We start from the raw sequence: 57671 nt of genomic DNA, 5'->3' as shown, positions 1-57671 counted from the left end.
CCAGCGGTCGGAGGCGCCGTACGCGGCCTTCATCCGCGCCTCCATGGACTTGCCGGCCTTCTCATCGGAGTACAGGGCCTCGTACCAGGTGGCGTGTCCCTCGTTGAGCCACAGGTCGGACCAGTTGCGGGGGCTGACGCTGTCACCGAACCACTGGTGGGCCAGTTCGTGGACCATGATCGACTCGACATACCACTTGGGGTAGGCGGGCTCGGTGAACAGCTTCCTCTCGAAGAGGGAGAGGGTCTGCGTCTCGAGTTCGAAGCCGGTGTCGGCGTCGGCCATGAGCAGGCCGTACGTCTCGAAGGGGTAGCGCCCGACCTTGCCCTCCATCCAGTGGATCTGGTCCGGCGTCTTCTCCAGCCAGGGTTCGAGCGCCGCGCGGTGCTTGGTGGGCACCACGTCACGGATCGGCAGTCCGTGCGGTCCGGTGCGGTGCAGCACGGTGGAACGGCCGATGGAGACCTGCGCGAGCTCGGTCGCCATGGGGTGCTGGGTCCGGTACGTCCAGGTGGTCTGCCCGGCGACCCGGTCCACGCCGGTCGGCAGTCCGTTGGCGACGGCGGTGTACCCGTCGGGCGCGGTGACCCTGATGGTGAACATCGCCTTGTCGGAGGGGTGGTCGTTGCACGGGAAGACCAGGTGGGCGGCGTCGGCCTGGTTGGCCATGGCGAGGCCGTCCGTGGTCCGGACCCAGCCGCCGTCCCGGTTCCCGGCGGACACGGGGTCGCTGGTGTGCCGCACGGTGATCCGCGTCCAGCTGCCGCCGGGCAGCGGCTCCTCGGGGGTGACCACCAGGTCCTCACCGGCGTCGGCGAAGGACGCCTGGTCGCCGTCGACCTCCACGGACTCGACCGTGCCGTGCGCGAAGTCGAGGTTGACGCGGTCCAAGGAGGTCGTCGTCCAGGCGTCGATCGTGGTGACGGCCTTCAGTGGCTTGCTGTTGGAGCCGGGATAGGTGAAGGAGAGGTCGTACGACGCCACGTCGTACCCGGGGTTGCCCAGGTGTGGGAAGAGGCGGTCGCCGACGCCCAGCGGGGTGGCGGGGGCGCTTGCGGCGACGAGGCAGACGGACACGGCGGAGGCGAGCAGCGCGGCCGCCTTCAGCCGGCGCGGGCTCCTGGCGTGGGGGGTGAGCAGCATGCACCACCGCTACCAGTGCGCGCGCGCCGCACGGCGCCGACTCGCGCCCGGCCCACCCGAACGAGTAACGGTCTGGTGGGATGCGGGCGTGGACGCTCAAGGGTGTCCGGAGTGACGCCGAGGGGGCGCCGGGGGCGCGGGGCGCGCGTACCGCGCTCTCACGCGTTCGTCGTCTGCGCCCTGCTCACGTCGTACACCCCGGGGACGTTCCGCATGGCCCGCATGAGTGTGGGCAGCAGGGCCGCGTCCGGGAGTTCGACGGTGTAGGTGTGGCGGACCCGCTGCTGGCTGGGGGGTTCGACGGTCGCGGAGACGATCTCGGCGCCTTCGAGGGCCATGGCCTCGGTGAGGTCGGCGAGCAGATGGGGGCGGCCGAACGATTCGGCGAAGAGTGTGACCCGGCAGCCGGCGGTCTCGCCCCAGCGCACGGCGACCTCCGCGCGCCCCGCCTCCGTCATGCGCGCCACCGCCGGGCACTCGACCCGGTGCACGGTGACCACTCCCCCGCGCACCGCGAATCCGGTGATGTCGTCGGGCGGTACGGGGGTGCAGCACCCGGCGAGCCGCACGGTGGCGCCCGGCGGGTCGACGAGGACGTCGGCGCCGCCCGGGCGCAGAGCCGGGGTGTCCGCGGCCGGCGTCTCGGCGGCCGCGCGCGGGGCGACCTCGCGCTCCGCGGGCGCGTCGGCCTCCTGCGGCTCCTCGGGCGAGGGGTGGGTCGCGATCCAACGTTGGATGGCGATCCGCGCGGCGGGTGTGTGCGCGTGCTCCAGCCACTCCCTGGAGGGCTCGGAGGCCGGGTCCTGGCCCATGAGGAGCTGGACGGTGTCACCGTCCCGCAGAACGGTGCTCAGGGTCGCCAGCCGGCCGTTCACGCGGGCGCCGATGCACGCGTGCGCGTCCTCGCCGTACTGCGCGTAGGCGGCGTCCACACAGGTCGCTCCCTCGGGCAGGCCCAGGGTCCCGCCGTCGGGCCGGAACACGGTGATCTCGCGGTCCTGGGCGAGGTCCTCGCGGAGTGTGGACCAGAACGTGTCCGGGTCGGGCGCGGCCTCCTGCCAGTCGAGGAGGCGGGAGAGCCAGCCGGGACGGGTCGGGTCCTCGCGCTCGCCGTCCAGGGGCTCCTCCGAAGGGGGCGCGTAGGGATTGCGGAGCGCGACGACACCGGCCTCGGCGACCTTGTGCATCTGGTGGGTGCGGATGAGGACTTCGGCGATCTGACCGTCACCGCGCGCGACCGCGGTGTGCAGTGACTGGTACAGGTTGAACTTCGGTACGGCGATGAAGTCCTTGAACTCCGAGACGACGGGCGTCATGCAGGTGTGGAGCTCTCCGAGGACGCCGTAACAGTCGGCGTCCTCGTTGACCAGGACCAGCAGTCGGCCGAAGTCGACGCCGCGCAGCTGGCCGCGCTTGCGGGCGACGCGGTGCACGGAGACGAAGTGCCGTGGCCGGATGACGACTTCGGCCGGGATGCCGGCGTCGCGCAGCACGCCACGCACCTCGTCGGCGATGTCGGCGAGGGGGTCGTCCGCGCGGGAGGCGTTGTCGACGATCAGCTCCCGCGTGTGCTCGTACTCCTCGGGGTGCAGGATCGCGAAGACCAGGTCTTCCAGTTCGGTCTTGAGCGCCTGCACGCCGAGCCGTTCGGCGAGCGGGATGAGGACGTCACGGGTGACCTTGGCGATGCGTTCCTGTTTCTCGGGCCGCATCACGCCGAGGGTGCGCATGTTGTGCAGCCGGTCGGCGAGTTTGATCGACATCACGCGGACGTCGTTGCCGGTGGCGACGAGCATCTTGCGGAAGGTCTCCGGCTCGGCGGCGGCGCCGTAGTCGACCTTCTCCAGCTTCGTGACGCCGTCGACGAGGAAACGGACCTCCTCGCCGAACTGCTCCCTGACCTGATCGAGCGTCACCTCGGTGTCCTCGACGGTGTCGTGGAGCAGGGAGGCGGTCAAGGTCGTGGTCTCGGCGCCGAGCTCGGCGAGGATCAGGGTCACGGCGAGCGGGTGCGTGATGTACGGCTCACCGCTCTTGCGCATCTGGCCGCGGTGCGAGGACTCGGCGAGGACGTAGGCGCGGCGCAACGGTTCGAGGTCGGCGTCGGGGTGGTGGGCGCGGTGGGCCTCCGCGACATGGCCGATGGCGTCGGGCATCCGGTCGCGCGCGGTCGGGCCGAGCAGGGCGGCGCGGCCCAGGCGGCGCAGGTCGATCCGCGCCCGCCAGCGGGCCGCGGGTCCCGTTACCGGACCTGGGGTCGCGGGGTTCGTGGCCTCCGCACTCATGGGCACCTCCGGCTGCGTCAACCGGCGGACGGGGTGCCCCAGGGCGGACACGGCTCAGGGGATGGCATCAATCCCCCGTCCGGGCCGGTGCTTGATGCTACCGAGCCCACCACGTGCGGCTGACCGCCTCTCGTCGAGCGTGAAACGGATCACCCATTCGAGCGACGATTTCCAGGTTTACGGTTTCGCGCCAGCTGACCTGCGGTTGTCCGTCGTTTCAGACGGTCCCGGCACGCCCCGAGCTGCGAATCCGAGCACCCGCTACCACCGGACCCGTCGATTTACACGGTCAGCGGGCCGCGCTTTCCAGCCATTCCGTGTCGATCGTGCCCTCGGCCACGATCACGGCGGGGCCGGTCATCTCGATCTCGCCGTCGGGCCGCTCGGTGATCACGAGGGTGCCGCCGGGCACGTCGACGGTGTACGTCACCGGGGTCCCGGTCACGGCCGGGTCCGCGCCGTCCCTGCGGGCGGTGGCCACAGCGACCGCGCACGCGCCCGTGCCGCACGACCGGGTCTCGCCGGAGCCGCGCTCGTGCACGCGCAGGGCGACGTGACGGGGGCCGCGGTCCACGACGAACTCCACGTTGACCCCTTCGGGGTACGCGGCGGCCGGGCTGAAGGGCGGCGGGGAGTACAGGGTGCCCGCGTGGGCGAGGTCGTCCACGAAGGCCACGGCGTGCGGGTTGCCCATGTTCACGTTCCGCGCGGGCCAGCTGCGCTCGCCGACGCTGACGGTGACCTCGCCCTCGGGGAGGCGGGCCTTGCCCATGCCGACGGTGACGTCGCCGTTCTTGGCGAGGTGCACGGACTTCACGCCCCCGCGCGTGGCGATCGCCAGGTCGCCCTCGGTGACATGTCCGGCGTGCTGGAGGTAGCGCGCGAAGACCCGGACGCCGTTGCCGCACATCTCCGCGATCGAGCCGTCGCCGTTGCGGTAGTCCATGAACCACTCCGCCTCGGCCGCCATGTGCCGGGCCTCGGGGTGCGCGGCGGACCGCACGACGTGCAGCACGCCGTCGGCGCCGATACCCGCGCGGCGGTCGCACAGGGCGGCCACGGCGGCCGGGGACAGGTCTACGGCGTTCTCGTGGTCCGGGACGATCACGAAGTCGTTCTCGGTGCCGTGGCCCTTGAGGAAGGCGATCCGCGTGCTCATCCCTCGATCGTACGGGGTGGGTACGACACCGGGTCACGGACCGTCGCGCGGCGTCCGTACGCGCGCGTGGCCGTACGTCGTGCCACGCGCGTGCAGGTCAGCGCAGCCGGGCCACGCGGAGGACGGCCAGCGCGATCACGGCGGCGACGGCCACGGCGTACAGCAGCACCACGCGCCAGTCCGGGCGCCGCCCGGAGCCCCGCTGCGGCCAGCCGGGCCACGTGTACCCGACGCGACGGGCGGCCATCATGCCCCAGCCCGCCGCGCACGAGCAGATCAGCAGGCCGAGCATGGCGATCACGGCCCCGCTGTCACCGAAGTCGAAGGCGAGCGGGAAGGCGAACATCAGGGAGCCGACCGCGGCCAGGGAGACGATGGGCGCCAGCTGCCAGATACGCATCCGGCGCTGCGGACGCAGCTCGACCTCTACCTCCGGGCCGCCCGGGAACATCTCCTCGGGCTCGGGACCGTCGGCTGTGACGCCGTCCGGCGTCTCGTCGGGCCCGTCAGGGCTCAGACGGTCCTCGTCCTGCTCCGGTTCACCGCTGTCGACGGTGAGGGGCTCGGTGCCGTGTGCGGTGTCGCGAGGGCCGGCCTCCATCGCCACGCGCCCTCCCAACTCGGACTTCACTTGGTCGATCGAAGCTCGATAATGGCACGGCGCCGGAGGCCGGGATGACGGCCGGAGCGTCCCGATGCCAGGACGTGATCAGGCTGTAACCGGTCGTTCGACCAACGCCAGTGCGAGCCGCGGAAGTTCTGTGAGATCCGCCGCAGCCCCACTCAGCCAATGCACCCGGGGATCGCGCCTGAACCACGAATCCTGGCGGCGCGCGAAGCGCTTGGTGGCACGGACGGTCTCCTCCCGCGCCTCCTCGAGCGTGCACTCCCCGGCGAGCGCCGCGAGCACCTGCTGGTACCCGAGCGCGCGCGAGGCCGTCCGCCCCTCGCGCAACCCGTGCGCCTCAAGCTCCCGTACCTCGTCGACCAGGCCCGCGTCCCACATCCGGTCGACCCGGCGCGCGATGCGCTCGTCGAGCTCGGGGCGCGCGACGTCGACGCCGATCTGGAGGGTGTCGTAGACCGAGTCGTGGCCGGGGAGGTTGGCGGTGAAGGGCCGGCCGGTGATCTCGATGACCTCGAGCGCCCGAACGATCCGACGGCCGTTGCTGGGCAGGATCGCCCGGCCGGCCTCGGGGTCGGCGGCGGCCAGGCGGGCGTGCAGGGCGCCGGAGCCGCGGAGCGTGAGCTCCTCCTCGAGGCGGGCCCTGACGTCGGGGTCGGTGCCGGGGAACTCGAGGTTGTCGACGGCGCCGCGGACGTACAGGCCGGAGCCGCCGACGAGGATCGGCCAGCGTCCCTCGGCGAGCAGCGCGTCGATCCGCTCGCGCGCGAGCCGCTGGTACTCGGCGACGGAGGCGGTGACAGTCACGTCCCAGATGTCCAGCAGATGGTGTGGGACGCCGTCGCGCTCCTCGGGCGTCAGCTTGGCGGTGCCGATGTCCATCCCTCGGTAGAGCTGCATGGAGTCGGCGTTGACGACCTCGCCGCCGAGACGTCGGGCCAGGAAAACTCCCAGATCGGACTTTCCGGCCGCGGTCGGTCCGACGACGGCGATGACGCGGGGGGCGGGGGGTGCGCTGCTCACCGCCCCAGTCTCGCAAACGTCAGGGTATGGCCTCGAACGAGTTACGTGACGGCACGCGCTCGGGGTCGTTGCCTGTTGCGTGGTTTTCGCCGCCGGTTTCGAGAGGCGGCACCCGGGATGGCGCAAACGGACGCACCGGGCAAGGCGGGTTTTCCCCCGCACAAGTACCGTATGGAGTGGATATGGGTGTTTTCGCACGACTTCTTCGGAGGTCGAAGGCTACGGAGGAGACGTCGACCACCGAGGCGGGAGCCGCCCCACTGACGGCCGAGCCCGAGGTGGAGGAGGCGACAGCGGCGAAGGAGCCGGCCGGGACAGAGCCCAAGGCCGAGTCCGAGGCCGGGAAGCCGGCCGAGCCGACGGCTACGGAGTCCGTCGAGTCCGGTGCCGCCGAGGGCGTCGACATCCCCAAACAGCAGTCCGCCGAAGAGGCGGCCGACCGTGACGCCGGCGACAGCGCCCGCACGTAACTGCCCCCGCGCGGGAAGGTGAACGATGGGTCTCCTGGACAATTTGAAAGCCAAGCTCAGCCCGGCCAAGGGAAAGGTCTCCGGCCTCGCTCAGCAGCACGGGGACAAGATCCAGCACGGTCTCGACAAGGCCGCGAAGGTGGTCGACGAGAAGACCAAGGGCAAGTACAGCGGCAAGATCCAGACGGGCACGGGCAAGGCCAAGGACGCCATGGACCGACTCGCGCACAAGGACGACGGCATGGGCGGCGGCATGGGCGGCGGCATGAGCGGCGGCCCCACCACGCCCCCGTCCGCACCACCGCCCGCTTCCTGAACGGCACATCGACGGACGGCCGCGAGGTTTCGGACCTCCCGGCCGTCCGCCGTTTCCCGAGCCGTCAGGACCAGGCCGCGACCAGGTACCCCACGCCGTAGGGCGCGTCGTCGTACAGCAGTCGGCCGTCCAGGCCCGCGCCCTCGGCCGCGCCCGCGAGGACCTGCCAGGGGGCCCGCCCGGACGCCTTGAGCTCGTACGCCAGCTCGGTGTCCAGCGCTTGGAGGGCCGCCACGTCCGCCGCCGCCAGCGCACGCGCGACCCGCGCGTCGAAGGGTGCCGCCCGCTCGTCGAGGTAACCCGGCGCCTTGAGCGTGCGGCAGGCGCTGGCGTCGCCCATGACCAGCAGCGCCACACGCTCGGCCCGCGCGGCGATGTCCCTCCCGACATGGATACACCGCTCGGCGGCCAGGGGTTCCCCCACACCGAGTCCCTCGATCGGGGCACCCGACCAGCCGACGCGTTCCAGCAGCCACGCGGCCACGGCGAGCGAGAGCGGCAGGGCGCGCGCGGACACCTCGCCCGGGTCCGCACCCGGTCGACCGCCCGGGTCCGCGCCCGGCCGCCCGTCCCGGTCCGCGCCCAGTCGTACGTCGAGGTCGACACCGAAGCCCCGGAAGGAGCCGCGCGTTCCCTCCGCGTGCGTGCCGCGACCGTTCTCCTCGGCGGGGCCGATCACCACGAGCAGGTCCGGCCGGGCGGCGGCGAGCACGCCGAGGGCGTCCGTGCACGCGGCCCGCGCGGAGTCCAGCTCGGGTGCGGCACCCGCGGCGACCTCGGGCACGAGGAGCGGCGGACAGGGGCAGACGGCGGCGGCGACCAGCATGATCGGCAGCCTACTGCCAGGGGTTCGGCTCGGTGTCGGTGCTCCACGCCAGTTCGGCCAGCCGGTACAGCACGTGCTGTGTGACCAGCCTGCCTTCGATGGTGGCGTAGTACGCGTCCCCGTCGCCGATCCGGTAGACCCGTCGGCTCTTCTGCCGCCGCCGGGACCGCGGGCTGTGGGTGCAGGCGATCTCGTACAGCCTCGCGCGGGCCCGTTCGAGGGTGTCCTCGATGTGCTCCACCTCGTCGAGGCTGTACGACTCCCCGTACCCGGCCTGCACCACGACCACCCAGCGCGGCATGCCTCTCCCCGTCCCTCGTCGCCACGACGAGTATGGCGCGCGCTCAGTCGACCGCGCAGCCCCCCGTCGCCGCCGGCAGCGGTTCCGGTACGCCGATCTTCGGCAGGCCCAGCAGCACGCCCGCCGGCTTCGCCGCCTCGGCGGCGTTGCGCTTCTCCCAGGCGTCGCCCGCTCGGGTGCGGCGGACCTTCAGGACCTCGCCCTCGGCGAGGAGGTGGTGCGGGGCGGCGTAGGTGATCTCGACCGTGACCACGTCGCCGGGGCGGACCTCCTCGGCCGGCTTGGTGAAGTGGACCAGGCGGTTGTCGGGAGCGCGGCCGGAGAGGCGGTGGGTGGTGCCGTCCTTGCGGCCCTCGCCCTCGGCGACCATGAGGTCGAGCGTGCGGCCGACCTGCTTCTTGTTCTCCTCCCAGGAGATCTCCTCCTGGAGGGCGACGAGACGCTCGTAGCGCGCCTGGACGACCTCCTTGGGGATCTGGCCCTCCATGGTGGCCGCGGGGGTGCCGGGGCGCTTGGAGTACTGGAAGGTGAAGGCGTTGGTGAAGCGGGCCTCGCGGACCACGTGCATGGTCTGCTCGAAGTCCTCCTCGGTCTCGCCGGGGAAGCCCACGATGATGTCGGTGGAGATCGCCGCGTCCGGCATCGCGGCGCGCACCTTCTCGATGATCCCGAGGAAACGCTCCTGCCGGTACGAGCGGCGCATCGCCTTCAGGACCGTGTCCGAGCCGGACTGGAGCGGCATGTGCAGCTGCGGCATCACGTTCGGTGTCTCGGCCATGGCCGAGATCACGTCGTCGGTGAAGTCGCGCGGGTGCGGGGAGGTGAAGCGCACGCGCTCCAGGCCCTCGATCTTGCCGCAGGCCCGCAGCAGCTTGCTGAACGCCTCACGGTCGCCGATGTCGGAGCCGTAGGCGTTGACGTTCTGGCCGAGCAGCGTGATCTCCGAGACGCCCTCGGCGACCAGGGCCTCGATCTCGGCGAGGATGTCGCCGGTGCGGCGGTCCTTCTCCTTGCCGCGCAGCGCCGGGACGATGCAGAAGGTGCAGGTGTTGTTGCAGCCGACGGAGATCGACACCCAGGCCGCGTAGGCGCTCTCACGGCGGGTCGGAAGGGTCGACGGGAACGCCTCCAGGCTCTCGGCGATCTCGACCTGCGCCTCCTCCTGCACGCGCGCGCGTTCCAGCAGGACGGGCAGCTTGCCGATGTTGTGCGTGCCGAAGACGACGTCGACCCAGGGCGCCTTCGACACGATGGTGTCGCGGTCCTTCTGAGCCAGACAGCCGCCGACCGCGATCTGCATCCCGGGGCGCTTGGTCTTCATGGGCGCGAGGCGGCCGAGGTTGCCGTACAGCCGGTTGTCGGCGTTCTCCCGCACCGCGCAGGTGTTGAACACGACGACGTCGGCGTCGCCGTCGGAGCCCTCGGGCGCGCGGACGTAGCCGGCGTCCTCGAGCAGACCGGACAATCGCTCGGAATCGTGGACGTTCATCTGGCACCCGTAGGTGCGCACTTCGTAGGTCTTGGAAGAGGAGGAGACGTCCACTGCCTGGCTCCGGTCGATGCTGCTCATGTGACAAGGGTAGGCGGTGCCGGGGCGGGCTCCGGTCGCCCTGTGGACAACCGGGGGGTCAGGGCTCGATCAGGCCCGCGCGTATCGCGTACCGGGTGAGTTCCAGCCGGTCGCGTATGCCCAGCTTCTGGAGCAGGTTCGCGCGGTGCCGCTCGACGGTCTTCGCGCTGATGAACAGCATCTCGCCGATCTCCTTGGAGGTGTGGCCCTCGGCGACGAGCTTGAGGATCTCCTCCTCGCGCTCGGTGACGGCCCGTTCGGGCAGGGCGTCGCCGCGGTGGAGGCGGTCGAGGTAGGAGCGGACCAGGGCGCGTTCGGCACCCGGGTAGACGAACGGCCGGTCGCGCACCGCCGCGCGGCACGCCTCGACCAGGTCGCGGTCGGCGACGGACTTGAGGACGTAACCGCTGGCGCCGGCCTTGAGGGCCTCGAAGAAGTACTGCTCGTTGTCGTACATCGTCAGGATCAGGATGCGCAGGTCGGGCAGGCGGCGGGAGAGTTCGCGGGCCGCCTGGAGGCCGGTCATCCGGGGCATGGCGATGTCCAGGACCGCGAGATCGACGTCACGCGCGCGTGCCAGCTCGACGGCCTCCGCGCCGTCACCGGCCTCGGCGACGACCGTGAGGTCGTCCTCGCCGTCGAGGATGAGGCGCACTCCTCGTCGTACGAGGGTGTGGTCGTCGGCGAGCAGGACACGGACAGGGGTTTTCGGGGTCACCGCGGGCCCCCGACGCACAGGCGCACGTCCGTGCCGCCGCCCGGTGCCGGGCCGACCGTGAGGGCCGCCCCTATGAGCAGCGCCCGCTCCCGCATACCCCGTATCCCGGCGCCTTCCGGTGCGTCGCCCAGCCCCTTGCCGTTGTCCCGGACGAGCAGCTCGACACCACTGTCGACCTGCTGGAGGCGGACCTCGGCGTGGTCGGCGGCGGCGTGCCGGGCGGTGTTGGTGAGGCCCTCCTGGGCGACCCGGTAGAGCACGAGTTCCGACTCCTCGGTCAGGGGCGGCAGACCGCCGGGGACGTGATGGCGCACGGTCAGGCCATGGGCGCTGAACTCCCCGGCGAGCGAGCGCAGGGCGCTGGCCAGGCCGAGTTCCTCCAGGACGCCGGGGCGCAGCCGACGGGCGATGAAACGGATCTCGTCGAGCCCCGCGCGGGTGGCCTCCTGGGCCTGCGCCACCTCCTCGCGCAGTCCCTCGGGGGCCCGGTCGGCGACCCGCTTGAGTTGGAGGAGGACGGCGGTCAGGGTCTGGCCGACCTCGTCGTGCAGCTCGCGCGCGATGCGGTGCCGTTCGCGCTCCTGTGCGGACAGGGCACGGGCGGCTCCGGAGGCCCGCTCGGCCTCCAGCCGGTCGAGCATGGTGTTGTACGTCGTGATGAGCTCGGCGGCTTCGGCGGGACCGGCGACGTCCGCGCGGGCGCCCGGGCGCAGCAGGTCGGCGGTGGACATGGCCCGGCCGAGCCTCTTGAGCGGGGCGAGGCCGATCCGCAGGACCAGGGCGTTGGCGACCAGCAGCACGACCAGGCCGAGGAGTACGACCAGGGCCTCGGCCCGCCGGACCGGGGTCGACACGGTGACCGGGCCGAGCAGCAGGGCCGCGGCGACGACGAGACCGGCGGCGTTGAGCGAGAAGATCCGCCAGAACAGTGACACGTGCCCGGTCCCGCCCTTCTCTTCTCGTCTCTCCCGGACCAGTCTCATCGCCCCGTGCGGGTCGCGTATATGCGTGCCGTCACCCATATCGCCACCGTACGGGCGGATGGAAGCATGGCGGACTCGGCACCCACCATCACGCTCAGTACATGGGCCCAGTACCGGAGGAGAAACGTGTCTGTACCGCGCCTGAGGGCGACGCCGCTGCCGGGGATCGGGGTCCAGTACGACCTCGTGACGCGCGAACACCGCCATCTGTCCGTGGTGGCGCACCGCGACGGTGCCCGGACGGTCAGCGTGTACCGGGCCGACGACCCCGACTCCTGCGCGCAGTCGCTGCGGCTGACCGGAGCGGAGGCGGGGTTCGCTGATCGACGCCCTGAAGCCCTCGCACCACAGCCCGAGCCTGCTCTACACCACGGATCTGGGACTGGTCGCCGAGCGGATCGAGGTGGCCGCGGCCTCACGCTGGAACGGGCGGGTACTGGGCGAGACCCGGATGCGGACCGATACGGGCGCCTCGGTGGTGGCGGTGCTGCGGCGGGCCGAGGCGATCCCGTCCCCGGCTCCGGACTTCCGCCTCGCGGGCGGGGACACGCTGATCGTCGTCGGTACGCGTGAGGGCGTCGACGCCGCCGCGGCGATCCTCGGGCGGGAGTGAACCGGTGCACTCCGCGGTCCTGCTGATCGAGTTCGGTTCCATCATCCTCGGCCTCGGCCTGCTCGGCCGGTTCGCCGCCCGCTTCCGGATCTCCCCGATCCCGCTCTACCTCCTCGCCGGGCTCGCCTTCGGTGAGGGCGGGCTGCTGCCGCTGGGCGCGAGCGAGGAGTTCGTCTCCATCGGTGCCGAGATCGGCGTCATCCTGCTGCTGTTGATGCTCGGCCTGGAGTACTCGGCGGGCGACCTGGTCACCAACCTCAAGGCCCACTACCCCTCCGGGCTGGTCGACTGCGCCCTGAACGCGGTCCCCGGTGCCCTGGCCGCGCTGCTGCTGGGCTGGGGCCCGGTGGCCGCCGTGGTCCTCGCGGGCGTCACCTGGATCTCCTCGTCCGGCGTCATCGCGAAGGTGCTCGGCGACCTCGGCCGGGTGGGCAACCGGGAGACGCCGGTGATCCTCAGCGTGCTGGTCCTGGAGGACCTGGCGATGGCGGTGTACCTGCCGATCGTGACCGCGCTGGTGGCAGGCGCCGGGCTGCTGGCCGGCAGCCTGACCCTGGCGATCGCGCTGGGGGCGGCGGGTCTGGTGCTGTTCGTGGCGGTCCGCTACGGCCGTCTGATCTCCCGTTTCGTCTCCAGCGACGACCCGGAGAAGCTGCTCCTCGTGGTGCTGGGACTGACGATCCTGGTCGCGGGCGTCGCCCAGCAGCTCCAGGTGTCGGCGGCGGTGGGTGCCTTCCTGGTCGGCATCGCGCTGTCCGGGGAGGTCGCGGAGGGCGCGCACACGCTGCTGAGCCCGCTGCGGGACCTGTTCGCGGCGGTCTTTTTCGTCTTCTTCGGGCTCCACACCGACCCGGCGAGCATCCCGCCGGTCCTGCTGCCCGCGCTCGCGCTGGCGCTGGTGACCGCCGCGACGAAGATCGCCACCGGGTACTGGGCGGCCCGGCGCGCCGGGATCTCCGTCAAGGGCCGCTGGCGTACGGGCGGGGCCCTCGTGGCTCGCGGCGAGTTCTCCATCGTCATCGCCGGCCTCGCGGTGACCGCGGGCATCGAGCCGTCCCTCGGCCCGCTGGCCACGGCGTACGTCCTGATCCTGGTCGTCCTCGGCCCCCTGACCGCGCGCTACACGGAGCCCCTGGCCGCCCGCTGGGCGGGGCGCCTCGGAAAGCGCCGGGAGACGGGGGAGACGGCGACGGCGGTGCCGGAGGCTTCGGTGGCGGAGGCTTCGGTGGCGGACTGAGGTGGAGGGGGCGCGGAGGGTGGAGTGGGCGGCGCGGGCGGCTGGAGGGTTGGAGAGGTGAGCCGGCGCGCAGGGCGTAGACGGCCAGGAGTGTGGTCCGCGCCCCCTCAGCCCGCACCCTCCTCAGCCCGCACCCCCCTCAGCCCGCGCCCCGTCAGCCCGCCTCCTCCGGCACCCACCCCTGCCGGCGCAGCACCCCCGTCACGTCCGGAGCCTCGTAGTGGTCCCCCTTGAGGACCTTGCCGTCGGCTCTGCGGGTGACGTGGCCGTCGGGGCCCAGCTTGGTCATGTTGGAGCGGTGGATCTCGGCGATGACCGCGTCGAGGTCGATGCCGTGGACGAGGGCCGTGCCGTAGGCGACGTAGACCACGTCGGCGAGTTCATGCGCCAGCCGGTCCAGCGGACCCTCAACGGCCACCTCGGCGACCTCCGCGGCCTCCTCCGCGAGCAGTTCGCCCCGGTGCGCGGCCAGCTTCGGCGAGACGGCGGTCGGCGTACTGCGCGCGTCCAGCCCGAAGGCCAGGTGGAACTCACGGACCAGGTCGGCGGGTGATGAACTCATACGGCGACTCTAACGATCACCACTGACAGCCCGGCTTCCTCCCCGCCCCCAGCCACCCGACACCGCCGGGCACCGCCCCCAGCCACCCGACACCGCCGCGCACCCCGCCCAGGCCGTCCCCGCCGCGCACCCGTCGCGCGCCGCGCCCAGGCCGCCCCGCCGCGCCACTCGCCGCCCCCGTAGCCCCTCCCCTGTGACCCCCGCCCTGGCCACCGCCACTCCCAGCTGGCAGGATCCCCGCATGTCCAAGCTGTTCCCCCGTATGAGCAGGAGCCGGGCGCTGCAAGGTGCGGCCGCCGGTTTCGTGGTCTTCGGGCTGCTCCTGTGGTGGCTGCTGCCGGGCGAGGCGCCGCCGGGCGGAAAGATCGTCTTCAGCACCGGTTCGACGGGCGGGGTCTACGAGGAGTACGGCAAGGACCTCACCCAGGCGTTCGCCAAGGACATGCCCGACCTCCAGGTCGACCTGGAGACCAGCGACGGGTCGCAGGACAACGTCGCGCGCGTGGCGTCCGGCGAGGCCGACTTCGCCATCGCGGCGGCGGACGCGGTGGAGTCGTACGCGCTCAAGAACCCGGAGCGGGCCGCCCGGCTGCGCGGTGTCGCCCGCCTGTACGACGACTACGTCCAGCTCGTCGTCCCGCGGAACTCCGCCATCGACTCCGTCGCCGATCTGAAGGGCAAGCGGGTCGCCATAGGGCTGGAGACCTCGGGCGTGCGGCTGATCGCCACCCGGGTGCTGGAGGCGGCGGGCATCGATCCGGCCGAGGACATCAAGCCGTTCGCGTACGGGATCAACGACGCCGACCAACTTGGTCACACCATCGACGCGTTCTTCTGGTCCGGCGGGCTGCCGACGAACGGGCTGAAGACGCTCGCGCGGACGTCCTCCTTCAAGTTCGTCCCGATCGAGGGCGACTTCGTCACCAGGCTGCACACCCAGAGCGCCGCCAACCGCTACTACCGCCCCACCAACATCCCCGAGTCGGCCTACCACGGCCAGGACGCCTACGCCGTACCGACGATCGCCGTCTCCAACCTGCTGATCACCCGCAAGGACCTGGACCCGCGGCTCACCGAGTGGCTGACCCGGACCGTGATCCGCAGCCGGGACGACATCGGCGCCAAGGTGCACTCCGCCCAGCTGGTCGACCTGCGCACGGCGATCTACACCTCCCCCCTGCAACTCCACGAGGGCGCGCAGCGCTACTACCGCTCGGTCAAGCCGTAGCGCCGCTGCGGGGGACCGTCACCGTCACCGTCAGGCCGTGCGGTTCGTGATGGTCGTAGGCGATCGTGCCGCCGCCCGCGTGCAGCAGGGTCCGCGAGATGGACAGGCCCAGGCCTGAGCCCTTGATGTTCTGGTGGCGGTTGCTGCGCCAGAAGCGGTCGCCGATACGGGCCAGCTCCTCGTCGGTCAGACCGGGACCGTTGTCGGTGACGACGACGGTCGTGGTCTCGCCGTTGGAGGAGACGGTCACCTCGACGCACTCGCCCTCGGGCGTGAACTTGACGGCGTTGTCGATGACCGCGTCCAGCGCGCTGGACAGGGTGACCGGATCGGCCCAGCCGGTGGTGGGCGGGCAGTCGCCCACCAGCCGTACGCCCTTGGCCTCGGCGGTCGGGGCCCAGGCCGCGACGCGTTCGGAGGCCAGCGCGCCGATGTCGGTGACGCGCAGGTCGGCGTCCGTGTGCTCGGCGAGGGCGAGGTCGAGCAGGTCGTCGAGGACCTGCGCGAGGCGCTTGCCCTCGGTCTGCACGGAGGCGATCTCCTGGTTGCCCTCCGGGAGTTCGAAGGCGAGCAGCTCGATGCGCAGCAGCAGCGCGGCGAGGGGGTTGCGCAGTTGGTGCGAGGCGTCGGCGACGAAGGCACGCTGCTGCTCCAGGACGTCCTCGACGTTGTCCGCCATCTCGTTGAACGACCGGGCCAGGCGCCGGAGTTCCGGTGGCCCGCCGGCGGCCGCGACCCGGGACTTCAACCGGCCGCTCGCGATCGCGTGCGTGGTGGCGTCCAGCACGCGCACCGGGCGGAGCACCCACCCGGTCAGCCTCAGGGCGGCGCCGACGGCCACCAGCATCGCGGCCATCAGGCCCGCGCCGATGACCAGCCAGCCGTGCAGGATCCGCGAACGCATCTCCCCCGTCGGCGAGTCGGTGACGACGACCGCGACGACGTCACCGTCCCTGATGACCGGGGAGGCGACCACGATCCGGCCCCGCTGCCAGGGAAAGACCTGCGGCGGGTCCTCGCTGCGCCGGCTGAGCAGCGCCTCGTCGAACGCCTCCCGCACCTCGCCCGCGTCGGGGATGAACAAGGTCATGGGAGCGTTGGCCATGATGCTCTTGTTCTGGTAGAAGACGCCGACGCGGATGCGGTAGACCTCGTAGTAGCTGTCGAGTTCGCTCTGCAGCGTCCTCTGGCGCTCGCCGCCCTCGCCGGTGACGTACTGGGCGAGCGCCGCGAAGTGCGCGGTGTCGTCGATCCGGTCGACGACCACCTTCTGCTGCTGGGCCGCGGCCACCCCGACGGCGAGCGGGACGCCGAGCGCCAGCAGCACGGCCGCCATCAGGACGATGAGCAGCGGGAGAAGTCGTGTGCGCACCCGGCCCCGCTACGCCGACGGCGCGACGAGCCGGTAGCCGACGCCGCGTACGGTCTCGATGAGGGCCGGCATGCGCAGCTTGGCGCGCAGGGAGGCGACGTGCACCTCAAGGGTGCGCCCGGTCCCCTCCCAACTGGTGCGCCACACCTCGCTGATGATCTGTTCCCGGCGGAAGACGACTCCGGGGCGCTGCGCCAGCAGGGCGAGCAGGTCGAACTCCTTGCGGGTCAGCTGGACGGCCGCACCGTCCACGCTGACCCGGCGGGTCGGCAGCTCGATCCGGACCGGGCCGAGGAGCAGCGCGCTCTCGCCGTCCGCGGCGGCGTCCTCGTGGACGGTGCGACGGCTGACGGCGTGGATGCGGGCGAGCAGCTCCCCGGTGTCGTACGGCTTCACCACGTAGTCGTCGGCGCCGAGGTTGAGGCCGTGGATGCGGGAGCGGACGTCGGAGCGGGCCGTGACCATGATCACCGGGGTGCTGGTGCGCTTGCGGATCTTGCCGCAGACCTCGTACCCGTCCTGGTCGGGCAGGCCGAGGTCGAGGAGGACCACCCCGAAGCCGGCGCCCTCCGGGACCAGTGCCTGGAGGGCTTCCTCGCCACTGCGCGCGTGGGTGACGTCGAAACCGTGCCGTGCCAGAACCGCGGACAGAGCGGCGGCGACATGATTGTCGTCCTCTACGAGAAGCAGTCTCATCCGGGCCTCCTTCGGTTCATCGGCCGTACGATCGGAATAGGTGAAGAACTTACGTTCCAGGTGTGTACAACGACGCCTGCACACGCGCGCGTGCGCCCTGTGCAGTCACGCTGATGGAAGAGGACGGCGTCAAGTGGGTTCCGGTTGCGAGCCGCTTCCGTTACCCGGCCGATATGCGCCCTGCTCACAACTGCTACGACACGTGTCCGATTGCTATCGGATCGTGATGCTCAGATTCCCCTCAAAGGTAATGACGCAGGTCGCGTGGGGTCACTACTGTCCTCCGAAACCGAGGAGGACGGAGCCCGATAGCGATGACCGAAGTATCGGTGGCCAAGGAAGACATGGCCGCGACCGGCGAACTGGTCGTCCTGAAGAGCGTCAACAAGCACTTCGGCGCGTTGCACGTTCTCCAGGACATCGATCTCACGATCGCCCGCGGCGAGGTCGTCGTGGTCATCGGACCCTCCGGGTCCGGCAAGTCCACCCTGTGCCGCACCATCAACCGCCTGGAGACGATCGACTCCGGGACGATCGCCATCGACGGCAAGCCCCTGCCCGCGGAGGGCAAGGAGCTGGCCCGGCTGCGCGCCGACGTCGGGATGGTCTTCCAGTCCTTCAACCTCTTCGCGCACAAGACCGTGCTCGAGAACGTGATGCTCGGCCAGATCAAGGTCCGCAAGGCGGACAAGAAGCAGGCCGAGGACAAGGCCCGCTCCCTGCTCGACCGGGTCGGTGTGGCGAACCAGTCGGACAAGTACCCCGCACAGCTCTCCGGCGGTCAGCAGCAGCGTGTCGCCATCGCCCGCGCGCTGGCCATGGACCCCAAGGTCATGCTCTTCGACGAACCCACCTCGGCGCTCGACCCCGAGATGATCAACGAGGTCCTCGAGGTCATGCAGCAGCTCGCCCGTGACGGCATGACCATGATCGTCGTCACCCACGAAATGGGATTCGCCCGTTCGGCGGCGAACCGGGTGGTGTTCATGGCGGACGGCCGCATCGTCGAGGAGGCTGTGCCGGACCAGTTCTTCAGCGCTCCGCGCAGCGACCGCGCGAAGGACTTCCTGTCCAAGATCCTGCACCACTGACGGCGTACGGCACGATCCTCGTCATCCGCCGCCCGTCTCGACGGACCGCATCTCTCTTCACACAAAGGATGTTCACCATGAAGCTCCGCAAGGTCACCGCCGCGGCCGCCGCTGCGCTGGTCCTCTCCCTGACCGCGACGGCGTGCGGCGGGGACGACGGCGACAGCGACAGCTCGGACACGGGTTCCGGCGGCGGCAAGATCAAGATCGGCATCAAGTACGACCAGCCGGGTCTCGGCCTCAAGGAGCCCGACGGTTCCTTCTCCGGTTTCGACGTGGACGTGGCGACGTACGTGGCCAAGGAACTGGGCTACAAGCCGGACCAGATCGAGTTCGTGGAGACCAAGAGCGCCGACCGTGAGAACGCGCTCGCCCGTGGCGACGTGAAGTTCATCGCGGCGACCTACTCGATCAACGACGAGCGCAAGCAGAAGGTCGACTTCGCCGGCCCGTACCTGCTGGCCCACCAGGACCTGCTGGTCAAGGCGGGCTCCGACATCTCCAAGGCCACCGACCTCAACGGCAAGGACCTCTGCTCGGTGACCGGCTCGACCTCGGCGCAGAACGTCAAGAACGACTTCGCCCCGAAGGCCAACCTCAAGCAGGTCAGCGGCTACTCCGAGTGCATCGCCGGCCTCCAGAGCGGCACCGTGGACGCGCTCACCACGGACGACTCGATCCTCGCCGGCTTCGCCGCGCAGGACCAGTACAAGGGCAAGTTCAAGCTCGCCGGCCTCAAGCTGAGCAACGAGAACTACGGCATCGGCGTCAAGAAGGGCGACACCGCGACCGTGGACAAGATCAACAAGGCCCTCGAGAAGATGGTCGCCGACAAGGCCTGGGACAAGGCGGTCCAGGACAACTTCGGCCCGGCCAACTACAAGAACGAGCCCGCCCCGAAGATCGGCGTGATCGTCAAGTAACGCAGGGATCCACTGGCGCGCCGCCGCCCGCCGCGATCAGGGCGGCGGCGCGCCGCGCCCCTCCACGTACCCCAGACACCCGGAAGCGCGGGAGATCGTGTTCGACTTTCTTGATGGTTACGACGTCCTAGGGGCGTTCTGGATGACGGTGAAACTCACCGCCCTCTCCGCCCTCGGCTCCCTGATCTGGGGCACCCTGCTGGCCGGGATGCGGGTCAGTCCGGTCCCGCTGATGCGCGGGTTCGGCACCGCCTACGTGAACATCGTCCGGAACACCCCCCTGACGGTGATCATTGTCTTCACCTCGCTCGGTCTCGCCGACACGTTCGGCGTGACGATGGGCTCCAAGGACTTCGACGTCCAGGGCTTCCGGCTGGCGATCCTCGGCTTCGTCGCGTACACGGCGGCCTTCGTCTGCGAGGCGATCCGCTCCGGCATCAACACCGTGCCCGTCGGCCAGGCGGAGGCCGCGCGTGCCATCGGGCTGAGCTTCAGCCAGGTGCTGCGCCTCATCGTGTTGCCACAGGCCTTCCGTTCGGTCATCGGCCCGCTGGCCAACGTGCTGATCGCCCTGACCAAGAACACGACCGTGGCGGCCGCGATCGGCGTCGCCGAGGCCGCCGCCCTGATGAAGACGATGATCGAGAACGAAGCCCAGACACTCGCCATCGGCGTCGTCTTCGCCCTCGGCTTCGTGATTCTTACCCTGCCGACCGGTCTCATCCTCGGGTGGCTGAGCAAGCGACTGGCGGTGAAGCGATGAGTTCCGTTCTGTACGACGCCCCGGGCCCCCGCGCCAAGCGGCGCAACGTCCTCTTCTCTGTGATCTTCTTCGTCCTGCTCGCCCTCCTCGCATGGTGGGTCTGGCAGGTCATGGACGACAAGAAGCAGCTGGAGTGGGCCCTGTGGGAGCCGTTCACCACTGAGCAGGCGTGGACGACCTACCTGCTGCCAGGGCTCGGCAACACCCTCAAGGCCGCGGCGATCTCCATGGTGATCGCCCTCCCTCTGGGTGCGGTCTTCGGTATCGCCCGCCTCTCCGACCACCTCTGGGTGCGGGCCGTGGCCGGCACAGTGGTCGAGTTCTTCCGGGCGATCCCGGTGCTGCTCCTGATGCTCTTCGCCTTCTATTTCTACGTCCGCTCCACGGACATCAGCAGCGAGCAGCGGCCGCTGTACGCGGTCGTCACCGGCCTGGTGCTCTACAACGCGTCCGTCCTCGCCGAGATCGTCCGGGCGGGCATCCTCTCCCTGCCCAAGGGCCAGACGGAGGCCGCCTACGCGGTCGGTCTGCGCAAGGGCCAGACGATGAGGAGCATCCTGCTTCCGCAGGCCGTCACCGCGATGCTGCCGGCCATCGTCAGCCAGCTCGTCGTCATCGTGAAGGACACCGCGCTGGGCGGCGTCATGCTCGGCTTCACCGAGCTGCTCAACGCGCGCCAGACGCTGGCGGCCAACTACGCCAACGTCATCCCCAGTTTCCTCGTGGTCGCGGTCATCTTCATCGCCCTGAACTTCGCCCTCACCACGTTCGCGAGCTGGCTGGAGGGCAGGCTGCGCCGCAGCAAGAAGAGCACGGGCGCGGTTCTCGGCGAGGACACGGAGATGAACCCCGCCGCGATCGCCGGCAGCTACGGCACCGGTGAGAACACCGGTGGCGGCGGCAAACTCTGATGATCGGTCAAAAGGCTTGAACCGTACGGAGGCAGTGGCATGATCGCCACTGCCTCCGTCACTTGACGCAAGCACCGGCAATGGGTTGCATACGTTCTGTGATCGTGCACCCTGCTCCAATCTCCTGTTCACCCACGTCTCTCGGGACGCCCTCGCGGGCAGGGGGCGCCACGCCGTGGACCCGGTGATCATCGTCGGAGCGGGGCCCGTCGGGCTCACGCTCGCCCTCGCGCTGGCCCGTCAGGACGTGCCGTCCGTGGTCCTCGACGAAGGTCCCGGCAAGGACGAACCCCGCCCCGCCCGCACCGTCGTCCTGCGCGAGGACACCGCCGCCCTCCTGGAACGCCTCACCGGTGTGCCCCTCGCCGAAGTGGGCTGCCGCTGGGCCGGATGGCGGTCGTTGCGCCGCAAGCAGGTGATGCGCGAGATCACCTTCGACGACACCGCCGACACCCCCGACAGCGCCGCGAGCGAGCCCGGGTCCGCGCCGCTGCACATCGCCCAGCACACGCTGACCGGCGCCCTGCGCGACGCCCTCGCCGGCGAACGTCTCGTCAAGCTCGCCGCGGACAGCCGCCTCGACACGATCGAACAGGAGCCCGGCGGCGTCACCGCCCACACCCGCGGCCCCAAGGGCACCTGGTGGCGCGGCGGTTACCTGGTCGGCTGCGACGGCCCGCGCTCGACGGTGCGCAAGCTCCTGGACATCCGCTTCCCCGGCCGTACGGCGGTGGAACGACACGCCGTCGCCGCGCTGCGCACGGAACTTCCATGGCACGGCGAGGCGTTGCTCCATCGGATGCCGCCGTGGCGGACGTCCGGTCCCTCCGTCGGGGAGGTCACCGGACGCCCCCTCCCCGACGGCGTCTGGCGCCTGGACTGGCTGCTGCCGCCCGGCAAGGACCTGGTCACACCCGAGCTGCTGGTGTCCCGCGTCCGAGAGACCCTCGCCGGCTGGACGGACGGACCGACGCCGCCTTACGACCTCCTCGACACCGGCGTGCACACCGTCCACCACCGGCTCGCGCGCCGCTGGCGGGTGGGCCGGGTCTTCCTCGCCGGGGACGCGGCGCACCTGCTCGGCGCGCTCGGGACCCAGGGGCTCGACGAGGGGCTGCGGGACGCCGACAACCTCGCCTGGAAGCTGGCCTCGGCCTGGCACCACGGCCCGCACGAGGCGCTGCTCGACAGTTACCAGGCCGAGCGGCGCGCGGTCGTCGCCGCCCGACTGCGCGCCGCCGACCAGGCGCTGCCGCTGGTGCGGGGCGGCGGCGGACTGCGGTCCGTCGTCCCCGGCTCGGCCCGGGGCCACGACGCGCTGCTCACCGACGGTCACCTGGGGCGCGGCACGCTCGGCGCGCCGGGAACGTACGCCACGTCGCCGCTCGCCCCGCGGCACCTGGAGGCGGAGGTACCGGTGGACACCGCGCCGGGCGCGCAGGTCGCGGATGTACGGGTCACCGCCGAGGACGGCTCCTTCGTACAGCTCCGGGACCGGCTCGGCCGTGGTGCGCTGCTGGTGGTGCTGATCGCGCCGGGCACCGGGGTGTGGGAGCGCAAGCACTGGGTGGGCGCGGGCCTCATGCCCCGGCTGGCGGCCGCGGTGTCGGCGCTGCCCCATCCGGCCGAGCTGCTGGTCGCGGAGGCGTATCCGGGCGCGGCGGCCCACAGCGTGCTCCTGGTACGACCCGACGGCCACCTGGTGACCGCGCTGAGCGGGGTACGCCCGGCCGACCTGTACGCGGCCGCGGAGGCGACCCTGGGCGGCCCGAGGAGGACGGAGGCTTCGGCGGGGGTGCGGTGAGGTTGGGCGGCAGTACGGGGCGGGGGCTGTGACCGGGTCGCGGGGAGGGTCAGCGGCCTGGGCCTCGGTCGGGTCGCGAGGAGGGTCAGCGGCCTGGGCCTCGTTCGGGTCGCGGGGAGCGGTCTGACGACGAGGCGGGCCTCGCCCGGAGCACGTGAGCGAGGTCGCCGTTGACGGGGGCGTGACCGGACCGGATCGCGGGGAAGCGGGCCGGCGACCGGCTGCGGTCGGCGCACGGTGAGCGGCACCTGCCGTTGCTGTGGGGACCGCACATGTGTGCGTTCCACATAGTGACGGTGAGTTGACCGCTCTGTACCGCCATGGTGTACTCCGCGTCATGACCGACACCTGTGTGCGCCTGTGGCGGAGGGTCCATATGGACCTCGTCCGTTACGCGGGCTGCGTGTGTCGCGAGTCCTGCTGAATTCGCATCCCCCTTCCGCGCGCGCCGCTCCGGCGCTGCCGCGCGCTTTCCGCGAACACTCATCAGGACGGTACCCGTGTCTGTCTCCCCCTCCCTGTCCGCCGTTTCCGCGCCGACGCAGGCTGAACTCCTCGATTTCGTACGGCGGACCGCCGCCGACGCCGAGCTGATCTCCTCTCTCCCGCTCGACCCCGAAGGCCGCACCTGGGTGCGTCTGGAGGGGCCCGGCGGAAGCGAGGCGTGGCTGATCGGCTGGCCGCCCGGCACGGGCACCGGCTGGCACGACCACGCCGAGTCCGTCGGCGCCTTCGTGACGGCCGCCGGCGAACTCAAGGAGAACTCGCTGGCCGCTCGACTCCCGGCGGACGGCTGGAGGACCATCGAACTCACCGACGGCGTGGACCGCGAGCGACGGCTCCCGGCCGGCACCGGACGCTCCTTCGGGCAGCACCACGTCCACGAGGTGCTCAACGAGTCCACCGAGCGGCACGCCGTCTCTGTGCACGCCTACTACCCGCCGCTGCCTCAGATCCGGCGCTACAGCCGCACCGGGCCGGTCCTGCGCCTGGAGCACGTGGAGCGCCCGGAGGACTGGCAGTGAGCCCCGGATCCCCGCTCGGCATCGACGAGTTGCTGGAACGCGTCCGCGAGAGCTACGAACGGATCGAGGCACGGGCGGCCCACGACGCCGCCGCGCAGGGACAGGCGCTGCTGGTGGACATCCGCTACGCCGCCCTGCGTGAGCGCGACGGACTGATTCCCGGCGCCCTCGTCGTCGAGCGCAACGAACTGGAGTGGCGCCTCGACCCGCGCGGCAGCCACCGGGTGCCCGAGGCGACGAGCCACGACCTGCTCGTCGTGGTGATCTGCGACGAGGGGTACGCCTCGACGCTGGCCGCCGAGTCCCTGCACCGGCTGGGACTGCGCCGGGCCACGGACCTGGTGGGCGGGTTCCAGGCGTGGCGAGCCACGGGGTTGCCGGTGGTGGCGCCCGTGGCGTCGTAGGGGCGAGCCCGCGGGCTCAGTCGATGCCGGGGGCGCGGTGGAGGGGGGCCGCGTCCGCATTGCCCTTGGTGACGGGCACACCGGGGTGGCGATCTCGTCGGTGTCATCGTCGCCGCGCGGCAGGTCGAAGCGTCGGTCACCGCCAACTCGCCCGTGCTCTCGGCCGAGTTGGCGACCGTGGCCGCGAAGCGCCAGTCTTTTAGCGCGGCGGCCGGGCCCTCGCCGTGCGCATCAAACCCGCGCGCTGCAAGACCCGTGGGCTGCAAGACCCGTGCGCTTCAAGGCCCCTGCGCTTCAAGACCCGCGCGCTTCAAGACCCCTGCGCCTCAGAACCCCTCCCCCTCCAGGAACTCCGCGTCCTCGCCCTCCTCTTCGAGCGCCTGCCGGACCACCCTCAGGGCCATGCCCTCGGGGTACCCCTTGCGGGCGAGCATGCCGGCGAGGCGGCGTAGTCGCTTGTCGCGGTCGAGGCCGCGCGTGGAGCGCAGTTTGCGGGCGACGAGCTCACGAGCTGTCGCCTCCTCCTGCTCGGAGTCGAGCTGCGAGACGGCCGCGTCGATCAGCGTGGAGTCGACCCCCTTGGTACGCAGTTCCTGGGCCAAGGCCCGCCGGGCCAGACCCCGCCCATGGTGCCGGGACTCCACCCAGGCGTCGGCGAACGCGCTGTCGTTGATCAGCCCGACCTCAACGAACCGCGACAGCACCTCCTCCGCGGCCTCGTCCGGAATCCCCTTCTTGCTCAGGGCGTCCGCGAGCTGCTTCCGCGTACGCGGGGTCCCGGTGAGCAGGCGCAGGCAGATGCCGCGCGCCCGCTCCACCGGGTCCCCTGAAGACTCCCCCTGCTCGGCCCTCGACGAGGAGGAGGTGCCTTCGTCCGTACCGGACGGCTCCCCGCCGCGTCGCTGCCGACGCCCCCGGGATCCGCCCACGCCACGTGCCGCGCGGCCCCCGCCGCGCCCACGGCGGGATCCGCCGCCGGACGGGACAGCGGAGCCGGTCGTCGCCGAGTCGTCGTCCAACCACTCCCCGCCGCCCGGTCCCCCGCCGTCCGGCTCGTCGCCGTACGGCCGGTCACCGCCCCCGTCCGCGCCGTACGCGCGCCTCGTGCCGTACGACGTCGCGCGGCCGTGTCCCCCGTCCGCGCCGTACCCCCCGCCGTCCCCGTACGCGTCGCCGTCCGGCCCCGAGGTTCCTCCGTCGCCTCCCCCGGCCCGCTCACGCGGGGCGTCCTGGTAGGCGTACTCGGCCCAGTCCGTTCGTCGAGTCACGGGTCAGCTCTTGGCAGCCGCGGCCTTGGTCTTGGCCGCCTTGGCCGCCGGCGCGGGCACCGTCTTCGCGGCGTCGTCCGCGGGGGCGGTGACCGCGGCGGCGTCAGCACCCGGCTCCGCGGTCGGCTCCTGCGGACGCACGCCCACGCCCAGCTTCTCCTTGATCTTCTTCTCGATCTCGTTGGCCAGGTCGGGGTTGTCCTTCAGGAAGTTGCGCGCGTTCTCCTTGCCCTGGCCGAGCTGGTCGCCCTCGTACGTGTACCAGGCGCCGGCCTTGCGGACGAAGCCGTTCTCCACGCCCATGTCGATCAGGCCGCCCTCGCGGCTGATGCCCTGGCCGTAGAGGATGTCGAACTCGGCCTGCTTGAAGGGCGGCGCGACCTTGTTCTTGACGACCTTGACCCGGGTGCGGTTGCCGACCGCGTCCGTGCCGTCCTTCAGGGTCTCGATGCGACGGATGTCCATGCGCACCGAGGCGTAGAACTTCAGCGCCCGGCCACCGGTCGTGGTCTCCGGGGAGCCGAACATCACACCGATCTTCTCGCGGAGCTGGTTGATGAAGATCGCGGTGGTCTTGGACTGGTTGAGCGCGCTGGTGATCTTCCGCAGGGCCTGGCTCATCAGACGGGCCTGCAGACCGACGTGGCTGTCGCCCATCTCGCCCTCGATCTCCGCACGCGGGACGAGCGCCGCGACGGAGTCGATGACGATCAGGTCGAGGGCACCGGAGCGGACCAGCATGTCCACGATCTCCAGAGCCTGCTCGCCGTTGTCCGGCTGGGACAGGATCAGGTTGTCGATGTCGACGCCGAGCTTCTTCGCGTACTCGGGGTCGAGGGCGTGCTCCGCGTCGATGAAGGCGACCTGGCCGCCGGCCTTCTGCGCGTTCGCCACCGCGTGCAGCGTCAGGGTCGTCTTGCCGGAGGACTCCGGTCCGTACACCTCCACCACTCGGCCGCGCGGGATGCCGCCGACGCCGAGCGCGACGTCGAGCGCGGTCGACCCGGTGGGGATGACCTCGATGGGCTCGTTGGGCCGCTCGCCCATGCGCATGACCGCGCCCTTGCCGAACTGCCGTTCAATCTGTGCGAGCGCGGCGTCCAACGCCTTCTCGCGGTCGGTTCCTGCCATGGGTTCCACCCGATTTGCTTGAGTCGATCGCTTCACGTCAAAGACGCTAACGCCTGCCACTGACAATGCGCCCCGACGCCCGCCCGGCCTGTGGATAACTCGGGGACTTCTCCACTCAAACCGTGCCGAAATCCCCGCCAAGAGCCTCGCCGGAACTTCCATAAGAATGGATGTTCGATTTTCGTGTCAAGCGCACCACGCGGCACTTCCGGAGCAATCCGCACGGCACCGTCAGCGCCCTGCCGCCACCCCTGCCGCCACCCCTTCGCGCCCCCTCAGCCACCCGGCGCTCCACCGCCTGCACCGCCCGCACCGCCTCACCCTCTGACCCCCGCCCCCCGACCCGTCGGCCATCCGGACCTGCGAAAGTGCCGCCATGCTGCTGACTCCTGAACAGACCCTGTTCGTCCGGGGCGCCACCCCCGCCCTCCTCCTCGCAGAGGCTCCGATTCACGACGATCTGCCGGTCCTGAGCGCACAGGAAGGGACCGTGCCCCGGTGCGAGGGATGGAGCCTCGTCCCCAAGCTCACCCTGTGTGTCGTGGACGGCCCCGGCGAGGCAGGCATGCTCATCCCCTCCCTCGCGGCCCCGGTGATGACCGACGGCGCCCCTGATCCGGACGGCATGACCGACTGGTGCGCGGATGCCGAGCGGGCGGGCGGCGCGGTCGTACTGTCCCTCGCCCAGCTGCCCCGGACACTGGACTGGTCCCACCTGCTGAACTCCGGATCGGCGCGCGGCGGTTTCATACCCACGCTCACCTGACGCCCTCCCGCGACCGGGGCTTGCCGCTCCTCGCCACGCCCCTCGGCGCACCACGTACCGCGTATCGCGTACCGCGAGTGCCTTCCGCCGGACGACGACGGAACGGTCCCGGCGCGCGCCCTGAGGCATGGAGCCCCCGAAGAGCACGCCCCCGGTCACGAAAGGACATCCAGGAGTCCGCGCAATCTCGCGTGGGTGACCGAACCCACCGCCTCGCCGGGCTGCTCACCGCCGGAGCCACAGCGACTCCCCGCAGGGAGCGCGGCCTGAGATAGCGCCCCTCAGGAGCCCCCTCCCTCGGAGCCACCCCCCGAACTCCCCTTGGAACCGCCCCTCGCACCACCCTCGGGGCCTCCCTCTGCCCCGCCCCTCGAAGCGCCCCCGGAGCCACCCTCCGAACCGCCCCCAGGGCCACCCTCCGAACCACCCCCGGCATCACTCCCGGGATCACTCCCGGGATCACTCCCGGAACCCCCCGCAGCTCTCCCCGAGGTGCCCCCGGCCACATCCCCGGAGTCCCGCTCCCCAGAAGAACGCTCCCCGGAGTCCCGCTCCCCTGACTCCGGCTGCTCCCCCGCCTCCCGGGCCACCAGCCCGCGCGCGCGCGTAAGGAACCCCGACTCCCCGCCCAGGCGCCGATGCCCGAGCACGCGCGGGTCATCGGTGACGTCGTAGCGCTTCACATACGCGCCCAGGAACGCCTGCAACGTCGCGACCGCCGGGATGGCGATCAGCGCGCCCACGGCCCCGAGGAGGGCCGTACCGGCGATGACGGAGCCGAAGGCGACCGCGGGGTGGACGTCGACCGTCTTCGAGGTCAGCTTGGGCTGGAGCATGTAGTTCTCGAACTGCTGGTAGATCACGACGAAGATCAGCACCCACAGCGCGTACCAGGGATCGACCGTGAAGGCGATCAGCATCGGCAGGGCGCCCGCGAGATACGTGCCGATCGTCGGGATGAACTGCGAGACCAGCCCCACCCAGACGGCGAGCACGGGCGCGTTGGGCACGCTCAGCGCCTGCAACAGGACGTAGTGCGCGACACCGGAGATCAACGCCATCAGACCGCGCGAGTAGAGATAGCCGCCGGTCTTGTTGACGGCGATCTCCCAGGCCCGCAGCACCTCCGCCTGCTTGGCGGGCGGCAGCACGGAGCACAGTGCGCGCCGCAGCCGGGGGCCGTCGGCGGCGAAGTAGAACGAGAACAGCCCGATCGTCAGCAGTTGGAAGAGCCCGCCGAGGACCTGGGCGGACACGTCCAGGACACCGGTGGCGCTGTTCTGCACGTAGTTGCGCAGCCAGTCGGAGTTGAGCACGCCCTCCTGGACGTCGACGCGCTTCAGCTCGGTGTGGAAGTGCGTGTTGATCCAGTTGATGACGGAGTCGAGATACGCCGGGAAATCCTCGACGATCTTGATGATCTGCCCGGCGAGCATGGTGCCGAGGAGCGTGACGAAGCCCGCGGAAACGATCAGTACGGCGAGGAAGACGAGGAAACTGCCGAACCCCCGGCGCACCCCGCGCGAGGCCATCCAGCTCACCGCGGGTTCGATGGCGAGGGCCAGGAAGAACGCGATGAGGATGTTGATCAGCAGCCCGGTCAGCTGGTGGAAGGCCCAGGTGCCCAGCTGGAAGGCGGCGTAGAGGGCGAGCGTGAGCACCACGGCACGCGGCAGCCAGCGCGGCATGCGGGAGTTCACCCCGTCGGGGTTGTCGGCCGGGGGCCGGGGGGGCGGAGTCATGCCGAACGGGGAAGCGTGCTGGGGGACCTCGTCGGTCTCGTCGGTGGGTGCCACGGTGCAAGTTTCGCCCACGTGGCTGACAATCCGCTCCTCCCCCTGCGATCTTCGTGACCGGTCAGCGCTGTTCTCGTGGCACGTTCATGACCGTGCACACCACGCGCCACACGTCCTTGGCGTCCCAGCCGCCTTGCAGCGCCTCGTGCACCGTGCGCCCGCCGAGCTCCGCCATGACGTGGTCGCGCGCGAAGGTGTCGGCGTAATCCGGACCGAAGTGATCCGCCATCCGCTCCCAGAAGACCGTCAACCGCATGACACCAGTATCCCGCCCCTGAGAGTGGGCCTCGGTCGGGACCGCTTGTCGAGAACGCTTTCCGTCCTACGGTCTGACCCATGGCCGAAACAGGAGCTTCCCCACTCCCCCCGACGTCCCCGGCGCACTCCCCGCTCTTCCGCGCCGAGCACTTCGTCTGGCTCACCGCGCGCGTGCTGGAGCAGCGCCTCTTCGCCCACCACTTCCTGAACGGCGCCGCCGACCCGGTGGAGACCGCCCTGGACGCGTACCGCAACGAGGACGGCGGTTACGGCCACGCGCTGGAGCCCGACCTGCGCGGCCCGGTCAGCCAGCCGCTGCACGCCGGGCATGCCCTGCGCGTCCTGGACGCCATCGACCGTTGCGGCGGACAGCGCGTGGAACGGGTGTGCCGCTATCTGACCTCCGTCACCACCCCGGACGGCGCCCTGCCGGCCATCCATCCCAGCCAGCGCGGCTATCCGGCGGCCCCGTTCATCCCGATCGTGGACGACCCGCCCAGTGAGCTGCTCGCCACCGGCCCCGTGGTGGGTCTGTTGCACCGCAACGAGGTCTGGCACGCGTGGCTGTTCCGCGCCACGGACTTCTGCTGGCACGCGATCGAATCGCTGCGGACCTCCCATCCGTACGAGGTGCAGGCCGCCGTGGCCTTCCTGGACTCCGCTCCCGACCGCCCGCGCGCGGAGGCCGCCGCCGACCGACTCGGCCGCCTGGTGCGCGAGCTGCGGCTCGCGGCACTGGACCCGGAGCGCCTGGACACCCACCCGGTGTCCCCCGGCTACGCCCCGGGCGAGCACCACTTCCCGCACGACTACGCCAGGACGCCGCACTCACTCGCGCGCGCGTGGTTCACCGACGAGGAGATGGAACGCTCCTTGGACTTCCTCGCGGGCGACCAGCGGGAGGACGGTGGGTGGCCGGTCCGCTGGCGCCAGTGGGCCCCGGGCACGTCCCTGGAGGCCCGCCCCATAGTCACGATCGAGGCACTGCGCACCTTGAGGGCCTACGGCCGTCCGATCGGCTGAACCGCTCCTGCCGCGCGTCCCTCACCCCAAGGCCCGCACGCCCGCCGTCACCGCCACGGCCGCCGCGACGACGACGAGGAAGGGGGCGCGCAAGAGCAGCGCGACGGCGGCCGCCGCCAGTCCCGCGCCCCTGGCGTTCAGCACCAGGGCGCGACCGTCGGCGAAGGCCTGCTGAGCCGTGAGCGCGGCGAGCAGCGCGACCGGCAGCAGCGCGGCGAGCCGCTTGACGAGGGGCCGTTCCAGGGCCCCGGTGGGCACCAGGAGCCCTGCCAGCTTGGCGGCGTAGCAACCGAGCGCGGTGAGGGCGATGGCGATCCAGACGTTCACCGCTCCGCCTTCCTGCACCCCTCGGCCCACAGCACGACGGGCGCCGCGAGGGCGGCCACCAGGACCGGCACCCCGGCCGGCAGTACCGGCAGCAGACCGAGCCCGAGCAGCACGGCGAGCCCGGCGACGGCACGCTCGACGGCGCTCTTGAGCATGGGCGCGAGCAGTGCCAGGAAGACGGCGGGTCCAGCGGCATCGAGGCCCCACGCGTCCGTGTCGCCGATCGCCTCGGCGCCCAGCGCACCGAGCAGGGTCGTGAGGTTCCACAGCACGTAGAGGCTGAGTCCCGTGACGGTGAAACCGATCCGCGCGCCGTGCCGCGTGCGTTGCGCCAGCGCGACGGCCGCGGTCTCGTCGATGACCCACTGCGCGGCGAAGGGCCGCACCGCGCGCGGGAGAGCCAGCAGCTGGGACAGCCGCAACCCGTAGAACGCGTTGCGCACCCCCAGGAAGAACGCCCCGGCGGCCGCGGTGAACGGGTTGCCACCGGCGGCGAGCGCCCCCACGAGCGCGAACTGGGACGCCCCCGTGAACACCAGCAGGCTGAGCGCACAGGTCTGCGCCACAGTGAGCCCACCGCCCGCCGAGGTCACCCCGAAGGCGAACCCGGACAGTCCTACGGCGACTCCGACCCCGAGGGCGTCTCGTACGACGGTGGCGTCCGGCCTCCCTCCGTCGTCGGAGCGTGTGTCTGGGATTGCTGTCTGTTCTTCCACGCGTCGGACGCTATGTCGGGTCCCCGCCGGTCGTCTTGTACGTTCTTGCGCTCCCGCTGGTACGCACCGGGAGGCACGCCGACGATCCGCGTGAAATGCCGGTTCAGATGCGGCTGGTCGGTGAACCCCACGGCGACGGCGGCCTCCGCCGGGGACGTCCCCGCGTCCAGCAGCAGCCGCGCTCGCCGCACCCGCGCGTCGATCAGCCAGGTGTGCGGCGGCATCCCGTAGGCGTCCCGAAAGGCCCGCAACAGCGCGAAGGGCCCTACTCCCAGCTCGGCGGCCAGCCTCTCCAGGGACGGCGGCCCGGTCATCCGCTCCTCCAGCGCCTCACGCGCCCGTGCCGCCACCCGCGCCCCGGCCGTCCGCACCTCCCGCCGCACCAGCACCCCACCGTTGAGCCGCAACAGCCGAGTGACGGCGACCCGCAACAACGTGTCGGCGGCCAGCGCGTTCCCCTCGTCCACGGCACGCAGCACCTGATGCACCAGCCCTGCCGCATAGGGATCGTCAAGGACCGGACTCACGAACCCCGGGGTTCCCCGGATGCCGGTGGTCTCCGCGGCTATCCCGGCCACCACCTCCGGCGCCGGGTACACCGCCCCGTACCGCCACCCCTCAGGCACCCCCGCCCGCCCGGTGTGCGGGGTGTCCGGATTGACGAGCGCCAGCGAACCCGCCCCCGCGTACCGATCAGCCCCGCGGTAGTGGAAGACCTCCACACCATCGGCGATGGCCGCGATCACGAAACTCTCATGGGTGTGCCGCACGAAGTTCTTCCGGATGTACCGGGCCCGCAGCAGATCCACCCCGGGCAGCTCGGCGTACCGCCAATGCCGCGCCCGCTCACCGGATCCCACCATGCGCCCATTGTCCGCCGCCCAGGCGCCACCCCCCACGCCCGCCGGACCGCACCCCGCCCCCACCGGCGGCCGCAAGCACCGACGCACCCCCACCGGCGGCCACAGTCACAGCCGCACCCCCCACCGGCCGCCCCGGTCACAGACGCGCACCCACCCCGGAAACCCCAGGTCAGACCGATTGTCAGTACCCGGGTGCAGGATGGACCCATGGCCAGCTCCACTCACCGAGCCCTCTCCGGCTTCTCCCCCGCGACCCAAGGCTGGTTCACGGGGGCCTTCGACGCGCCCACCGCGGCCCAGGCAGGCGCCTGGCGGGCCATCGCCGAGGGCTCGGACGTCCTGGTGGTCGCGCCCACCGGTTCCGGCAAGACCCTGGCCGCCTTCCTCGCCGCACTGGACCAGCTGGCCTCCACACCTCCGCCCGCGGACCCCAGGAAACGCTGCCGAGTCCTGTACGTCTCCCCCCTGAAGGCCCTCGCGGTCGACGTGGAGCGCAACCTCCGCAGCCCTCTCACCGGCATCCGCCAGGAATCCGTACGCCTGGGCCTGCCCGAGCCGGAGATCAAGGTCGGCATCCGCTCCGGCGACACCCCCGCGGCGGAACGCCGCGCACTGGCCACCCGCCCTCCGGACATCCTGATCACCACCCCGGAGTCCCTCTTCCTGATGCTGACGTCGGCCACCCGCGACGCGCTGACCGGCATCGACACCGTCATCCTCGACGAGGTGCACGCCGTCGCGGGCACCAAGCGCGGCGCCCACCTGGCCCTCTCCCTGGAGCGCCTGGACGAGCTCCTGCCGAAGCCGGCCCGCCGCATCGGCCTCTCCGCGACCGTGCGCCCGGTCGACGAGATCGCCCGCTACCTCTCCCCGCGCCGCAAGGTGGAGATCGTCCAGCCGAAGTCCGGCAAGGAGTTCGACCTGTCCGTCGTGGTCCCCGTGGAGGACCTGGGCGAACTGGGCGGCTCCCCGGTGGCCGACGGCAACGAGGGCGCGGAACGCCCGTCGATCTGGCCGCACGTGGAGGAGCGGATCGCCGACCTCGTGCAGTCCCACCGCTCGACGATCGTCTTCGCCAACTCCCGCCGCCTGGCGGAACGCCTGTGCAACCGCCTCAATGAGATCGCCTACGAACGGGCGACCGGCGAGCCCCTCTCCGAGAACCACACCCCCGCCGAGCTCATGGGCGGTTCAGGCGCCGCCCAGGGCGCGCCCCCGGTCATCGCCCGGGCCCACCACGGCTCGGTCTCCAAGGAGCAGCGTGCCCTCGTGGAGGAGGACCTCAAGGCCGGCCGCCTTCCCGCGGTCGTCGCCACCTCCAGCCTCGAACTCGGCATCGACATGGGCGCGGTGGACCTGGTCGTCCAGGTCGAGTCACCCCCCTCGGTGGCGTCCGGCCTCCAACGCGTGGGCCGCGCGGGGCACCAGGTCGGAGCGGTCTCCACCGGCGTGGTCTTCCCGAAGTACCGAGGAGACCTGGTCCAGTCGGCGGTCGTCACGGAGCGCATGCGCAGCGGCGAGATCGAGTCCCTCAAGGTCCCCGCGAACCCTCTGGACGTCCTGGCCCAGCAACTGGTCGCCATGACCGCGATGGACACCTGGCAGTTGGACGACCTCCTGGCCATGGTCCGCCGGGCCGCCCCCTTCGCGTCCCTGCCCGAGTCCGCCTTCACCGCGGTCCTGGACATGCTGGCCGGCCGCTATCCCTCCGACGCCTTCGCGGAACTGCGCCCGCGCGTGGTCTGGGACCGGGTGGCCGGCACGATCACCGCCCGCCCCGGCGCCCAGCGCCTCGCGGTGACCTCCGGGGGCACGATCCCTGACCGCGGCCTCTTCGGCGTCTTCCTGGCCGGCGCGGACCCCAAGAAGGGCGGTGGCAGGGTCGGCGAGCTGGACGAGGAGATGGTCTACGAGTCCCGCGTGGGTGACGTCTTCACTCTCGGCACCAGTTCCTGGCGCATCGAGGACATCACCCGTGACCGCGTCCTGGTCTCCCCCGCCCCCGGCGTCCCGGGCAGGCTCCCGTTCTGGAAGGGCGACCAGCTCGGCCGGCCCCTCGAACTGGGCCGCGCGGTGGGCGCGTTCCTCCGCGAGGTCGGCTCGCTCCCCAAGGACAAGGCCCGCCCACGACTCCTCGCGGCGGGCCTGGACACCTGGGCCGCCGACAACCTCCTGGCCTACCTCGACGAGCAGCGCGAGGCCTGCGGCCACATCCCCGACGACCGCACGATCGTCGTGGAGCGCTTCCGCGACGAACTCGGCGACTGGCGCGTGGTCGTCCACTCCCCCTTCGGCGCCCAGGTGCACGCCCCCTGGGCCCTCGCCCTCGGTGCCAAGCTCTCCGAGCGCTACGGCATGGACGCCCAGGTCATGCACGCCGACGACGGCATCGTCCTGCGGCTGCCCGACGCCGACCTGATGGGCCTGGACCTGCTCGACCAGGAACCGGCGAGGCTGGGCACGGAGTACGACGCGGACCAGGCCCCGGTCGGCGCCGCGGACGTCGTGTTCGACAAGGGCGAGGTCGATCAGATCGTCACCGACCAGGTCGGCGGCTCGGCCCTGTTCGCCTCCCGCTTCCGCGAATGCGCGGCACGCGCGCTCCTGCTCCCCCGCCGCAACCCGGGCAAGCGCACCCCGCTGTGGCAGCAGCGCCAGCGGGCCGCCCAACTGCTCCAGGTGGCCAGCGAGTTCGGATCGTTCCCGATCGTCCTGGAGGCGGTCCGCGAGTGCCTCCAGGACGTTTTCGACGTCCCCGGCCTCGTCGAGCTGATGGGCGACCTGGAGTCCCGCAAGGTCCGCCTGGTCGAGGTCACCACCCCCGAGCCGTCCCCCTTCGCCCGCTCCCTCCTCTTCGGCTACGTCGCCCAGTTCCTGTACGAGGGCGACTCACCGCTGGCCGAGCGCCGCGCGGCCGCACTCTCCCTCGACTCCCGCCTGCTGGCCGAGCTGCTCGGTCAGGCGGAGCTGCGGGAACTGCTCGACGCCGAGGTCCTCACCGAGCTGGAGCGGGAGCTTCAGTGGCTCACCGAGGACCGTCGGATCAAGGACGTCGAAGGTGTCGCCGACCTCCTCCGCGTCCTCGGCCCCCTCACCGACGCCGAGCTGACCGAGCGGGGCGCGGAGCCGCCGTGGGCGCGCGATCTCGCCCGGGCCCGGCGCGCGATCAAGGTCCGCATCGCCGGCACGGATCACTGGGCGGCGATCGAGGACGCCGGCCGCCTGCGCGACGCCTTGGGCACGGCGCTGCCGGTCGGGGTCCCGGAAGCCTTCATGGAGCCCGTCAAGGACCCCCTCGGCGACCTCCTCGCGCGGTACGCCCGCACCCACGGCCCGTTCACCTCGGCGACCGCCGCGGCCCGCTTCGGTCTGGGCGCCGCGGTGACCGAGGGCGCCCTCCAGCGCCTCTCGGCGTCAGGCCGCGTGGTCCAGGGCGAGTTCCACCCCGCGGGCATCGGCCAGGAGTGGTGCGACGCCGCCGTACTGCGCCGACTGCGCCGCCGCTCCCTGGCCGCCCTGCGCCACGAACTGGAGCCGGTCTCCCCGCCCGCCCTCGCCCAGTTCCTGCCCCAGTGGCAGCACATCGGCAAGGGGCACGGGCTGCGCGGCATCGACGGACTGGTGCGTGCCGTGGAGCAGTTGCAGGGCGCCTCCGTCCCGGCCTCCGCGCTGGAGAAGCTGGTCCTGCCGTCCCGCGTCGCCCAGTACACCCCGGCGATGCTCGACGAACTCACCTCCGCCGGGGAGCTGGTGTGGGCCGGAGCCGGCTCCCTGCCCGGCAAGGACGGCTGGGTCTCCCTCTACCTCGCGGACGCGGCCCCCCTGCTGCTGCCCCCACCCCACCCCCTGGAGCTGACGGCACTCCACGAGTCCGTCCTGAACGCCCTCTCCGGCGGCTACGGACTCTTCTTCCGCCAGATCGCCGACCAGGTCCGCGCGACCACCCACCCAGAGGTCACCGACCCCCACCTCGCCGACGCGGTCTGGGACCTGGCCTGGTCCGGCCGCCTCACCAACGACACGCTCACCCCCCTGCGCTCCCTGCTGGGCTCGGGCCGCACCGCCGGTTCCACGGCCCACCGCGCCAAGCGCACCATGCCGCGCGGCCGCTACGGCTCCCTGGCCGCCGCCGCCCGCACCGCTTCCCGGGGCGGCCCGCCGACGGTCGCCGGCCGCTGGTCCCTCCTCCCCGACCGCGAACCGGACCCCACCCTGCGCGCCCACGCCCTGGCCCGCACGCTCCTCGACCGGCACGGCGTGGTGACCCGGGGCGCGGTCTCCGCGGAGGGCGTCGAGGGCGGCTTCTCGGCGACGTACCGTGTCCTGTCCGCCTTCGAGGAGACCGGCCAGGCCCGCCGCGGCTATGTGGTCGAGGGCCTCGGCGCCGCCCAGTTCGCCATGGACGGCGCGGTCGACCGCCTCCGCGCGGTGGCGAACGCCCGCGAACGGGGCGAGGGCATGCCACACCCGGCCACCTCCGGCGCTCGCGACGCATTCGAGACCCCCGACGGCGCCACCCCCCACGACCCTTTCGGCACACCCGCCCTCACCACCCCCCAGGACCCCTTCGGCACGCCCGGCCTCCCCGCCCCCGCCGACGACCCCGACTTCGACTGGTTGGACGACATCCCACCCTCCGCCGGCACCGCCCCCTCCCCCGGCGACTACATCTCCCCCCGAGACCGACCCGGACCCGGACCCGGCACCCCCCGCCGCGGGCCATACAGCCCGTACAACCCGGCCCACGCCCCCACCCCCCACCGTTCGCCCACCCGCACCCCCGACTCCCGAGCCGTGGTCCTCGCCGCCGCCGACCCGGCGAACGCGTACGGCGCCGCCCTGCCCTGGCCCGAGCCCCCGACCGGCGCCGGTCACAAGGCGGGCCGCAAGGCGGGTTCCCTGGTCGTGCTGGTCGACGGCGAGCTGACGCTCTACATGGAGCGCGGCGGCAAGACCCTGCTGGCCTGGGCCGAGGACCCGGAGGGCAAGCCCGCCGACGATCCCCGCCTCCAGGCGGCGGCCGACGCCCTCGCCGCGGCGGCCCGAGCGGGCTCGCTCGGCACGGTCACCGTGGAGCGCGTCAACGGCGCCCCGGCCCTCACCTCCCCCATCGGCACCCTCCTGGAGGGAGCGGGCTTCATCGCCACCCCACGCGGCCTGCGCCTACGGGCATGACCAAACCCCCCACGCCTCACTCGACCGCCCCGCCAAAGGCGCGCCCCACGGCCCCCACACCGCACGCGACCACCTCACCTGACGCCCCCTCGCGCCCCCGCCCAGCCGTCGCCCCCACCCCATGCCACCCTTGACCCATGCCCGAAGGAGACACCGTCTGGCAAGCCGCGAACCGTCTGCACAGCGCCCTCGCCGGCAAGGTCCTCACCCGTAGCGACCTCCGCGTCCCCAAGTTCGCCACCGCCGACCTGACGGGCCGCACCGTCCTGGACGTCACCCCGCGCGGCAAGCACCTGCTCACCCGCGTAGAGGGCGGCCTGACCCTCCACTCGCACCTCAAGATGGACGGCTCCTGGCGGGTGTACGCCAGCGACCAGCGCTGGACCGGTGGCCCCACCCACCAGATCCGCGCGATCCTGGGCACCGCCGACCGCACGGCCGTCGGCTACCGCCTGCCGATCCTGGAACTCCTGCGCACCACCGACGAGGACCGTGTCGTGGGCCACCTCGGCCCCGACCTCCTGGGCCCCGACTGGGACCCAGACCGCGCCCTCGCCAACCTCCTCCAGGACCCCGCCCGCGCCCTCGGCGAGGCCCTCCTCGACCAGCGCAACCTCGCCGGCATCGGCAATGTCTACAAGAGCGAGATCTGCTTCCTGCTCGGCGTCACCCCGTGGCTCCCGGCCGGCGCCCTGCCCGAGGACCGCGCCGCGAAGCTGCCCGTCCTCGCCAAGAAGCTCCTCGAGGCCAACCGGGACCGCCCGGTCCGCATGACCACGGGCCGCCGCGGCCAGGACCTCTTCGTCTACGGCCGCGCCCGCCGCCCGTGTCTGCGCTGCGGCACCCCCGTCCGCCTCGCCAACCAGGGCGACGGCTCCCGGGAACGCCCCACCTACTGGTGTCCCGCGTGCCAGACCGGCCCCACCCCGGCCGCCACCCGGGGCCCGGGCCCGGCCCGAACCTCCCGGAACCCCACACCGTACGACTAATTGACGACCCGTCAGAATGACTCGTACCGTCCCCCTCATGACCGTCAGCGCGTACGACCTGACCGGACGCACCGCATTCGTCACCGGGGCCGCCGGCGGGATCGGCCGGGCCTCGGCGGTCCTGCTCGCCGAAGCCGGTGCCACCGTCCACTGCGCGGACCGGGACCCGCAGGGCCTGCACGAGACAGCGACGCTCATCAAGGACGCGGGCGGCACCGCCCGCACCCACCAGCTCGACGTCACCGACCGCGAGCAGCTCCGTCAGGCCGTCGCCTCCTGCGGGCGCCTCGACGTGCTGGCGGCCATCGCCGGGATCATGCACAGCAGCCCGGTCCTGGAGACACGGGAGGAAGACCTCGACCGTGTCCTGAACGTCAACTTCAAAGGGGTCCTGTACGCCTGCCAGGAGGCGGCCCGCCGGATGCTCGAGCACCAAACCAGGGGCAGCATCGTCACCATGGCCTCCGGCGCCGTGGACACCGGCGGCCCCGGCCTGCTCTGCTACGGCGCGGCCAAGGCGGCCGTCGTCCAGCTGACGAAGACCCTGGCGACCGAGGTCGGCCGGCACGGCATCCGCGTCAACGCGATCGCACCGGGCTGGATCCGCACACCCATGACCGACCGCCACGGCGAGGCCCAGGAGCGGACCGAGGCGATGATGGCCCGGATGTCACCACTGAACCGGGTCGGCGAGGCGGAGGACGTCGCCCACGCGGTGCTGTATCTGGCGTCCGACGCCTCGTCCTTCATCACGGGCCAGATCCTGCGTCCGAACGGTGGGGTGGCGATGCCGTGGTGACCCGCCAGGCCGCCCGCCACCGCCCGGCGGCGAGCGCCCCGGCCGCCCGCCCCCTGGGCACGCAGTGCACCGGCAGCAGGCTCAGCCCCCACCCACCGGCCGCGACCGCGCCTTCCAGCACCCCCGCTCCGGGAGCCAGCGCCAGCCGCAGCACCGCCCACCACCACAGCGCCCCCAGCCCGAGCACCACCCCCCAGCGCACTATCGGTCGCGCCATGAACCGACCTCCAGCCCGAGGAACCGATGAGCCGCCGCGGGCAATGAGCCGACAGCCCGAACCCAGGCCACCTCGATCGCCCAGGTCGCGGGCGCACCGGCAGCGCGGGGAGTCACGCCCGCACATCCACCACCGGCGGCCCGGGCCATGTCACTCCACGATGCACGAAAGCCCCGACCAACGCCTCTCCGGATGATCCGGAGAAACCCGGTCAGGGCCTCCCGCGCTTCTCAGCGCGTCGTCAGCTCATGTTCGAGCGCGTCTCGAGCGCACACGCCGTGACGCTCACGCGGCGACGACATCCACCGCTTCGGCGGGCGCCTTGATGGTCACCCGTTCCGGTGGCACACCGGCCACCGAGACGGAACCCAGCATCGGGCGTACCGGCGTGGGCACAGGCTCGTTGGGGGTGGCCGCAGCGGACTGGGCCAGCTCGGCGAGGGCGAGCTCGTCGCTCACTTCCCGCATCAGTTCGGACATCCGTACGTCCAGCGCGTCGCAGATGGCGGAGAGCAGCTCGGAGGAAGCCTCCTTCTGCCCCCGCTCCACCTCGGAGAGATAGCCGAGCGAGACTCGGGCGGACGAGGAGACTTCGCGCAGAGTACGGCCCTGGCGCTGGCGCTGCCGACGCAGCACGTCACCCAGCAGGCGACGGAGCAGAATCATCGGTGGCTCCCTCCTCGGACCGCGTAGCCGCATCCATTACGCCCCACCGTACCGCCTTGCGCCGCGGCCGTGCGGGGAGCGATGTCGTGTTCACTCAGGGCTGCAAACATCAAAACCCCCCGTTCCGTTCCGTATCCTGTGCCCGCTCATTCCCGGTCTGTTCGCCCGCAAGCTCCTGAAGGAGCAGTGCGAGTACGCTCCGTACACTCTCCATACGAATTTCCGCCCGGTCGCCGTTCAACCGCAGCGACAACACTTTCTCGCCATCCGGCAGCTGCGAGGGCGGGCCGGCGACCGCCACATAGACCGTCCCGACGGGCTTGCCGTCCTGTTCCACCGGACCGGCGACACCCGTGGTCGAGATGCCCCAGGCCGCACCGAGTGCCTTGCGCACTCCGGCCGCCATCTGGGCCGCGACCTGCGGATCCACCGCTCCTCGCTCCGCCAGCAGGGTGGCGTCCACCCCGAGCAGTTCCTGCTTGAGCTCGGTGGCGTAGGCGGTCACCGAGCCTCGGAACGCCTTGGACGCCCCGGGGGCCGCTGTGATTTCCGCCGCAACCAACCCACCGGTGAGCGACTCGGCGACGGCGAGCGTTTCCGCCCTCACCGTGAGTAGTCGCACCACTTCAGTGGCCGGGGAATTCACGCTTCCGTCTCCTCCAACGCCGCCGCGCGCGCGGCGATTCCCTGCCGGCGCAGCACAATGGCCTGTCTTACATAGTCGAGGCCGGTCACCACGGTCAGCACGACCGCCACGGCCATCACCCAGAACCGCGCGGTGGCCAGCCACCCCGTCAGCGCCAGGACGTACATCCCGACGGCGATGCCCTGGATGAGGGTCTTCAGCTTGCCGCCGCGGCTCGCCGGGATGACGCCGTACCGGATGACGATGAAACGCAGGAGCGTGATCCCGAGTTCTCGGCCCAGGATGACGCCGGTCACCCACCACGGCAGGTCCCCCAGCGCAGACAGACAGATGAGCGCCGCCCCCATGATCGCCTTGTCGGCGATGGGATCGGCGATCTTCCCGAAGTCGGTGACGAGGTTGTAGGTGCGCGCCAGATGACCGTCGAACAGGTCGGTGATCATGGCGACGGCGAAGGCCGCCCAGGCGAACGAGCGCCATGCCGGGTCGTATCCGCCGTCGGCCAGCATCAGCGCGACGAAGCCGGGCACCAGCAGCAGCCGCAGCATCGTCAGGAGGTTCGCGATGTTCCAGAGGCTGGCCTGGTCGACGGCCGCCGCGACGATCTTGCCGCTCCGCGCGGACTTGGCGTCGGCGTCGGTGCCGGCCGCACCCGCCGGGGAGGGACTACCCGCGGCGGACGCCGGTGCTCCGGTCATCTGCGCGCCTCCTCACTACCTGCGAGCGAGCTCGTCACCGGCTCGGCGACCAGGTCGACCCCCTCGGTGCCGACCACCTTCGCTTCGACCATACGACCGACACTCAGTCCTTCGCCGCTCGTGAGCAGCACCTGGCCGTCCGTCTCCGGCGCCTGGTGCTCACCGCGCCCGTACACGCCCTCCTCGTCCACGGACTCCACCAGCACGTGCACGGTCTCGCCCACGCGCTCCTCGGCCCGCTGCGAGACGAGTTCCTCGGCCAGCCGGGAGACGCGCGCGAGGCGCTCGGCGACGACGTCCTCGTCGAGCTTGTTGTCGTACGTGGCCGCCTCCGTGCCCTCCTCGTCGGAGTAGCCGAAGACACCGATGGCGTCCAGGCGCGCGCCGTTCAGGAACCGCTCCAGCTCCGCCAGGTCGTCCGCGGTCTCGCCGGGGAAGCCCACGATGAAGTTGGAGCGCACTCCGGCCTGCGGGGCCTTGCTCCGGATGGTGTCGAGCAGTTCCAGGAAGCGGTCGGTGTCGCCGAAGCGCCGCATCGCGCGCAGCACGCCGGGGGCGGAGTGCTGGAAGGACAGGTCGAAGTAGGGCACGACCTTGGGCGTGGAGGTCAGCACGTCGATCAGCCCGGGCCGCATCTCGGCCGGCTGGAGGTAGCTGACCCGCACCCGCTCCAGGCCGTCGACGTCGGCGAGCTCGGGCAGCAGGGACTCCAGGAGCCGGATGTCGCCCAGGTCCTTGCCGTAGGAGGTGTTGTTCTCGGAGACCAGCATGATCTCCTTGACGCCCTGCTCGGCCAGCCAGCGAGCCTCGTTCAGCACGTCGCTCGGGCGCCGCGAGATGAAGGAGCCGCGGAAGGACGGGATGGCGCAGAAGGTGCAGCGGCGGTCGCAGCCGGAGGCGAGCTTGACCGAGGCCACCGGGGCGCCGTCCAGACGGCGGCGCAGGGGCGCGCGGGGGCCGGAGACCGGGGCCACGCCTTCCGGGAGGTCGGCGGGCGCGCCGTGGCCCGGCAGGGCGACGTCGGAGGCCGACTGCCGCTCGGCGGGGCTGATCGGCAGCAGCTTGCGCCGGTCGCGCGGGGTGTGGGCGGCGTGGACGCCACCGCTCAGGATGGTCTGGAGCCGGTCGGAGATGTCGGCGTAGTCGTCGAAGCCGAGCACGCCGTCGGCCTCGGGCAGGGCCTCGGCGAGGTCCTTGCCGTACCGCTCGGCCATGCAGCCCACCGCGACGACGGCCTGGGTTCGGCCGTGCCCCTTGAGATCGTTGGCCTCCAGGAGGGCGTCGACGGAGTCCTTCTTGGCGGCGTCGACGAAGCCGCACGTGTTGACGACGGCGACGTCCGCGTCCGCGGCGTCCTCCACGAGGTCCCAGCCGTCCGCCTCCAAGCGGCCTGCGAGCTCCTCCGAGTCCACCTCGTTACGGGCGCAGCCAAGAGTGACGAGTGCGACGGTACGGCGTTCAGGCATGGACTCAAGACTACTTCGTTCCACTGACAGCCCACGTCGACGGGGTTGGCGATCTTGCTCCGCCAACCCCGTCCCCGCCTACGGCACCGCCTGTCCGGCCCTAACCGACCGTCGGGTCGCCCTTGGTGTACGTCAGCCGCTCCACCGCGCCCGGCTGCCAGTCGTCCTCGATCTTCTTGCCGTTGACATACAGCTGGATCGCCCCGGCGTCACCGAGGACGAGGTTGATCTTCTCGCTGTCCTGGAAGGTCTGGGAGGCGCCCTGCTGGAGCAGACCGTCGAACAGGATCCGGCCGTTGTGGTCCTTGGCGGAGATCCAGCTCTTGCCGTCGGGGGCGCTGACCTGGACGGTCACCTTGTCCTGGGGCGCGGCCGCGATGGCGCTGTCGGACGGGGCCGGCTTGGTCGACTCGGGCTTCTCGCTCTTGGGCTTGGGTGAGGAGGTCGTGCTGGTCGACGGCGTGGCGTCCCCGGCGACCTGTGCCGCGCCGCCCTCGTCGCCGCCCTTGAACGCGGTGAACCCGACGAACCCGACCACGGCGACGATCGCGGCGACCATGGCCGCGGTCCAGTTGGGCCCCCGGCGCTCGGGACGGATGCGTTCCGCCTCGAACAGCGGGGCCGCCGGGGTGGGCGCCGGACGTCCTCCGCCGTGGTCGGCGGCGTACTGGTCCAGGAGCGGGGCCGGATCGAGGTGGACGGCCTTGGCCAGGGTCCGGATGTGCCCGCGCGCGTAGACGTCCCCGCCGCAGGGGCCGAAGTCGTCGGCCTCGATGGCGTGCACGATGGCGATACGGACCCGGGTGGCGTTGCTGACGTCGTCGACGGTCAGCCCGGCCGCGATCCGTGCCTGCTGAAGGGCACGGCCGACGGAGATACGGGCTTCCTCGCGGTCGTCTTCGAACGGACGCTCGTCTTCAGGGGAGTTGCCGATGGACACGGGGGCGCCTTTCGAGCGTTTAAGCCACCTGTGCTGGAGGTTCAGTCTAGGGGGGGTACGAAAGGGTGGGGCAACCGGGCGGTGGGACTTTGTACGCCATCGGTATGGCCGGACACGCCGATGGTGGAGCAAAAGGTTTCCGCTTCCCTCAACTTGACGTACACCGAAGGGAAACGGTTGCTCAATGATCCCTTACGGGTGAGTCACGATCGAACACCCATCGGCGGCTCACCCGTGGGCCCGGCGACCACTGCGCCCCGTTTCCTGCCTTTAAGCCTCCCCGCGGATCACCGCGAGCACTCCGTCCAGCTCGTCAGCCTTCACAAGAACGTCACGAGCCTTGGATCCTTCGCTGGGTCCGACGATGCCCCGGGACTCCATCAGGTCCATCAGCCGCCCCGCCTTGGCGAACCCGACCCGCAGCTTGCGCTGGAGCATCGACGTCGACCCGAACTGCGTGGAGACCACCAGCTCGGCCGCCTGGCACAGCAGGTCGAGGTCGTCGCCGATCTCCTCGTCGATCTCCTTCTTCTGCTTGGTGCCGACGACGACGTCGTCCCGGAAGACCGGCGCCATCTGGTCCTTGCAGTGCTGGACCACCGCCGCGACCTCGTCCTCGGTCACGAAGGCGCCCTGCATACGGGTGGGCTTGTTGGCGCCCATCGGCAGAAAGAGCCCGTCGCCCTTGCCGATCAGCTTCTCGGCGCCGGGCTGGTCAAGGATGACCCGGGAGTCGGCGAGCGAGGAGGTGGCGAAGGCGAGCCGCGAGGGGACGTTCGCCTTGATCAGACCGGTCACGACGTCGACCGACGGCCGCTGCGTGGCGAGCACCAGGTGGATGCCGGCCGCACGCGCGAGCTGCGTGATGCGCACGATCGCGTCCTCGACGTCGCGCGGGGCGACCATCATCAGGTCGGCGAGCTCGTCGACGATCACCAGCAGATACGGGTACGGCTGAAGCTCCCGCTCACTGCCCTCGGGCAGCTTGACCTTGCCGCTGCGGATCGCCTCGTTGAAGTCGTCGATGTGCCGGAACCCGTACGCCGCCAGGTCGTCGTAGCGAAGGTCCATCTCCCGTACGACCCACTGGAGCGCCTCGGCGGCCCGCTTGGGGTTGGTGATGATCGGGGTGATCAGGTGCGGGATGCCCTCGTAGGCGGTCAGCTCGACCCGCTTGGGGTCGACCAGGACCATACGGACGTCCTCGGGGGTCGCGCGGACCATGATCGAGGTGATCAAGCAGTTGATGCAGGACGACTTACCGGAACCGGTGGCTCCGGCGACCAGCACGTGCGGCATCTTCGCGAGGTTGGCCATCACATAGCCGCCCTCGACGTCCTTGCCGAGCGCGACCAGCATCGGATGGTCGTCCTCGGCGGCCGCCGCGAGCCGCAGCACGTCACCGAGGTTGACCATCTCGCGGTCGGTGTTCGGGATCTCGATGCCGACCGCGGACTTGCCGGGGATCGGGCTGATGATCCGTACGTCCGGGCTGGCGACCGCGTAGGCGATGTTCTTGGCCAGCGCGGTGATCCGCTCGACCTTCACGGCGGGGCCGAGCTCGACCTCGTAGCGCGTGACCGTCGGGCCGCGGGTGAAGCCGGTGACGGCCGCGTCGACCTTGAACTCCGTGAAGACGGTCGTCAGCGAGGCGACGATCGCGTCGTTGGCCGCGCTGCGCGCCTTGCCCGGGCCACCGCGCTCCAGGAGGTCGAGCGAAGGCAGCGCGTACGTGATGTCGCCGGACAGCTGGAGCTGCTCGGCGCGCGGCGGCAGCTCGCTCGGGGCCTCGGGCGCGGGTTTGGTGAGGTCGGCGACCTCGGTCTTCAGCTTCTCCTGCCGGGGACGCGCGGCGGGCGCGGGCACGGGTGTCGGCACCCGGGTCGGTGTCGATGTCGTGTCCTCGCGGTCCCCCGCGCTGACGCCCTGGGTGAGGTCGGCGACGACCGGCGACGGCGGCATCCCGTGCAGCACGGCACCGTCGAGCGCGGCGGCAGCGGCCGCGGCGACGTCCACGGCGTCCATCGGCCGGTCCATGTCGGGCTGCGGCACCGCGGAGCGCCGGGGGCGACCACGACGCCGCGTGAGCGCCTCCTGCTCCGCGTTGTCGGGGTCGTACGCCTCGGGCGCCGGAGCACGCCTGCGACCGCGCGCGGGCAGCGCCTCACGCCACTGCTCGTTGTAGCGCTCGTCGTCCACGGGGAACTCGTCGAACTCGTCCAGGGCCGGGTCGTGCACGATCCCGAGCCGCACCCCGAGCTCGCGCAGCCTGCGCGGGATGGCGTTGACGGGCGTCGCGGTGACGACCAGCAGCCCGAAGACCGTGAGCAGCACCAGCAGCGGTACGGCGAGGACGTCCCCCATGGTGTACGTCAGCGGGGTCGCCGCGCTCCAGCCGATCAGGCCGCCGGCGTCCCTTATCGCCTGCATGCCGTCGCTGCGGGCGGGCGCGCCGCACGCGATGTGGACCTGGCCGAGCACGCCCACCGCGAGCGCCGACAGGCCGATCACGATCCGGCCGTTGGCCTCGGGCTTCTCCGGGTGCCGGATGAACCGCACGCCGATGACCGTGAGCAGTATCGGCACGAGCAGGTCGAGGCGGCCGAAGGCGCCGGTGACGATGATCTCGACCAGGTCGCCGACCGGGCCGCGCAGGTTCGACCAGGTGCCGGCCGCGACGATCAGCGCCAGGCCGAGCAGCAGCAGCGCGACGCCGTCCTTGCGGTGCGCCGGGTCGAGGTTCTTCGCGCCGTTCCCTATGCCGCGGAACACCGCGCCCACGGCGTGCGCCAGGCCCAGCCAGACGGCGCGTACGAGTCGGTAGATGCCGCCGGTGGGGCTCGGCGCCGGCCTGGGCGGCGGCGCGGCCTTCTTCGCCGCGACCCTCTTGGCGGGCGCCTTCTTCGCCGGAGGCTTCTTCGCAGCGGCCTTCTTCGCCGGAGCCGCCGCCTTCTTCGCGGGCTGCTTCTTGGCAGCGGAGGGACGTGAGGCCATAGGTGTGAGGTTACCGGGGGAGACGACAACGGACACGTGTGGCCGGTGCTTCACCCGTTCGTGTCGCCCTTTCCCCGGCGCGGAACTGACGCGCGCTCACCCGCAACGGGCCGGGCGGGCAGGTCAGTTCTGGGAGGACATCGACTGCGTACTGCCTGTCCCAGGCTCCAGAGCGTCCAGCGCCCGCCTGAGTCCGGTGAGTTTGCGTTCGAGATGGGCCGCGGTGGCCACGGCCGCCGCGTCCGCCGACTCGTCGTCGAGTTGCTTGGACAGGGCCTCGGCCTGCTCCTCGACCGCGGCGAGCCGCGCCGAGAGCTCGGCCAGCAGCCCCGCGGGCTCCTTCGTCTCACCGGCCGGGGCGGTGCCGCCGGCACCGCCCTCCAACTGGAGCCGCAGCAGCGCCGCCTGCTCCCTCAGCTGGCAGTTCTTCATGTACAGCTCGACGAAGACGGAGACCTTCGCGCGCAGCACCCACGGGTCGAACGGCTTGGAGATGTAGTCCACCGCGCCGGCCGCGTACCCCCGGAAGGTGTGGTGCGGGCCATGGTTGATCGCGGTGAGGAAGATGATCGGGATGTCCCGCGTGCGCTCGCGCCGCTTGATGTGCGCCGCAGTCTCGAACCCGTCCATTCCCGGCATCTGCACATCCAGCAGGATCACCGCGAAGTCATCGGTGAGCAGCGCCTTGAGCGCTTCCTCCCCGGACGATGCCCGCACCAGCGTCTGATCGAGCGCGGAGAGGATGGCCTCCAGCGCCAGCAGATTCTCCGGCCGGTCATCGACCAGGAGGATCTTGGCCTTCTGCACCATGGCCCGCCCTCCTCGCCCCGGCGTGGGGCCTCCCCTGTCCTCAGGACTCGTGGTGACACCCGCAGGTGCCGCCCCGGGGGACGGCTCCCTGGCGCCGCCCGTCCTCGTGCCGGTCATGGTAGCCGCACCCCGCCCGTCGCCACACCCTGTCACCGCGATGTCACTGTGTACGTAGCAGAAACGCAGTGAGAGACCAGAAGGTTCCCCGAATCCCGTACTTTTACACGGCTTCGAGCACACTGAGTCAGCAACTCCGTGTGAACACGGACGGTTCTCGCAGCATCCACCCGAAGCCCGACCGATCCGGTCACATGCAGCGCGGCCCGCTCCGGTCACGCATCCCGCGCCCTGATCCGCTCACGCGCCCGGCTCCCGTCACGCGCCCCGCATCCACTGCTCCATCACCGACAGCAGATGATCGGGATCGACCGGCTTGGTCACGTAGTCGGAGGCGCCCGACTCGATCGCCTTCTCCCGGTCGCCCTTCATCGCCTTCGCGGTCAGCGCGATGATCGGCAGGCCCGCGAACTGCGGCATCCGGCGGATCGCCGTGGTCGTCGCATAACCGTCCATCTCGGGCATCATGATGTCCATCAGGACGACCGTGACATCGTCGTGCTGCTCCAGCACCTCGATGCCCTCGCGGCCGTTCTCGGCGTACAGCACCGACAGCCCGTGCTGCTCCAGGACGCTGGTCAGCGCGAAGACGTTGCGGATGTCGTCGTCGACGATCAGCACCTTCTCGCCGCCGAACCGGATCCCCGGCCGCACCTCCGGCGCCGGGCTCTGCCCGGTCGGCGACCACTGGTCCGGCTGGGGCCGCTGCTCCACCTCCGGCAGGGTCCTGCGGCGGCGCCTGAAGAGGGCGGCGGCCCCGTTCTGCGTCTCCTGGTACGACTTCACCTCGGCCGGCGTCCCGGCCTCCGCGTCGGCCCGGCCGTTCTCGGAGGCGAGCAGCTCCCCGACCTCCAGGGCCGTCACGGACTGCTGATAGCCCTGCGGAGGCAGTTCGCTCGGGTGCAGCGGCAAATACAGCGTGAACGTCGATCCACGCCCCGGCTCGCTCTGGGCGTAGATCTCACCGCCGAGCAGCTGCGCGATCTCCCGCGAGATCGACAGCCCGAGACCCGTGCCGCCGTACTTGCGGCTCGTCGTGCCGTCGGCCTGCTTGAACGCCTCGAAGATCACCCGCATCTTGCTGGCCGCGATCCCGATACCGGTGTCGGTCACGGAGAACGCGATCAGGTCGGCGTCCGCGTCCCGCAGCGAACCGGTCTCCAGGAGCTGCTCGCGGATCTGCGCCGGCACGTCCGCGCCGGCGGGCCGGATGACCAGCTCCACCGAACCGGAGTCGGTGAACTTCACCGCGTTGGACAGCAGGTTGCGCAGCACCTGCAGCAGCCGCTGCTCGTCGGTGTGCAGCGTGGCCGGCAGCTCCGGGGAGACCCGTACGGACAGGTCCAGGCCCTTCTCCGCGGTCAGCGGGCGGAAGGTCGCCTCCACGTAGTCCACCAGCTGGACGAGCGCGATGCGCGTCGGTGAGACGTCCATCTTGCCCGCCTCGACCTTCGACAGGTCCAGGATGTCGTTGATCAGCTGGAGCAGGTCGGAGCCCGCCCCGTGGATCGTCTCCGCGAACTCGACCTGCTTCGGCGAGAGGTTGGCGTCCGCGTTGTCGGCGAGCAACTTGGCCAGGATCAGCAGCGAGTTGAGCGGCGTACGCAGCTCGTGCGACATGTTGGCGAGGAACTCGCTCTTGTAGCGCATCGACACGGCGAGCTGCTCGGCGCGCTCCTCCAGGACCTGCCGCGCCTCCTCGATCTCGGTGTTCTTCACCTCGATGTCCCGGTTCTGCTGGGCCAGCAGCTCGGCCTTCTCCTCCAGTTCGGCGTTGGACGCCTGGAGGGCCTTCTGCCGGTTCTCCAACTCGGCCGACCGCTCCTGGAGTTGCTCGGTCAGCTCCTGCGACTGCTTCAGCAGCTGCTCGGTCTTGGTGTTGACGGAGATGGTGTTGACGCTGGTCGCGATCATCTCGGCGATCTGGTTGAGGAAGTCCTTCTGGATCTGCGTGAACGGGGTGAAGGACGCCAGCTCGATCACGCCGAGCACCTTCCCCTCGAACAGCACCGGCAGGACGATCACCTGCGCCGGGGGCGCCTCGCCGAGCCCGGAGGAGATCTTCAGATAGCCGCTCGGCGCGTTCTCCACCAGGATCGTCCGCTTCTCCTGGGCGGCCGTCCCGATCAGCGCCTCCCCCGGCCGGAACGACGTGGGCATGGAACCCATCGAGTAGCCGTACGACCCGAGCATGCGCAGTTCGTACGAGTCCTCCCCGGCGGCGCCCGCGTCCTTGCCGTCGAGGTGCGGCATCGCCAGGAAGAACGCGCCGTGCTGCGCGGAGACCACCGGCGTCAGCTCGCTCATGATCAGCGAGGCCACGTCCGCGAGGTCGCGGCGGCCCTGCATCAGCGCGGAGATCCGGGCGAGGTTGCCCTTGAGCCAGTCCTGCTCCTTGTTGGCGATCGTGGTGTCGCGCAGGTTGGCGATCATCTTGTTGATGTAGTCCTGGAGCTCCTGGATCTCCCCGGACGCGTCCACGTCGATCTTCAGGTTCAGGTCACCGCGGGTCACCGCGGTCGCCACGCGCGCGATGGCACGCACCTGCCGGGTCAGGTTCCCGGCCATCTCGTTCACGGACTCGGTGAGGTCGCGCCAGGTGCCGTCCACGTCACGCACGCGTGCCTGGCCGCCGAGCTGTCCCTCGGTGCCCACCTCGCGGGCGACCCGGGTGACCTCCTCGGCGAAGGAGGAGAGCTGGTCGACCATGGTGTTGATGGTGGTCTTCAGCTCCAGGATCTCGCCGCGCGCGTCGATGTCGATCTTCTTGGTCAGGTCACCCTTGGCGATGGCGGTGGTCACCATGGCGATGTTCCGCACCTGACCGGTCAGGTTGGACGCCATCTGGTTCACGGACTCGGTGAGGTCCTTCCAGGTACCCGCCACACCGGGCACCCGCGCCTGTCCGCCCAGGATGCCGTCCGTACCCACCTCACGGGCCACCTTCGTGACCTGGTCGGCGAACGAGCTCAGCGTCTTCACCATGGTGTTGAAGGTGTCGGCGAGCTGCGCGACCTCACCGCGCGCCTCGATCGTCACCGTCCGGGTCAGGTCACCGTTGGCGACGGCGGACGCGACCTGGGAGATGTTGCGCACCTGCATGGTCAGGTTGTTGGCCATCAGGTTCACGTTGTCGCTGAGGTCCTTCCAGATGCCCACGACACCGGGCACATGGGCCTGGCCGCCCAGGATGCCCTCGGTGCCCACCTCACGGGCCACCCGGGTCACCTGCTCGGCGAAGGACGACAGCTGGTCCACCATCGTGTTGACCGTGCTGACGAGCTCGAGGATCTCGCCCTTGGCGTCGACGGTGATCTTCTTCGACAGGTCGCCCTTGGCGACCGCGGTCGTGACCTCGGCGATGTTGCGCACCTGGATGGTCAGGTTGTTCGCCATGAAGTTCACGGACTGCGTGAGGTCCTTCCAGGTGCCGGAGACCCCCTGCACCTCGGCCTGGCCGCCGAGGATGCCCTCGGTGCCCACCTCACGGGCCACGCGCGTGACCTCCTCGGCGAACGACGACAGCTGGTCGACCATCGTGTTCAGGGTGTTCTTCAGCTCCAGGATCTCGCCGCGCGCGTCCACGGTGATCTTCTGGGACAGGTCACCCCGCGCCACCGCCGTCGCGACCTGCGCGATGTTGCGCACCTGGCCGGTCAGGTTGGACGCCATGCCGTTCACCGAGTCGGTGAGGTCCCGCCACACACCGGCGACGCCGGGCACCTGCGCCTGACCGCCGAGGCGGCCCTCGGTGCCCACCTCACGGGCCACCCGGGTCACCTGGTCGGCGAAGGCGGAGAGCTGGTCGACCATCGTGTTGATGGTGTTCTTCAGCTCCAGGATCTCGCCGCGCGCGTCGACGTCGATCTTCTGGGACAGGTCACCCCGGGCCACCGCGGTCGTCACCTGGGCGATCTGCCGCACCTGCGAGGTGAGGTTGCCACCCATGAAGTTCACCGAGTCGGTGAGCTCCTTCCAGGTGCCGGAGACCCCCGGCACGACCGCCTGACCGCCGAGGCGGCCCTCGGTGCCCACGTCCCGGGCCATCCGCGTCACCTGGTCCGCGAAGGCCGACAGCTGGTCCACCATCGTGTTCACGGTGTTCTTCAGCTGGAGCATCTCGCCGGAGACGTCCACGGTGACCTTCTGCGACAGGTCACCGTTGGCCACGGCCGTCGTCACCTGGGCGATGTTCCTCACCTGTCCGGTGAGGTTCCGGAACGCCGTGTTGACGGAGTCGGTGAGGTCCTTCCACGTCCCCGCGGCACCTGGCACCTGCGCCTGACCGCCCAGCTCACCCTCGACGCCGACCTCGCGCGCCACGCGCGTGACCTCGGCACCGAACGCCGACAGCTGGTCCACCATCCCGTTGACGGTGTTCTTCAGCTCCAGCATCTCGCCGGCCACATCGACGGTGACCTTCTGCGACAGGTCACCGTTGGCCACGGCCGTCGTCACGGCGGCGATGTCCCGCACCTGCGTGGTCAGGTTTCGGAAGACCGTGTTCACCGAATCGGTGAGGTCCTTCCACGTCCCCGCCGCGCCCGGCACGTTCGCCTGCCCGCCGAGCTGGCCCTCGGCGCCGACCTCGTTGGCCACGCGCGTGACCTCGTCCGCGAAGATCCGCAGCGTCTCGGTCATCTGGTTGATCGTGTCCGCGAGCTGCGCGACCTCACCGCGCGCGGATACCGTCACCTTCCGTGACAGGTCACCGTTGGCGACCGCGGTCGTCACCTCGGCGATGCCACGCACCTGGGCCGTCAGATTGCCGGCCATGAGGTTCACCGAATCGGTGAGGTCCTTCCACACACCCGCCACACCGGGCACCTGCGCCTGACCGCCGAGCTCGCCCTCGACGCCCACCTCGCGCGCGACGCGGGTCACCTCGGAGGAGAAGGACGACAGCTGGTCCACCATCGTGTTGACGGTGTTCTTCAGCTCCAGCATCTCGCCGGCCACGTGCACCGTGACCTTCCGGGACAGATCTCCCTTGGCCACCGCGGTGGTCACGAGCGCGATGTCCCGCACCTGCGCCGTCAGCCGGTACGCCATGGTGTTGACGGAATCCGTCAGGTCCTTCCAGGACCCGGACATCCCGCGCACCTTGGCCTGACCGCCCAGCTTGCCCTCGGTACCCACCTCGCTGGCCACCCGCGTGACCTCGTCGGTGAACGTCGACAGCTGGTCGACCAGGTTGTTGACGGTCCGCCCGACCTTGAGGAACTCCCCGCGCAGCGGATGCCCGGACCCGTCCGGCGCCTGCGTCCGCAGCTCCATGCGCGGCGAGAGATCACCCTCCGCGACCGCGGAGAGTACCCGGCCGACCTCGGAGACAGGTCGTACGAGATCGTCCACCAGGGCGTTGGAGGCGTCGATGGCGGTCAGCCAGGAGCCCTCGCACGCGCCGATCTCCAGCCGTTCCGTGAGCTTTCCCTCACGGCCCACCATCCGCCGCACCCGGGACAGCTCGCCCGTGAGATGCAGATTACGGTCGGCCACTTCGTTGTAGACCGCCGCGATCTCGGACAACACGCCGTCGCCCGAGACCGTGAGCCGCTTCCGGAAATTCCCGTCCCGCATCGACACCAGAGCCGCCAGCAGTCGATTCAGGGCAGCCGTGTCCACCGCGGTGGTCCCACCGCGTGGTGTGCGCCGGTTGTTCAGGGACTGTCCGCCCTTCGCGCGCGTCTTCGTGCCCCGCGTCGCTGCGCCAGACTCCACTGTGTCCCTCCCGCAGGGATCGACCGTTACCGCTGTGCTCCGGTACTACTGCTCGGTGCCCGGGCGTACCCGTTACCGCCACTGTTACAGCTGCGCATGTCTGCCGGATGTACCAGGCCGCACCCCGGGCTGCTGCCCGCAGTACGCGGACCGCACTCAGTCTGCCCGGACCTTCTTGAGAAGCTTGCCCAGTGTTTCACCCTGGCCGAACCAGGCCATAACAGTTCGGCAGCTTCGCACATCGTCCGCACACCCTCCGGGCGGAAACACTGGCGACCGGCATCCGCATGGACGGGGAAGGTAAGTAACCTTGCATGCGGCTGTCCAGCCGCGCCGGTCCGTCCGGCCTGGGCGGTGGCACGAGTACGAGCGGGCATCGGAGGGGCGGCCGCACAACATGACCACCGGACTGATCCCTGGGGAACACCCCCCGGACCGCCGGCCGACGGGCGGCCTGCCGCACCAGCGGCACGAGCCGGTCGGCCAGAGAGCCCTGCACGTCGACAACAGGCCGAGGAGTTCTGTGATCACCGCGCGCGCGGCCGCCAGCTTCGAGCCCGTCGGGCGATCGGTCGCGAGCGCCCGCTCCTTCGTCCGCGACACGCTCCAGGGCTGGGGCTTCGCCGACATCGTCGACGACGCGGTCGTCCTCACCAGCGAGCTGGTCACCAACGCCGTGGTCCACGCGGGCACCACCGCGGACCTCCTGTGCCTGCGTGCGGGGGACGGCGTACGCATCGAGGTAGGCGACCGCTACCCCGAGCGCGAGGTCCCCCTCCAGGGCTCCCTGGCCGGCATGGGCAGCCCCGACCGCGAGGGGGGCCGCGGTCTCCAGCTGTGCGCGGCCCTCGCCGCCCGCTGGGGCGTGGAGTACACCCCGACGCACAAGCAGGTCTGGTTCCAGCTCGACCTCCCCGAACGCGCGGTGGGCACCCGGGCCGCCGGCCCGTCCCTCCCCCTGGACCTCCTCCCCCTCGCCGACGGCCGCGTCCGCGTCGCCGTCGTCCAGATCGACCGTACGGCGGCCATCACGGCCTGGAACGAGGACGCCGAGGAACTCTTCGGCTACCCCGCCGAACAGGTCACCGGCAAGCCCCTGACCGACCTCGCGGCCTGGCCGCACACCCCGGGCACCAGCACCGGCATCGCCGAGGCCCTCCAACTCTCGCGCTGGGAGGGCAGCTACGGCATCCGCGGCGCCGACGGCCGCGTCACCCCCGTGTACGCCTCCCACCTCCGCGTCCGCGACACCAACGGCGAGCCCTCCACGGTCTGCCTCCTCGTCCGCGACCACGAACGCGCGGTCCTGCAGACCCCGTTGCGCATCCCGACGTCCGACACGTCATCCGGCTCCGACGGCCAGAGCACCGACCCCTTCGAGGTGTTCATCGGCTCCCCGGCCCCGGACGACCTCGACGGCCTCCTCCAGCGCACCGTCGAACGCGCCCGCGACATGCTCGACGGCGACTCCGCCTTCCTGCTCCTGGCCACCGACGACGAGACCGAGTTGGAGGTCCGCGCCTCCACCGGTCTGCCCTCCGCCCGCCAGCGCTTCGCGCGCGTGCCCGTCGAGGCAGGGCCCGGCCGCTACGGCTCCGCCCGCATGCCCGCCGTCCACGACGACCTCACGGCCGTCCCCGGCGCCGTCCCGCTCCTGAACGGCACCGGCATGCGCTCGGTCGTCACCGTCCCCCTGAAGGTCGAGGGCCGCCTCACCGGCTCCCTGGGCGTCGCGGCCGAAGGCCCCGGCAGATACTCGAACGAGGAGGCACTGCGCCTCCAATTCGCGGCGGACCGCATCGCGTTGGCCGTCGAGTCGGCACGCCTCGGCGAACTGGAACGCCTGCGCCGCGGCTCCCTGAGCTTCCTGGTCGAGGCCTCCGACCTCCTCGCGGGCACCCTGGACCGCGACCAGACCCTCGCCCTCATGGCCCAGATGACGGTGCCGACCCTGGCCACCTGGTGCGCGGTCTACACGATCGCCGACCAGGCCTCGGAGCCCTACCTCTCGTACGTCCTGCACGAGGACGAGGAACTCATCGACGGCATCAAGTCGTTGCTGTCGAAGATCCCCTCCCCCGACCCGGTGCCCACGCCGGGCGCCCGCGTCTGGTCGGCCCCCGCCGAAGCCGCCCACCAGGCCGCCCTGCGCACCTCCATGCGCAGCCTGGGCCTGGGCGAGCCCATCGGCCGCCTCAGCTCGGGCATCGGCCCCACCCTCGCCACCGCGTCGGCAGTGGGCGGCGAGACGGTCGTCCTCCCCCTGGTGGCCCGCAACCGGGTCATCGGCATGCTGACACTGGGCAAGCCGACGGACGAGCACTTCCGTCAGGAGATCCTGGAGCTGGCGGAGGACCTCTCGCGCAGGGCCGCCCTGGCTCTCGACAACGCCCGCCTGTACTCCGAGCGCACCGCCATCAGCCAGGCCCTCCAGCGCAGCCTGCTCCCCCCGGAACTCCCGCAGATCGACGGCGTCGAGGTCGAGGTCATCTACCGCGCGGCCGGCGAGGGCAACGAGGTCGGCGGCGACTTCTACGACGTCTTCCCCATCAGCGACGGCGCCTACGGTTTCGCCATCGGCGACGTCTGCGGCACCGGCCCGAACGCGGCCGCGGTGACGGGCCTCGCCCGCCACGCGCTGCGCCTGCTGGCCAGGGAGGGCCTGAGCGGCCCGGCGGTCCTGGAGCGCCTGAACTCCGCCATCCTCGACGAGGGAGCCCGCAGCCGCTTCCTGACCCTCCTGTACGGCGAGATGCGCCCCCAGGAGGACGGCAGCGCCGAACTGAAGGTGGTCTGCGCCGGCCACCCCCTCCCGCTCCGCCTGCGCCAGGACGGCACCGTCGAACCGGCCGCCGAGCCCCAGCCGCTCCTGGGCGTCATAGACGATCTGGAGCTGTACGAGGAGACGGTCACCCTGGAGCCGGGGGACGTCCTCCTCTGCGTCACGGACGGCGTCACCGAACGCCGCGAGGGCACCCGCATGTTGGGCGACGACGGCCTCGCCGACGTCCTCACGACCTGCACGGGCCTGACCGCCGGCGCGGTCGCCGCCCGCATCATGCGCGCCGTGGAGCGCTTCGCCTCGGACGCCCCGTCCGACGACATGGCGATCCTCGCCATGCGGGTCCCGGACCTCCACAAGGACTGAAAGCGGGCACGAAAAAGGCCCCGCCCGAATGGGCGGGGCCTTTCTGGTGGAGCCCCCTAACGGAATCGAACCGTTGACCTTCTCCTTACCATGGAGACGCTCTGCCGACTGAGCTAAGGGGGCCTGTCACTTTTCGAGGTTTCCCTCGCGGCAACGGAATAGATCATACCCCGAACAGACCGGTGCTCCCAACCACGCCCGCCCGCCTCAGAAGGCCGCCTGCAACAGCCCTCCAAGTGCGTTGCACGCCCCCACGATCCGCTGCATGTCCCTCTTGGTCAGCGCCGCGTCCACCGGCAGCGCCAACGTCTCGTCCGACGCCAACTCGGTCTCCCGCAGCGACACACAGCGCCGGAACTCGGGCAGCCGATGCACCGGCGTCTTCACCGGCACATGACACCCAACTCCCTTGCCCCGCAAGGCTCGCGCGAAGGCGTCCCGGTCAGGCCGCCCGTTCCCGGGAACCCGCACGACGTACTGCTGATAGGTGTGCCCGTCCCCACCGTCAGGCGTCCGCACACCCTTCAACTTCCCATCCAGATAAGCGGCCCGCTGCCTGCGCTGAGCCACCTCGTCATACGGCGCCTCGGACTCCCCCTGCTCCAGCACCAGCAACCCGTGCCGCTGTCCCAGAGCATGCAGCGCCCCGATATCGGCCCGCCGCCCGAAGCGGTGTACGACGACGACGGCCGCGGTCCGTGACGTGACGGCCGCCTCGACCGCGGATGTATCGAGGCAGTAGCTCACCGGATCTATGTCGGCGAACACCGGTAGCCCACCGGCCTGGACAACGGCCTCTGCGACCTCGACGTTCCCGAAGGCCGGCACCACGACCTCGTCACCGACTCCGACGCCGGCGGCCCTGAGCATTGCAGCAGTACCCATACTGGGGATGGTGATTGCGCAACGTGAACTTCAAGTGACGCAGAACAAAAAAGGGTTGGACCCTGAACCGAAGTTCAGGGTCCAACCCTTTGAATGATTGTTCGGCGGTGTCCTACTCTCCCACAGGGTCCCCCCTGCAGTACCATCGGCGCTGTGAGGCTTAGCTTCCGGGTTCGAAATGTAACCGGGCGTTTCCCTCACGCT

The 57671-nt window shown here is 71.1% G+C and carries 48 protein-coding genes, 1 tRNA gene, 1 rRNA gene and 1 pseudogene (1 of these 51 running past the window's edge); 19 read left to right on the top strand and 32 right to left on the bottom strand.

From position 1 onward, the window contains the following. From ACZ56U_RS38320 to miaA, 5 genes are all read right to left on the bottom strand, one after another. Window positions 1-1143, bottom strand: partial view of a M1 family metallopeptidase gene (locus tag ACZ56U_RS38320; RefSeq protein WP_469088558.1) — the 5' portion only. 375 nt of this gene lie to the left of the window's left edge; only the first 1143 of its 1518 coding nucleotides appear in the window; its start codon is at window positions 1141-1143; the stop codon falls past the left edge of the window. 158 nt (window positions 1144-1301) lie between these two features. Beyond that, complete coding sequence (locus ACZ56U_RS38315) at window positions 1302-3428, bottom strand: RelA/SpoT family protein (protein ID WP_469088557.1); 2127 nt, start codon at window positions 3426-3428, stop codon at window positions 1302-1304. Between the two features lie 289 nt (window positions 3429-3717). Then, window positions 3718-4587, bottom strand: coding sequence for a diaminopimelate epimerase (dapF, locus tag ACZ56U_RS38310; RefSeq protein WP_469088556.1), 870 nt, complete (start codon window positions 4585-4587; stop codon window positions 3718-3720). A 97-nt stretch (window positions 4588-4684) separates the two neighbouring features. After that, entirely contained in the window at window positions 4685-5188 is a 504-nt protein-coding gene (locus tag ACZ56U_RS38305; RefSeq protein WP_469088569.1) for a hypothetical protein, read from the bottom strand. 108 nt (window positions 5189-5296) lie between these two features. Continuing rightward, entirely contained in the window at window positions 5297-6235 is a 939-nt protein-coding gene (miaA, locus tag ACZ56U_RS38300; protein WP_469088555.1) for a tRNA (adenosine(37)-N6)-dimethylallyltransferase MiaA, read from the bottom strand. Between the two features lie 182 nt (window positions 6236-6417). Here miaA and ACZ56U_RS38295 point away from each other — a divergent pair, with 182 nt between their 5' ends. Together ACZ56U_RS38295 and ACZ56U_RS38290 are read left to right on the top strand one after the other, a co-directional pair. Continuing rightward, window positions 6418-6705, top strand: coding sequence for a hypothetical protein (locus ACZ56U_RS38295; RefSeq protein WP_469088554.1), 288 nt, complete (start codon window positions 6418-6420; stop codon window positions 6703-6705). A 25-nt stretch (window positions 6706-6730) separates the two neighbouring features. Continuing rightward, window positions 6731-7021: an antitoxin gene (locus ACZ56U_RS38290; protein ID WP_469088553.1), complete on the top strand. Its 291-nt coding sequence runs from the start codon at window positions 6731-6733 to the stop codon at window positions 7019-7021. A 64-nt stretch (window positions 7022-7085) separates the two neighbouring features. Here the strand turns inward: ACZ56U_RS38290 and ACZ56U_RS38285 are convergent, their stop codons facing one another. The 5 genes from ACZ56U_RS38285 to ACZ56U_RS38265 are packed head-to-tail and all read right to left on the bottom strand — an operon-like array spanning window position 7086 to window position 11371. Next, a complete protein-coding gene (locus ACZ56U_RS38285) occupies window positions 7086-7847 on the bottom strand; it encodes a class III extradiol dioxygenase subunit B-like domain-containing protein (protein ID WP_469088552.1) in 762 nt (253 codons plus the stop codon). A 10-nt stretch (window positions 7848-7857) separates the two neighbouring features. Further along, entirely contained in the window at window positions 7858-8148 is a 291-nt protein-coding gene (locus ACZ56U_RS38280) for a hypothetical protein (RefSeq protein ID WP_469088551.1), read from the bottom strand. 43 nt (window positions 8149-8191) lie between these two features. Next, window positions 8192-9718 carry a tRNA (N6-isopentenyl adenosine(37)-C2)-methylthiotransferase MiaB gene (gene miaB, locus ACZ56U_RS38275; protein WP_469088550.1) on the bottom strand — a complete coding sequence of 509 codons (1527 nt, stop codon included), beginning with the start codon at window positions 9716-9718 and terminating at the stop codon, window positions 8192-8194. Window positions 9719-9776: 58 nt separating this feature from the next. Beyond that, a complete protein-coding gene (locus tag ACZ56U_RS38270; protein WP_469088549.1) occupies window positions 9777-10436 on the bottom strand; it encodes a response regulator in 660 nt (219 codons plus the stop codon). Beyond that, the gene (locus ACZ56U_RS38265; RefSeq protein ID WP_469088568.1) at window positions 10433-11371 is read right to left on the bottom strand and encodes a HAMP domain-containing sensor histidine kinase; all 939 of its coding nucleotides are present in this window, start codon (window positions 11369-11371) and stop codon (window positions 10433-10435) included. The genes ACZ56U_RS38270 and ACZ56U_RS38265 overlap by 4 nt, the downstream gene beginning before the upstream one ends. Window positions 11372-11545: 174 nt before the next feature. Here ACZ56U_RS38265 and ACZ56U_RS38260 point away from each other — a divergent pair. Together ACZ56U_RS38260 and ACZ56U_RS38255 are read left to right on the top strand one after the other, a co-directional pair. After that, window positions 11546-12032, top strand: a pseudogene (locus tag ACZ56U_RS38260) (cation:proton antiporter regulatory subunit). A gap of 4 nt (window positions 12033-12036) precedes the next feature. Beyond that, the gene (locus ACZ56U_RS38255; RefSeq protein WP_469088548.1) at window positions 12037-13269 is read left to right on the top strand and encodes a cation:proton antiporter; all 1233 of its coding nucleotides are present in this window, start codon (window positions 12037-12039) and stop codon (window positions 13267-13269) included. A gap of 154 nt (window positions 13270-13423) precedes the next feature. Here ACZ56U_RS38255 and ACZ56U_RS38250 read toward each other — a convergent pair whose 3' ends face one another. Next, window positions 13424-13831, bottom strand: coding sequence for a pyrophosphohydrolase domain-containing protein (locus ACZ56U_RS38250; RefSeq protein WP_469088547.1), 408 nt, complete (start codon window positions 13829-13831; stop codon window positions 13424-13426). Between the two features lie 241 nt (window positions 13832-14072). On the opposite strand from ACZ56U_RS38250, the gene ACZ56U_RS38245 reads away from it, so the two are divergent. Then, window positions 14073-15059 carry a TAXI family TRAP transporter solute-binding subunit gene (locus ACZ56U_RS38245; RefSeq protein ID WP_469088546.1) on the top strand — a complete coding sequence of 329 codons (987 nt, stop codon included), beginning with the start codon at window positions 14073-14075 and terminating at the stop codon, window positions 15057-15059. Here the strand turns inward: ACZ56U_RS38245 and ACZ56U_RS38240 are convergent. Both ACZ56U_RS38240 and ACZ56U_RS38235 read right to left on the bottom strand, forming a co-directional pair. Continuing rightward, entirely contained in the window at window positions 15049-16431 is a 1383-nt protein-coding gene (locus tag ACZ56U_RS38240; protein WP_469088545.1) for a sensor histidine kinase, read from the bottom strand. The genes ACZ56U_RS38245 and ACZ56U_RS38240 overlap by 11 nt on opposite strands. A 9-nt stretch (window positions 16432-16440) precedes the next feature. Beyond that, complete coding sequence (locus ACZ56U_RS38235; protein WP_469088544.1) at window positions 16441-17127, bottom strand: response regulator transcription factor; 687 nt, start codon at window positions 17125-17127, stop codon at window positions 16441-16443. 314 nt (window positions 17128-17441) lie between these two features. Between ACZ56U_RS38235 and ACZ56U_RS38230 the strand changes: the two genes are divergently transcribed. The 8 genes from ACZ56U_RS38230 (at window position 17442) to ACZ56U_RS38195 (ending at window position 24048) form a co-directional block, all read left to right on the top strand. Continuing rightward, complete coding sequence (locus ACZ56U_RS38230) at window positions 17442-18218, top strand: amino acid ABC transporter ATP-binding protein (protein ID WP_469088543.1); 777 nt, start codon at window positions 17442-17444, stop codon at window positions 18216-18218. Between the two features lie 77 nt (window positions 18219-18295). Beyond that, the gene (locus tag ACZ56U_RS38225; protein WP_469088542.1) at window positions 18296-19141 is read left to right on the top strand and encodes a glutamate ABC transporter substrate-binding protein; all 846 of its coding nucleotides are present in this window, start codon (window positions 18296-18298) and stop codon (window positions 19139-19141) included. 97 nt (window positions 19142-19238) lie between these two features. Beyond that, complete coding sequence (locus tag ACZ56U_RS38220) at window positions 19239-19904, top strand: amino acid ABC transporter permease (RefSeq protein ID WP_469088541.1); 666 nt, start codon at window positions 19239-19241, stop codon at window positions 19902-19904. Beyond that, window positions 19901-20815, top strand: a complete 915-nt coding sequence (locus ACZ56U_RS38215; protein ID WP_469088540.1) for an amino acid ABC transporter permease — start codon at window positions 19901-19903, stop codon at window positions 20813-20815. The genes ACZ56U_RS38220 and ACZ56U_RS38215 overlap by 4 nt, the downstream gene beginning before the upstream one ends. Window positions 20816-20990: 175 nt before the next feature. Then, window positions 20991-22619, top strand: a complete 1629-nt coding sequence (locus ACZ56U_RS38210) for an FAD-dependent monooxygenase (RefSeq protein ID WP_469088539.1) — start codon at window positions 20991-20993, stop codon at window positions 22617-22619. 337 nt (window positions 22620-22956) lie between these two features. Further along, window positions 22957-23043: a putative leader peptide gene (locus ACZ56U_RS38205; RefSeq protein WP_391243914.1), complete on the top strand. Its 87-nt coding sequence runs from the start codon at window positions 22957-22959 to the stop codon at window positions 23041-23043. A gap of 76 nt (window positions 23044-23119) precedes the next feature. After that, a complete protein-coding gene (locus ACZ56U_RS38200; protein ID WP_469088538.1) occupies window positions 23120-23644 on the top strand; it encodes a cupin domain-containing protein in 525 nt (174 codons plus the stop codon). Continuing rightward, window positions 23641-24048 (top strand): rhodanese-like domain-containing protein, encoded by a 408-nt coding sequence (locus ACZ56U_RS38195; protein ID WP_469088537.1) that lies wholly within the window; start codon window positions 23641-23643, stop codon window positions 24046-24048. Before ACZ56U_RS38200 ends, ACZ56U_RS38195 begins: the two co-directional genes overlap by 4 nt. Before the next feature lie 326 nt (window positions 24049-24374). On the opposite strand, the gene recX is transcribed toward ACZ56U_RS38195, so the two are convergent. Both recX and recA read right to left on the bottom strand, forming a co-directional pair. Then, window positions 24375-25316 carry a recombination regulator RecX gene (recX, locus tag ACZ56U_RS38190; RefSeq protein WP_469088536.1) on the bottom strand — a complete coding sequence of 314 codons (942 nt, stop codon included), beginning with the start codon at window positions 25314-25316 and terminating at the stop codon, window positions 24375-24377. A 3-nt stretch (window positions 25317-25319) separates the two neighbouring features. After that, window positions 25320-26447: a recombinase RecA gene (gene recA, locus ACZ56U_RS38185; RefSeq protein WP_391243851.1), complete on the bottom strand. Its 1128-nt coding sequence runs from the start codon at window positions 26445-26447 to the stop codon at window positions 25320-25322. A 376-nt stretch (window positions 26448-26823) separates the two neighbouring features. On the opposite strand from recA, the gene ACZ56U_RS38180 reads away from it, so the two are divergent. After that, window positions 26824-27213 carry a hypothetical protein gene (locus ACZ56U_RS38180; RefSeq protein ID WP_469088535.1) on the top strand — a complete coding sequence of 130 codons (390 nt, stop codon included), beginning with the start codon at window positions 26824-26826 and terminating at the stop codon, window positions 27211-27213. Between the two features lie 281 nt (window positions 27214-27494). Here ACZ56U_RS38180 and ACZ56U_RS38175 read toward each other — a convergent pair whose 3' ends face one another. Together ACZ56U_RS38175 and ACZ56U_RS38170 are read right to left on the bottom strand one after the other, a co-directional pair. Then, window positions 27495-28901: an AI-2E family transporter gene (locus ACZ56U_RS38175; RefSeq protein ID WP_469088567.1), complete on the bottom strand. Its 1407-nt coding sequence runs from the start codon at window positions 28899-28901 to the stop codon at window positions 27495-27497. Between the two features lie 169 nt (window positions 28902-29070). Beyond that, entirely contained in the window at window positions 29071-29265 is a 195-nt protein-coding gene (locus tag ACZ56U_RS38170) for a DUF3046 domain-containing protein (protein WP_469088534.1), read from the bottom strand. Between the two features lie 80 nt (window positions 29266-29345). On the opposite strand from ACZ56U_RS38170, the gene ACZ56U_RS38165 reads away from it, so the two are divergent. Further along, the gene (locus ACZ56U_RS38165; RefSeq protein WP_469088533.1) at window positions 29346-30290 is read left to right on the top strand and encodes a hypothetical protein; all 945 of its coding nucleotides are present in this window, start codon (window positions 29346-29348) and stop codon (window positions 30288-30290) included. Window positions 30291-30311: 21 nt separating this feature from the next. Here ACZ56U_RS38165 and ACZ56U_RS38160 read toward each other — a convergent pair whose 3' ends face one another. Genes ACZ56U_RS38160 through ACZ56U_RS38150 form a run of 3 tightly spaced genes read right to left on the bottom strand, consistent with a single transcriptional unit; the run spans window position 30312 to window position 32196 of the window. After that, window positions 30312-30617 carry an AzlD domain-containing protein gene (locus tag ACZ56U_RS38160; RefSeq protein ID WP_469088532.1) on the bottom strand — a complete coding sequence of 102 codons (306 nt, stop codon included), beginning with the start codon at window positions 30615-30617 and terminating at the stop codon, window positions 30312-30314. Next, entirely contained in the window at window positions 30614-31333 is a 720-nt protein-coding gene (locus ACZ56U_RS38155; protein WP_469088531.1) for an AzlC family ABC transporter permease, read from the bottom strand. Before ACZ56U_RS38155 ends, ACZ56U_RS38160 begins: the two co-directional genes overlap by 4 nt. After that, window positions 31234-32196, bottom strand: a complete 963-nt coding sequence (locus ACZ56U_RS38150) for an AraC family transcriptional regulator (RefSeq protein ID WP_469088530.1) — start codon at window positions 32194-32196, stop codon at window positions 31234-31236. Before ACZ56U_RS38150 ends, ACZ56U_RS38155 begins: the two co-directional genes overlap by 100 nt. A gap of 207 nt (window positions 32197-32403) precedes the next feature. Between ACZ56U_RS38150 and ACZ56U_RS38145 the strand changes: the two genes are divergently transcribed. The 3 genes from ACZ56U_RS38145 (at window position 32404) to ACZ56U_RS38135 (ending at window position 39159) form a co-directional block, all read left to right on the top strand. After that, window positions 32404-37371, top strand: a complete 4968-nt coding sequence (locus tag ACZ56U_RS38145) for an ATP-dependent helicase (protein WP_469088529.1) — start codon at window positions 32404-32406, stop codon at window positions 37369-37371. Between the two features lie 137 nt (window positions 37372-37508). Further along, window positions 37509-38360, top strand: coding sequence for an Fpg/Nei family DNA glycosylase (locus ACZ56U_RS38140; protein ID WP_469088528.1), 852 nt, complete (start codon window positions 37509-37511; stop codon window positions 38358-38360). Between the two features lie 37 nt (window positions 38361-38397). Next, window positions 38398-39159 (top strand): SDR family NAD(P)-dependent oxidoreductase, encoded by a 762-nt coding sequence (locus tag ACZ56U_RS38135; protein ID WP_469088527.1) that lies wholly within the window; start codon window positions 38398-38400, stop codon window positions 39157-39159. Here the strand turns inward: ACZ56U_RS38135 and ACZ56U_RS38130 are convergent. The 9 genes from ACZ56U_RS38130 to ACZ56U_RS38090 form a co-directional block, all read right to left on the bottom strand. Next, on the bottom strand, window positions 39110-39376 hold the full coding sequence (locus ACZ56U_RS38130; protein ID WP_469088526.1) for a hypothetical protein: 267 nt from the start codon (window positions 39374-39376) through the stop codon (window positions 39110-39112). The two genes, ACZ56U_RS38135 and ACZ56U_RS38130, sit on opposite strands and share 50 nt — an antisense overlap. A 285-nt stretch (window positions 39377-39661) precedes the next feature. Then, a complete protein-coding gene (locus ACZ56U_RS38125; RefSeq protein WP_391243885.1) occupies window positions 39662-40042 on the bottom strand; it encodes a helix-turn-helix domain-containing protein in 381 nt (126 codons plus the stop codon). 109 nt (window positions 40043-40151) lie between these two features. Then, on the bottom strand, window positions 40152-40688 hold the full coding sequence (locus tag ACZ56U_RS38120; protein ID WP_469088525.1) for a CinA family protein: 537 nt from the start codon (window positions 40686-40688) through the stop codon (window positions 40152-40154). Then, complete coding sequence (gene pgsA, locus ACZ56U_RS38115) at window positions 40685-41386, bottom strand: CDP-diacylglycerol--glycerol-3-phosphate 3-phosphatidyltransferase (protein ID WP_469088524.1); 702 nt, start codon at window positions 41384-41386, stop codon at window positions 40685-40687. The genes ACZ56U_RS38120 and pgsA overlap by 4 nt, the downstream gene beginning before the upstream one ends. Next, the gene (gene rimO / locus ACZ56U_RS38110) at window positions 41383-42852 is read right to left on the bottom strand and encodes a 30S ribosomal protein S12 methylthiotransferase RimO (protein ID WP_469088523.1); all 1470 of its coding nucleotides are present in this window, start codon (window positions 42850-42852) and stop codon (window positions 41383-41385) included. The genes pgsA and rimO overlap by 4 nt, the downstream gene beginning before the upstream one ends. A gap of 100 nt (window positions 42853-42952) precedes the next feature. After that, the gene (locus tag ACZ56U_RS38105; protein WP_469088522.1) at window positions 42953-43792 is read right to left on the bottom strand and encodes a helix-turn-helix domain-containing protein; all 840 of its coding nucleotides are present in this window, start codon (window positions 43790-43792) and stop codon (window positions 42953-42955) included. A gap of 270 nt (window positions 43793-44062) precedes the next feature. Further along, complete coding sequence (locus ACZ56U_RS38100) at window positions 44063-46786, bottom strand: DNA translocase FtsK (RefSeq protein WP_469088521.1); 2724 nt, start codon at window positions 46784-46786, stop codon at window positions 44063-44065. 123 nt (window positions 46787-46909) lie between these two features. Further along, window positions 46910-47596, bottom strand: a complete 687-nt coding sequence (locus ACZ56U_RS38095) for a response regulator (RefSeq protein ID WP_469088520.1) — start codon at window positions 47594-47596, stop codon at window positions 46910-46912. A gap of 375 nt (window positions 47597-47971) precedes the next feature. Further along, a complete protein-coding gene (locus tag ACZ56U_RS38090) occupies window positions 47972-53434 on the bottom strand; it encodes a HAMP domain-containing protein (protein WP_469088519.1) in 5463 nt (1820 codons plus the stop codon). A 397-nt stretch (window positions 53435-53831) separates the two neighbouring features. Between ACZ56U_RS38090 and ACZ56U_RS38085 the strand changes: the two genes are divergently transcribed. After that, a complete protein-coding gene (locus ACZ56U_RS38085; RefSeq protein ID WP_469088518.1) occupies window positions 53832-56582 on the top strand; it encodes a SpoIIE family protein phosphatase in 2751 nt (916 codons plus the stop codon). Window positions 56583-56629: 47 nt separating this feature from the next. On the opposite strand, the gene ACZ56U_RS38080 is transcribed toward ACZ56U_RS38085, so the two are convergent. The 3 genes from ACZ56U_RS38080 to rrf form a co-directional block, all read right to left on the bottom strand. Continuing rightward, window positions 56630-56705 (bottom strand) — tRNA-Thr (locus ACZ56U_RS38080). Between the two features lie 84 nt (window positions 56706-56789). Beyond that, a complete protein-coding gene (locus tag ACZ56U_RS38075; RefSeq protein ID WP_469088566.1) occupies window positions 56790-57452 on the bottom strand; it encodes a DegT/DnrJ/EryC1/StrS family aminotransferase in 663 nt (220 codons plus the stop codon). A gap of 114 nt (window positions 57453-57566) precedes the next feature. Beyond that, window positions 57567-57671 (bottom strand): 5S ribosomal RNA (gene rrf, locus ACZ56U_RS38070); the annotation flags it as partial.

The organism is Streptomyces sp. NPDC034103 (genome assembly GCF_055575395.1).
Note: the sequence above shows the minus strand (reverse complement) of the source record. Positions and strands in the feature narration are given on the sequence as shown.

Excerpts from the sequence above, each read along its gene's own strand:
- pgsA (WP_469088524.1), bottom strand. The coding sequence starts at position 41,386 with ATGACCGGAGCACCGGCGTCCGCCGCGGGTAGTCCCTCCCCGGCGGGT.
- ACZ56U_RS38075 (WP_469088566.1), bottom strand. The coding sequence starts at position 57,452 with ATGCTCAGGGCCGCCGGCGTCGGAGTCGGTGACGAGGTCGTGGTGCCG.
- ACZ56U_RS38135 (WP_469088527.1), top strand. The coding sequence starts at position 38,398 with ATGACCGTCAGCGCGTACGACCTGACCGGACGCACCGCATTCGTCACC.
- ACZ56U_RS38230 (WP_469088543.1), top strand. The coding sequence starts at position 17,442 with ATGACCGAAGTATCGGTGGCCAAGGAAGACATGGCCGCGACCGGCGAA.
- ACZ56U_RS38165 (WP_469088533.1), top strand. The coding sequence starts at position 29,346 with ATGGCCGAAACAGGAGCTTCCCCACTCCCCCCGACGTCCCCGGCGCAC.
- ACZ56U_RS38125 (WP_391243885.1), bottom strand. The coding sequence starts at position 40,042 with ATGATTCTGCTCCGTCGCCTGCTGGGTGACGTGCTGCGTCGGCAGCGC.
- ACZ56U_RS38175 (WP_469088567.1), bottom strand. The coding sequence starts at position 28,901 with ATGCCGCGCTGGCTGCCGCGTGCCGTGGTGCTCACGCTCGCCCTCTAC.
- ACZ56U_RS38215 (WP_469088540.1), top strand. The coding sequence starts at position 19,901 with ATGAGTTCCGTTCTGTACGACGCCCCGGGCCCCCGCGCCAAGCGGCGC.
- ACZ56U_RS38295 (WP_469088554.1), top strand. The coding sequence starts at position 6,418 with ATGGGTGTTTTCGCACGACTTCTTCGGAGGTCGAAGGCTACGGAGGAG.
- ACZ56U_RS38150 (WP_469088530.1), bottom strand. The coding sequence starts at position 32,196 with ATGGTGGGATCCGGTGAGCGGGCGCGGCATTGGCGGTACGCCGAGCTG.
- ACZ56U_RS38305 (WP_469088569.1), bottom strand. The coding sequence starts at position 5,188 with ATGGAGGCCGGCCCTCGCGACACCGCACACGGCACCGAGCCCCTCACC.
- ACZ56U_RS38290 (WP_469088553.1), top strand. The coding sequence starts at position 6,731 with ATGGGTCTCCTGGACAATTTGAAAGCCAAGCTCAGCCCGGCCAAGGGA.
- ACZ56U_RS38085 (WP_469088518.1), top strand. The coding sequence starts at position 53,832 with ATGACCACCGGACTGATCCCTGGGGAACACCCCCCGGACCGCCGGCCG.
- ACZ56U_RS38095 (WP_469088520.1), bottom strand. The coding sequence starts at position 47,596 with ATGGTGCAGAAGGCCAAGATCCTCCTGGTCGATGACCGGCCGGAGAAT.
- ACZ56U_RS38250 (WP_469088547.1), bottom strand. The coding sequence starts at position 13,831 with ATGAGTTCATCACCCGCCGACCTGGTCCGTGAGTTCCACCTGGCCTTC.
- ACZ56U_RS38285 (WP_469088552.1), bottom strand. The coding sequence starts at position 7,847 with ATGCTGGTCGCCGCCGCCGTCTGCCCCTGTCCGCCGCTCCTCGTGCCC.
- ACZ56U_RS38100 (WP_469088521.1), bottom strand. The coding sequence starts at position 46,786 with ATGGCCTCACGTCCCTCCGCTGCCAAGAAGCAGCCCGCGAAGAAGGCG.
- ACZ56U_RS38170 (WP_469088534.1), bottom strand. The coding sequence starts at position 29,265 with ATGCGGTTGACGGTCTTCTGGGAGCGGATGGCGGATCACTTCGGTCCG.
- ACZ56U_RS38280 (WP_469088551.1), bottom strand. The coding sequence starts at position 8,148 with ATGCCGCGCTGGGTGGTCGTGGTGCAGGCCGGGTACGGGGAGTCGTAC.
- miaB (WP_469088550.1), bottom strand. The coding sequence starts at position 9,718 with ATGAGCAGCATCGACCGGAGCCAGGCAGTGGACGTCTCCTCCTCTTCC.
- ACZ56U_RS38140 (WP_469088528.1), top strand. The coding sequence starts at position 37,509 with ATGCCCGAAGGAGACACCGTCTGGCAAGCCGCGAACCGTCTGCACAGC.
- ACZ56U_RS38225 (WP_469088542.1), top strand. The coding sequence starts at position 18,296 with ATGAAGCTCCGCAAGGTCACCGCCGCGGCCGCCGCTGCGCTGGTCCTC.
- ACZ56U_RS38180 (WP_469088535.1), top strand. The coding sequence starts at position 26,824 with ATGCTGCTGACTCCTGAACAGACCCTGTTCGTCCGGGGCGCCACCCCC.
- ACZ56U_RS38145 (WP_469088529.1), top strand. The coding sequence starts at position 32,404 with ATGGCCAGCTCCACTCACCGAGCCCTCTCCGGCTTCTCCCCCGCGACC.
- recA (WP_391243851.1), bottom strand. The coding sequence starts at position 26,447 with ATGGCAGGAACCGACCGCGAGAAGGCGTTGGACGCCGCGCTCGCACAG.
- ACZ56U_RS38235 (WP_469088544.1), bottom strand. The coding sequence starts at position 17,127 with ATGAGACTGCTTCTCGTAGAGGACGACAATCATGTCGCCGCCGCTCTG.
- dapF (WP_469088556.1), bottom strand. The coding sequence starts at position 4,587 with ATGAGCACGCGGATCGCCTTCCTCAAGGGCCACGGCACCGAGAACGAC.
- ACZ56U_RS38205 (WP_391243914.1), top strand. The coding sequence starts at position 22,957 with ATGACCGACACCTGTGTGCGCCTGTGGCGGAGGGTCCATATGGACCTC.
- rimO (WP_469088523.1), bottom strand. The coding sequence starts at position 42,852 with ATGCCTGAACGCCGTACCGTCGCACTCGTCACTCTTGGCTGCGCCCGT.
- ACZ56U_RS38315 (WP_469088557.1), bottom strand. The coding sequence starts at position 3,428 with ATGAGTGCGGAGGCCACGAACCCCGCGACCCCAGGTCCGGTAACGGGA.
- ACZ56U_RS38245 (WP_469088546.1), top strand. The coding sequence starts at position 14,073 with ATGTCCAAGCTGTTCCCCCGTATGAGCAGGAGCCGGGCGCTGCAAGGT.
- ACZ56U_RS38130 (WP_469088526.1), bottom strand. The coding sequence starts at position 39,376 with ATGGCGCGACCGATAGTGCGCTGGGGGGTGGTGCTCGGGCTGGGGGCG.